Annotated in this window: 44 protein-coding genes; 8 read left to right on the forward strand and 36 right to left on the reverse strand. The window is 70.8% G+C overall.

Going from position 1 to position 47,191, the window contains the following annotated elements; all coding sequences use genetic code 11:
- Positions 1 to 254: 254 nt before the first annotated feature.
- The 17 genes from dnaE to rpsB form a co-directional block, all read right to left on the reverse strand.
- Positions 255 to 3,773 carry a DNA polymerase III subunit alpha gene (gene dnaE, locus VFQ84_RS02095; RefSeq protein WP_325128723.1) on the reverse strand — a complete coding sequence of 1,173 codons (3,519 nt, stop codon included), beginning with the start codon at positions 3,771 to 3,773 and terminating at the stop codon, positions 255 to 257.
- 101 nt (positions 3,774 to 3,874) lie between these two features.
- Positions 3,875 to 4,501, reverse strand: a complete 627-nt coding sequence (locus VFQ84_RS02100) for a hypothetical protein (RefSeq protein ID WP_325128725.1) — start codon at positions 4,499 to 4,501, stop codon at positions 3,875 to 3,877.
- 192 nt (positions 4,502 to 4,693) lie between these two features.
- On the reverse strand, positions 4,694 to 5,326 hold the full coding sequence (locus VFQ84_RS02105) for a hypothetical protein (protein WP_325128727.1): 633 nt from the start codon (positions 5,324 to 5,326) through the stop codon (positions 4,694 to 4,696).
- Between the two features lie 116 nt (positions 5,327 to 5,442).
- A complete protein-coding gene (rnhB, locus tag VFQ84_RS02110; RefSeq protein WP_325128729.1) occupies positions 5,443 to 6,033 on the reverse strand; it encodes a ribonuclease HII in 591 nt (196 codons plus the stop codon).
- On the reverse strand, positions 6,030 to 7,226 hold the full coding sequence (gene lpxB / locus VFQ84_RS02115; protein WP_325128731.1) for a lipid-A-disaccharide synthase: 1,197 nt from the start codon (positions 7,224 to 7,226) through the stop codon (positions 6,030 to 6,032). The genes rnhB and lpxB overlap by 4 nt, the downstream gene beginning before the upstream one ends.
- Positions 7,227 to 7,240: 14 nt before the next feature.
- The gene (lpxA, locus tag VFQ84_RS02120; RefSeq protein WP_325128733.1) at positions 7,241 to 8,011 is read right to left on the reverse strand and encodes an acyl-ACP--UDP-N-acetylglucosamine O-acyltransferase; all 771 of its coding nucleotides are present in this window, start codon (positions 8,009 to 8,011) and stop codon (positions 7,241 to 7,243) included.
- 1 nt (position 8,012) lies between these two features.
- A complete protein-coding gene (gene fabZ / locus VFQ84_RS02125) occupies positions 8,013 to 8,477 on the reverse strand; it encodes a 3-hydroxyacyl-ACP dehydratase FabZ (protein WP_325128735.1) in 465 nt (154 codons plus the stop codon).
- A 14-nt stretch (positions 8,478 to 8,491) separates the two neighbouring features.
- Positions 8,492 to 9,508: a UDP-3-O-(3-hydroxymyristoyl)glucosamine N-acyltransferase gene (gene lpxD, locus VFQ84_RS02130; RefSeq protein WP_325128737.1), complete on the reverse strand. Its 1,017-nt coding sequence runs from the start codon at positions 9,506 to 9,508 to the stop codon at positions 8,492 to 8,494.
- A gap of 16 nt (positions 9,509 to 9,524) precedes the next feature.
- Positions 9,525 to 12,026 (reverse strand): outer membrane protein assembly factor BamA, encoded by a 2,502-nt coding sequence (bamA, locus tag VFQ84_RS02135; RefSeq protein WP_325128739.1) that lies wholly within the window; start codon positions 12,024 to 12,026, stop codon positions 9,525 to 9,527.
- A 50-nt stretch (positions 12,027 to 12,076) separates the two neighbouring features.
- On the reverse strand, positions 12,077 to 13,411 hold the full coding sequence (rseP, locus tag VFQ84_RS02140) for an RIP metalloprotease RseP (protein ID WP_325128741.1): 1,335 nt from the start codon (positions 13,409 to 13,411) through the stop codon (positions 12,077 to 12,079).
- Positions 13,408 to 14,592 (reverse strand): 1-deoxy-D-xylulose-5-phosphate reductoisomerase, encoded by a 1,185-nt coding sequence (locus VFQ84_RS02145; RefSeq protein WP_325128743.1) that lies wholly within the window; start codon positions 14,590 to 14,592, stop codon positions 13,408 to 13,410. The genes rseP and VFQ84_RS02145 overlap by 4 nt, the downstream gene beginning before the upstream one ends.
- Complete coding sequence (locus VFQ84_RS02150) at positions 14,577 to 15,404, reverse strand: phosphatidate cytidylyltransferase (RefSeq protein WP_325128745.1); 828 nt, start codon at positions 15,402 to 15,404, stop codon at positions 14,577 to 14,579. Before VFQ84_RS02150 ends, VFQ84_RS02145 begins: the two co-directional genes overlap by 16 nt.
- Positions 15,401 to 16,147, reverse strand: coding sequence for a polyprenyl diphosphate synthase (gene uppS / locus VFQ84_RS02155; protein ID WP_325128747.1), 747 nt, complete (start codon positions 16,145 to 16,147; stop codon positions 15,401 to 15,403). Before uppS ends, VFQ84_RS02150 begins: the two co-directional genes overlap by 4 nt.
- A gap of 14 nt (positions 16,148 to 16,161) precedes the next feature.
- The gene (gene frr / locus VFQ84_RS02160; RefSeq protein ID WP_325128749.1) at positions 16,162 to 16,719 is read right to left on the reverse strand and encodes a ribosome recycling factor; all 558 of its coding nucleotides are present in this window, start codon (positions 16,717 to 16,719) and stop codon (positions 16,162 to 16,164) included.
- 60 nt (positions 16,720 to 16,779) lie between these two features.
- Positions 16,780 to 17,502 carry a UMP kinase gene (pyrH, locus tag VFQ84_RS02165; protein WP_325128751.1) on the reverse strand — a complete coding sequence of 241 codons (723 nt, stop codon included), beginning with the start codon at positions 17,500 to 17,502 and terminating at the stop codon, positions 16,780 to 16,782.
- 297 nt (positions 17,503 to 17,799) lie between these two features.
- The gene (gene tsf, locus VFQ84_RS02170; RefSeq protein WP_325128753.1) at positions 17,800 to 18,675 is read right to left on the reverse strand and encodes a translation elongation factor Ts; all 876 of its coding nucleotides are present in this window, start codon (positions 18,673 to 18,675) and stop codon (positions 17,800 to 17,802) included.
- A gap of 99 nt (positions 18,676 to 18,774) precedes the next feature.
- The gene (gene rpsB, locus VFQ84_RS02175; protein ID WP_325128755.1) at positions 18,775 to 19,611 is read right to left on the reverse strand and encodes a 30S ribosomal protein S2; all 837 of its coding nucleotides are present in this window, start codon (positions 19,609 to 19,611) and stop codon (positions 18,775 to 18,777) included.
- A gap of 277 nt (positions 19,612 to 19,888) precedes the next feature.
- Between rpsB and map the strand changes: the two genes are divergently transcribed.
- From map to dapE, 5 genes are read left to right on the forward strand one after another with little or no spacing between them, the layout of a single operon-like run.
- Complete coding sequence (map, locus tag VFQ84_RS02180; protein WP_325128757.1) at positions 19,889 to 20,665, forward strand: type I methionyl aminopeptidase; 777 nt, start codon at positions 19,889 to 19,891, stop codon at positions 20,663 to 20,665.
- A 13-nt stretch (positions 20,666 to 20,678) separates the two neighbouring features.
- Positions 20,679 to 23,330: a [protein-PII] uridylyltransferase gene (gene glnD / locus VFQ84_RS02185; protein ID WP_325128761.1), complete on the forward strand. Its 2,652-nt coding sequence runs from the start codon at positions 20,679 to 20,681 to the stop codon at positions 23,328 to 23,330.
- Complete coding sequence (gene dapD, locus VFQ84_RS02190; protein WP_325128763.1) at positions 23,305 to 24,153, forward strand: 2,3,4,5-tetrahydropyridine-2,6-dicarboxylate N-succinyltransferase; 849 nt, start codon at positions 23,305 to 23,307, stop codon at positions 24,151 to 24,153. The genes glnD and dapD overlap by 26 nt, the downstream gene beginning before the upstream one ends.
- Positions 24,150 to 24,509, forward strand: a complete 360-nt coding sequence (locus VFQ84_RS02195) for a Spx/MgsR family RNA polymerase-binding regulatory protein (protein WP_325128766.1) — start codon at positions 24,150 to 24,152, stop codon at positions 24,507 to 24,509. Before dapD ends, VFQ84_RS02195 begins: the two co-directional genes overlap by 4 nt.
- Positions 24,506 to 25,636: a succinyl-diaminopimelate desuccinylase gene (gene dapE, locus VFQ84_RS02200; RefSeq protein WP_325128768.1), complete on the forward strand. Its 1,131-nt coding sequence runs from the start codon at positions 24,506 to 24,508 to the stop codon at positions 25,634 to 25,636. The genes VFQ84_RS02195 and dapE overlap by 4 nt, the downstream gene beginning before the upstream one ends.
- A 24-nt stretch (positions 25,637 to 25,660) precedes the next feature.
- Here dapE and VFQ84_RS02205 read toward each other — a convergent pair whose 3' ends face one another.
- The 9 genes from VFQ84_RS02205 to VFQ84_RS02245 all read right to left on the reverse strand — a co-directional run bounded on the left by VFQ84_RS02205 (position 25,661) and on the right by VFQ84_RS02245 (position 32,424).
- Complete coding sequence (locus tag VFQ84_RS02205) at positions 25,661 to 26,092, reverse strand: hypothetical protein (RefSeq protein WP_325128770.1); 432 nt, start codon at positions 26,090 to 26,092, stop codon at positions 25,661 to 25,663.
- A 160-nt stretch (positions 26,093 to 26,252) separates the two neighbouring features.
- Complete coding sequence (locus VFQ84_RS02210) at positions 26,253 to 28,649, reverse strand: penicillin acylase family protein (RefSeq protein ID WP_325128772.1); 2,397 nt, start codon at positions 28,647 to 28,649, stop codon at positions 26,253 to 26,255.
- A 78-nt stretch (positions 28,650 to 28,727) separates the two neighbouring features.
- Positions 28,728 to 29,267, reverse strand: a complete 540-nt coding sequence (locus tag VFQ84_RS02215) for a DUF924 family protein (RefSeq protein WP_325128775.1) — start codon at positions 29,265 to 29,267, stop codon at positions 28,728 to 28,730.
- A gap of 4 nt (positions 29,268 to 29,271) precedes the next feature.
- A complete protein-coding gene (locus VFQ84_RS02220; RefSeq protein ID WP_325128777.1) occupies positions 29,272 to 29,457 on the reverse strand; it encodes a hypothetical protein in 186 nt (61 codons plus the stop codon).
- A gap of 100 nt (positions 29,458 to 29,557) precedes the next feature.
- Positions 29,558 to 30,028: a DUF1456 family protein gene (locus tag VFQ84_RS02225; RefSeq protein ID WP_325128779.1), complete on the reverse strand. Its 471-nt coding sequence runs from the start codon at positions 30,026 to 30,028 to the stop codon at positions 29,558 to 29,560.
- Between the two features lie 63 nt (positions 30,029 to 30,091).
- Positions 30,092 to 30,502: an MAPEG family protein gene (locus VFQ84_RS02230; protein WP_325128781.1), complete on the reverse strand. Its 411-nt coding sequence runs from the start codon at positions 30,500 to 30,502 to the stop codon at positions 30,092 to 30,094.
- 33 nt (positions 30,503 to 30,535) lie between these two features.
- Positions 30,536 to 30,946 carry a hypothetical protein gene (locus VFQ84_RS02235; RefSeq protein ID WP_325128783.1) on the reverse strand — a complete coding sequence of 137 codons (411 nt, stop codon included), beginning with the start codon at positions 30,944 to 30,946 and terminating at the stop codon, positions 30,536 to 30,538.
- The gene (locus VFQ84_RS02240) at positions 30,946 to 32,031 is read right to left on the reverse strand and encodes a c-type cytochrome (RefSeq protein WP_325128785.1); all 1,086 of its coding nucleotides are present in this window, start codon (positions 32,029 to 32,031) and stop codon (positions 30,946 to 30,948) included. Before VFQ84_RS02240 ends, VFQ84_RS02235 begins: the two co-directional genes overlap by 1 nt.
- A 186-nt stretch (positions 32,032 to 32,217) precedes the next feature.
- On the reverse strand, positions 32,218 to 32,424 hold the full coding sequence (locus VFQ84_RS02245; protein ID WP_325128787.1) for a hypothetical protein: 207 nt from the start codon (positions 32,422 to 32,424) through the stop codon (positions 32,218 to 32,220).
- Between the two features lie 279 nt (positions 32,425 to 32,703).
- Here VFQ84_RS02245 and VFQ84_RS02250 point away from each other — a divergent pair, with 279 nt between their 5' ends.
- Positions 32,704 to 33,249, forward strand: a complete 546-nt coding sequence (locus VFQ84_RS02250; RefSeq protein WP_325128790.1) for a hypothetical protein — start codon at positions 32,704 to 32,706, stop codon at positions 33,247 to 33,249.
- Positions 33,250 to 33,261: 12 nt separating this feature from the next.
- Here VFQ84_RS02250 and VFQ84_RS02255 read toward each other — a convergent pair whose 3' ends face one another.
- A complete protein-coding gene (locus tag VFQ84_RS02255; RefSeq protein ID WP_325128791.1) occupies positions 33,262 to 33,603 on the reverse strand; it encodes a zinc ribbon domain-containing protein YjdM in 342 nt (113 codons plus the stop codon).
- Positions 33,600 to 35,849: a DNA topoisomerase IV subunit A gene (gene parC, locus VFQ84_RS02260; RefSeq protein ID WP_325128793.1), complete on the reverse strand. Its 2,250-nt coding sequence runs from the start codon at positions 35,847 to 35,849 to the stop codon at positions 33,600 to 33,602. Before parC ends, VFQ84_RS02255 begins: the two co-directional genes overlap by 4 nt.
- An 89-nt stretch (positions 35,850 to 35,938) precedes the next feature.
- On the opposite strand from parC, the gene VFQ84_RS02265 reads away from it, so the two are divergent.
- Positions 35,939 to 36,082, forward strand: coding sequence for a hypothetical protein (locus VFQ84_RS02265; RefSeq protein WP_325128795.1), 144 nt, complete (start codon positions 35,939 to 35,941; stop codon positions 36,080 to 36,082).
- A gap of 5 nt (positions 36,083 to 36,087) precedes the next feature.
- On the opposite strand, the gene VFQ84_RS02270 is transcribed toward VFQ84_RS02265, so the two are convergent.
- Both VFQ84_RS02270 and VFQ84_RS02275 read right to left on the reverse strand, forming a co-directional pair.
- The gene (locus VFQ84_RS02270; RefSeq protein WP_325128797.1) at positions 36,088 to 38,202 is read right to left on the reverse strand and encodes a tetratricopeptide repeat-containing diguanylate cyclase; all 2,115 of its coding nucleotides are present in this window, start codon (positions 38,200 to 38,202) and stop codon (positions 36,088 to 36,090) included.
- A gap of 49 nt (positions 38,203 to 38,251) precedes the next feature.
- Entirely contained in the window at positions 38,252 to 40,051 is a 1,800-nt protein-coding gene (locus VFQ84_RS02275; protein ID WP_325128800.1) for an ABC transporter ATP-binding protein/permease, read from the reverse strand.
- Positions 40,052 to 40,140: 89 nt separating this feature from the next.
- Between VFQ84_RS02275 and VFQ84_RS02280 the strand changes: the two genes are divergently transcribed.
- Positions 40,141 to 41,355, forward strand: coding sequence for a multidrug effflux MFS transporter (locus VFQ84_RS02280; protein ID WP_325128803.1), 1,215 nt, complete (start codon positions 40,141 to 40,143; stop codon positions 41,353 to 41,355).
- A gap of 198 nt (positions 41,356 to 41,553) precedes the next feature.
- Here the strand turns inward: VFQ84_RS02280 and VFQ84_RS02285 are convergent, their stop codons facing one another.
- The 6 genes from VFQ84_RS02285 to minC form a co-directional block, all read right to left on the reverse strand.
- Positions 41,554 to 42,618, reverse strand: a complete 1,065-nt coding sequence (locus VFQ84_RS02285) for an aromatic ring-hydroxylating dioxygenase subunit alpha (protein WP_325128805.1) — start codon at positions 42,616 to 42,618, stop codon at positions 41,554 to 41,556.
- A 129-nt stretch (positions 42,619 to 42,747) separates the two neighbouring features.
- A complete protein-coding gene (locus VFQ84_RS02290; protein WP_325128807.1) occupies positions 42,748 to 44,706 on the reverse strand; it encodes a M2 family metallopeptidase in 1,959 nt (652 codons plus the stop codon).
- A 200-nt stretch (positions 44,707 to 44,906) separates the two neighbouring features.
- Entirely contained in the window at positions 44,907 to 45,485 is a 579-nt protein-coding gene (locus tag VFQ84_RS02295; RefSeq protein WP_325128815.1) for a hypothetical protein, read from the reverse strand.
- A 20-nt stretch (positions 45,486 to 45,505) separates the two neighbouring features.
- Positions 45,506 to 45,778: a cell division topological specificity factor MinE gene (gene minE, locus VFQ84_RS02300; protein ID WP_325128809.1), complete on the reverse strand. Its 273-nt coding sequence runs from the start codon at positions 45,776 to 45,778 to the stop codon at positions 45,506 to 45,508.
- Positions 45,779 to 45,781: 3 nt separating this feature from the next.
- Positions 45,782 to 46,591 carry a septum site-determining protein MinD gene (gene minD, locus VFQ84_RS02305; protein WP_325128811.1) on the reverse strand — a complete coding sequence of 270 codons (810 nt, stop codon included), beginning with the start codon at positions 46,589 to 46,591 and terminating at the stop codon, positions 45,782 to 45,784.
- A 47-nt stretch (positions 46,592 to 46,638) separates the two neighbouring features.
- Positions 46,639 to 47,191, reverse strand: a 553-nt coding sequence (gene minC, locus VFQ84_RS02310) for a septum site-determining protein MinC (protein WP_325128813.1), incomplete at its 5' end; no start/stop codon positions are given.

Below are 47,191 nucleotides of genomic sequence, written 5' to 3' on the forward strand. Positions count from 1 at the left end.
CTTTCCCGGGGTCTCGAAAACATGGACGTTTTCGAGAAGCCTCCATGGATGGATTCACGGCGTCCCCGGGAAAGGGACCTCGCGTACGACGCCCTGTCGCCGTGGACTATCCCGGCCCAAGGAGGCGAGGGTCCGAGGCGCCCTGTCGCCGTGGACTATCCCGGCGCGAGGAAGCGACGGTCCGAGGCGCCCCGGAGCAGAAGGCGAAAAGATTCGGGCCTGAAGGCCCTCCTACAGGGGGGCAGGGAGGGGGGTTAGCCGCCTTGTTGCCAGGGGCGGTGGAGCTGCAGGGAGACCTGGCTGACGCCGGGGAGGGCGCGCAGCTGGCTGATGAGCTCGGGTTCCGTGCGCACGCCTTCGCTGCCGTTGACGTCGAGAGAGCCCCGGGCGCGCGCGCTGGTCAGCAGGTCCAGGCGCAGCGGCGTGGCGCCGGGGCGGAAGCCCGACAGCACCTGCTGCAGCCGGTCCCAGGTGCCCTGCGCCCGCAGGTCGACCGTGAGCGCCAGGCGGCGCGCGTGCTGCGCACAGAGCGCCCGGAAGTCCCAGCACTGGCGCGCCCGCAGCACGAAGCCACCGCTGAACTGGTCTTCGGCGAGGTTGCCCTCGACCAGCAGGATGCGGTCGCGCGAGAGCAGGTGCGCGCACTCGGCGAAGGCCTCGCGGAAGAATGCCACCTCGAGCTGGCCGCGCCCGTCCTCGATGCGCGCGAAGCCCATCGTGTCGCCGCGTCGCCGCGTCGCCGTGACGATGCCGGCCAGCACCACCGCCGCCTCGCCGCGGCGATCCTTCTTCGCGCTCCACAGCGCGTCCAGGTCGCCCAGGCCCACGCCCACCAGCGACTGCAGCTCGCCCCGCCACGGATCCAGCGGATGGCCGCTGAGGTAGTGGCCCAGGGTCTCGCGCTCGCCAAGCAGCTTGGTTTCCAGCGGCCAGTCGGGCGCCTCGGGCAGGTCCAGGTGGATCTCCGGCTCGGCGCCGCCGCCGCCGAACAGCGACACCTGGCCGGCGGCGCGCTCGCGCGCCAACTGCTCGGTGGCCTTGATCACCTCGGGCAGCTGCAGCATCAGCGAGGCGCGGTTGGCGCCCAGCGCGTCGAGCGCGCCCGCGTTCACCAGCGCCTCGAGCACGCGCCGGTTGAGCTTGGACGAATCGACCCGGCGCAGGAAATCGAGCAGGTCGCGGAATGGCCCGCCGGCCTGGCGCGCCTCGACGATCGATTCGCAGGCGCCACGGCCGACGCCCTTCACCGCGCCCAGGCCGTAGCGCACCGTCTTCGGGTCCAGCGCCACGAACATGTATTCGGATTCGTTCACGTCCGGCGGCAGCACCGACAGGCCGATCTCGCGCGACTCCTCGAGGAAGGTCACCACCTTGTCGGTGTTGTCCATGTCCGAGGACATCGTCGCCGCCATGAACTCGGCCGGGTGGTGCGCCTTGAGCCACGCGGTCTGGTAGGCGACCAGCGCGTAGGCCGCGGAGTGCGACTTGTTGAAGCCGTAGTCCGCGAACTTCTCCATCAGGTCGAAGATCGGGCTGGCGAAATCGGGGCCGATGCCCTGCGCCGCCGCGCCGGCCTCGAACTTGACGCGCTCCTTCGCCATCTCCTCGGGCTTCTTCTTGCCCATCGCGCGCCGCAGCAGGTCGGCGCCGCCGAGCGAGTAGCCGGCCAGGACCTGGGCGATCTGCATCACCTGTTCCTGGTAGACGATCACGCCGTAGGTGGGCTTGAGGATGGCCTCGAGCAGCGGATGCGGGTAGCTGACCTCGGCGCGGCCGTGGCGGCGGTCGATGAAGTCGTCGACCATGCCCGCGCCCAGCGGGCCCGGGCGGTACAGCGCGGCCAGCGCGATCAGGTCCTCGAAGTGCGCCGGCTGGAGTTTCTTGATGTACTCCTTCATGCCGCGCGATTCGAACTGGAACACCGCGGTGGTCTGGCCCTTGGACAGCAGCGCGTAGGTGCCCGGGTCGTCCAGCGGCAGCGCCAGGATGTCGAGCGGCGGCACGTCGGCGCGCTGGCGCCGCACGTTGATCGCCTTCACCGCCCAGTCGATGATGGTCAGCGTGCGCAGGCCCAGGAAGTCGAACTTCACCAGGCCCACGGCTTCCACGTCGTCCTTGTCGAACTGGGTGACGACCGACTTCGCGGTCTCGCCCTTGGCGACGTGTTCGGCGAACAGCGGGCTGAAGTCGGTGAGCGGGGTCGGCGCGATCACCACGCCGCCGGCGTGCTTGCCGGCGTTGCGGGTCAGGTCCTCGAGGCTGCGCGCCAGGTCGACCAGGTCGCGCACGTCGTCTTCGTCGCGGTAGCGCTGGATCAGCTCGGCCGAGGCAAGGTCGGCGTTCTTCTTCGCGGCTTCGCTCAGGCCCAGCGCGTCCTCGAGCGTGACGCCCAGCGTCAGCGGGATGAGCTTGGCCACCGAGTCGACGAAGCCGTAGGGGTAGCCGAGCACGCGGCCGCAGTCGCGGATGGCCGCCTTGGCCGCCATCGTGCCGTAGGTGATGATCTGGCTGACCTTGTCGCGGCCGTACTTGCGGCCGACGTAGTCGATCACCTCGTCGCGCCGGTCCATGCAGAAGTCGATGTCGAAGTCGGGCATCGACACGCGTTCCGGATTCAGGAAGTGCTCGAACAGCAGGTCGTAGCGGATCGGGTCCAGGTCGGTGATGCCCAGCGCCCAGGCCACCAGCGAGCCGGCACCGGAGCCGCGGCCCGGGCCGACCGGGATGTCGTTGCGCTTGGACCAGTTGATGAAGTCCGCGACGATCAGGAAGTAGCCCGGGAAGCCCATCTTGCAGATGACGTCGAGCTCGATGTCCAGGCGCGCGCGATAGCCGGCGGCGTCGTGGCCGGGCGCGACCTCGAACTTGGCCAGCCGGCCGTCGAGGCCGCGGTGCGACTCCTCGCGGATCCAGCTGTCGAGCGTGTGGCCCTCGGGCACCGGGAAGTCGGGCAGGTAGTACTTGCCCAGGCTCAGCTCCAGGTTGCAGCGCTTGGCCAGCTCGACGGTGTTTTCCAGCGCTTCGGGCAGGTCGGCGAACAGCTCGGCCATTTCCTCGGGCGACTTGAGGTACTGCTCGCGGCTGTAGTCGCGCGGCCGCTTGGGGTCGTCGAGCACGCGGCCGGTGGCGATGCACACGCGCGCCTCGTGCGCCTCGAAATCGTCGGGCGAGAGGAAGCGCACGTCGTTGCTGGCCAGCAGCGGCAGGTCGTGGTGTCCGGCCAGGGCGACGGCGGCGGCGTTGAAGGCTTCCTCGCCGTCGCGGCCGGTGCGGGTCAGCTCCAGGTACAGGCGGTCGGGGAAGGCGGCGCGCCACTGGCCCAGCAGGCGCCCGGCCTGTTCCTCGCGGCCCGCGGCCAGCAGCTGGCCCAGCAGGCTCTCGCGCCCGGCGATGGCGACCAGGCCGGCACAGTCGCGGTACAGCCAGTCCGGCTCGATCGCCACGTAGTCGCCGGCGTGGCCTTCCAGGAAGGCGCGGCTGATCAGGCGCGACAGGGCCAGGTAGCCCTCGCGGTCCTGGCACAGCAGGGTGAGGCGCGAGGGCGGGCCGCCGTCGGCGGCCAGCCAGAGGTCGGCGCCGGCGACGGGCTTGAGCCCGGCCGGTTCGGCCGCCTTGTAGAACTTCACCAGTGCGAACAGGTTGCTGGTGTCGGTGACCGCCACCGCGGGCATGCCGAGCGCCGCGCAGCGCCCGACCAGCTCCGGGATGCGGATGGTCGAGTCGGTGAGCGAATACTCGCTATGCAGGTGCAGGTGGACGAATCGGGGCGTCATGCCGGGGACCGAGGACCGACCGGCAGTTTACCCCGAGGGTGGGGGCGGACAAGGCTTGACAGTCCCTGTTGCCAGGCCTTGCCGCCCGCCCCGTTGCAACATCATCCGACGCGGAACAGCGCCTGCAGCGGTTCGCCGCCGACGTAGTGGCGGGCGCGCACCTGGCGCCGCTGCTGGATCAGGGCCACTTCGGCCAGGCAGGCGGTCTCCCAGGCCAGGCGGCGCTCGCGCGGGGTGCCGCGCGGGCGCTCGCTGGCGCGGAAGCGGCAGAAGTCGCCGTAGTCGAGGGTTTCGTCGGCGAAGGCCGGCCAGGCCAGTTCGACCAGCAGGGCGTCGTCGAGGTGGCCGACCAGCGGCTGCGAGTCCGGGATCAGGTCGTCGACCTGGTAGAGGTAGCCGATCAGCAGGCGGGCGCGTTCGCGGGTGTCGACGCCGACGTCCCAGTCGCCGTCCTCGAGCATGCGGCGCAGGTGTTCGGCGCGCGCCAGGCGCTCGGACAGGATCGCGACCGCGCGCTCGGGCGGCTGGTCCTGCAGCCAGCGCGCCAGCGTCACCAGCTGGTCGGCGCTGACGCTGGGCGCGTCCGGGGCGATGTGCGACAGCAGTTCGTTGAACCGCTGCACGGCGGCGTCGCGCAGTTCCAGGCTGCCGACCTGGCGGCGGCGCGACGCGGCGGATTCCGGCGGCAGCGGCAGCGCGAGCGGGGAAGGGTCGTGGCGGGCGTCCATGGCAATGTCCGGTTTGGCGGCGGTGCCCGGAACCGCTCCGGGACCTGTACGCACATCCCTTGGGATGCGCGGCCAGCATGGACCGTTGCAACGCGCGCCACGACGCCATGAAGTCAGCGTGACGTTCGGGCTAATTCAGCATCGCGACAGTTTCGCGCTGCGTCGCGCCGCGTCGCGCCGCTCGGCGCGACGTCACACCACGCGCAGCCCGCCTTCGCTCGGGCCGTACTCGATGTAGTGGTGGCTGCGCACGCGATGCAGCTGCTCCCACAGCGCGCCTTCCTCCAGGCGCGCGGCCAGCCAGTCGTCGCGGCTGGGGTGGCCGCCGAAGTGGGCGCCGGATTCCTCGCGGAAACGACAGAAGTCGCGGAAGTCCTCGAGTTCCTCCGCCACCATCGGCCAGGCCAGTTCGACCAGCAGGGCGTCGTCCAGGCGGCCCACGCGCGGCAGGTCGTCGGGGATCAGGTCGCGCGGCTGCGACACGTAGTCGAGCAGGCGGTAGATGCGCCGCGCCAGCGCCGGTTCGATGCCCCAGTCGGGATCGACGGCGAGGTCGCGCAGCTCCTGCAGGCGGCCCAGGCGCGCCTGCAGCAGCGCTTCGGACTGCGCCGGCGGCAGCGCGACCAGCCAGCGCGCGACGCTGGCGATGGCGGCGGCTTCGACGTGGGGCGCGTCGGGATGCAGTTCGTGCAGCAGCGCGTTGAAGTCGGCGACGGCCTGGCCCTCGAGCGCGACCGGGGCGTCGCCGGCGTCATCGAGGAGGCCGGCGCGCGCGGCGTTCAGGGGCAGGGCGGGCGTGGCGGGAAGGGGGGCGTCGTGGCGCATGGCAGGTCTCGCTGCCGGCCGGTGGAGGGGCGCTGCGCGTGGCTGGTCGGCGGTTGCCGCGGGCAGCCGCATCTGCCGGGATGCAGGGCTTGGTCTACGCCTGCGCGGGGGCGCTGTCAAATGCCCGGCAGCGGACTCGCCAGGCAGGCGCGGACCGGCGCGAAACTGCGCCGGTGCGCCGGGCAGGGACCCAGCCGACGCAGCGCCGCGAGGTGCTCGGGCGTCGGGTAGCCCTTGTGCAGGGCGAAGCCGTAGCCGGGATGGATCGCTTCGAGTTCGCGCATGTGCTGGTCGCGCGCGACCTTGGCCAGGATCGACGCCGCCATGATCGCCGGCTCGCGGGCATCGCCCTTCACCAGCGCCTGCGCGGGGCAGGGCAGGCCGGGCGGCAGCCGGTTGCCGTCGACCAGCGCCAGGGTGGCGGCCGGTGCCAGGGCGCGCACCGCGCGCGTCATTCCGGCCAGGGTCGCGTGCAGGATGTTGAGGCGGTCGATTTCCTCGATGCCCACCAGCTCCAGGTGCCAGGCCAGCGCACGTTCGCGGATCAGCGGCGCCAGCGCATCGCGCCGGGCTTCGCTGAGCGCCTTCGAATCGCCCAGGCCGGCGATCGGGCGCGACGGGTCCAGGATCACCGCGGCCACCGCGACCGGGCCGGCCAGCGGACCGCGGCCGGCTTCGTCGACGCCGGCGACGCGGGCGTCGCTCACGGCGCGGTCAGCAGTTCGACCACGGCGTCGGCGGCGGCGGACGAGGCATTCCGGCGCAGGCGTTCGTGGATGGCGAGGTAGCGCGGCATCAGCGCGGCGCGCGCCTCGGGCTGGCGGAACCAGTGCATCACGGCCTCGGCCAGGTTCTCGGGCGTGCAGTCCTGCTGCATCAGCTCGGGCACGATCGGCTCGTTCGCCAGCACGTTGGGCAGGCTGTAGCGGTTCACGCGCATCATGCCGAGCAGCATCACCAGCCGGTAGGTGAGCGCCGAAATGCGGTAGCCGACCACCATCGGCCGCTTCGCCAGCAGGCCCTCCAGCGCCGCGGTGCCCGAGGCCAGCAGCACCACGTCGGAAGCGACCATGGCGTCATGGGCCCGGCCATCGGTGACCATCACGTTGGCCAGCGGCTGCGCCAGCAGGCCGCGTTCGATCGCGGCGCGGCAGTCGGGATTGGCGGCCGGCACCACCACGGCCAGGTCCGGCACCTGCACGGTGACGCGGCGCGCGGCCTCGATGAATTTCGGGAACAGGCGATCGATCTCGCCCAGCCGGCTGCCGGGCAGCAGGGCCAGCACCGGCGCGTCGGCCGGCAGGCCCAGGCGTTCGCGGGCGCCGGCGCGGTCGGGCTCGAGCGGGAAGGCGTCGGCCAGCGGATGGCCGACGAAGCGGGCGTCGACGCCATGGCGCGCGTAGATCGGCGGCTCCATCGGGAACAGGCACAGCACCCGGTCGGCGCTGCGGCCGATCCGGGCGGCACGGCCCTCGCGCCAGGCCCAGACCGAAGGGCTGACGTAGTGCACGGTGCGGATGCCGGCCTGCTTGAGCCTGCGCTCCAGGCCCAGGTTGAAGTCCGGCGCGTCGACGCCGATGAAGACGTCGGGTCGCCAGGCCAGCAGCCGTTCGCGCAGCTGCTTGCGCAGGCGCAGCAGCCGCGGCAGGTGCCGCAGCACTTCGACCAGGCCCATCACCGCCAGCTCCGAGCAGTCGTGCCAGGCGTCCAGGCCGGCCGCGCGCAGGTGCTCGCCGCCGACGCCGGCGAATTCGGCCTCGGGGAAGCGCAGCCGGAGTTCGCGCACCAGGCCCGAGGCCAGCAGGTCGCCGGAGGCCTCGCCGGCGACCACCGCCACGCGCAGGCGCTTGCCGGCCGCGAGGGCCAGCTCCAGCGAAGGTTTCAGGGTGACGCCGGCCACGGCCGGTGCGCGGGTCAGCGCAGCAGGCCGCGCCCGCTGCGCTCGATGAACTCGAGCATCAGCCGCACGTCCTGCGATTCGTTCGCGCCCTGTGCGAGCTGCTCGCGCACCTCGGCCATCGGCTTGCCCGACATGTACAGCGCACGGTACGCGCGCTTGATCGCGGCGATGCGCTCGGCGTCGAAGCCGCGGCGCTTGAGGCCCTCCGCGTTGATGCCGCGGGGTTCGGCGTACTTGTCGGCCACCATCACGAACGGCGGCACGTCGGCGTTGACCAGGCTGCCCATGCCGATGAAGGCGTGCGCGCCGATCTTGCAGAACTGGTGGATGGCCGCGAAGCCGCCCAGAATGACCCAGTCACCCAGCACCGCGTGGCCGGCGAGGGTGGCGTTGTTGGCCAGGATGCACTGGTTGCCGATGACGCAGTCGTGCGCCACGTGCACGTAGGCCATGATCCAGTTGTCGTCGCCGATGCGGGTGATGCCGCCGCCGTCGGCGGTGCCGCGGCTGAGCGTGGTGAACTCGAAGATCGTGTTGCGGTCGCCGATCACCAGTTCGGTGCGCTCGCCGTGGAACTTCTTGTCCTGCGGGTCGTTGCCGACCGTGGCGTGGGCGTGGATGACGTTGCCGCGACCGATGCGGGTCGGCCCGGTGATGACGCTGTGCGGGCCGATCCGGCTGTCGTCGCCGATCTCGACGTCCGGCCCGATCACCGCGAAGGCACCGACCTGCACGCCGGTGCCCAGGCGTGCCCCGGGGTCGATCTGCGCGGACGGGTGGATCATGTCACTCCTTGCCTTCGGCGCAGAGGGTCTCGGCGCTGGCCACGACCTGGCCATCGACGCTCGCGACGCACTCGTACAGCGCCATGTTGCGGATCGTCCGCTTGAGCGTGACCTCGAAGTCGAGCTTGTCGCCCGGCACCACCATGCGGTTGAAGCGCGCGTTGTCGACCTTCACCAGGTAGAACAGCTTGCCTTCGCTGATCTTGTCGCGCGGCTGCGACAGCTGGGTCAGCAGGCCGCCGGCCTGGGCCATGGCCTCGATGACCAGCACGCCGGGCATGACCGGACGACCGGGGAAATGGCCCTGGAAGAACGGCTCGTTGAAGGTGACGTTCTTGTACGCACGGATCCGCTGGTTCGGCACGAGCTCGACCACCCGGTCCACCAACAGGAAGGGATAGCGGTGGGGCAGCAGGTGCAGGATGCACGAGACATCCACGGGCAGCTTGATGGCGTCGTCGCTCATCGGGTTCCTTGCGGTCAATCCTTGGACAGGGCGCCTATCTTACGCGCCAGCTGGTCCAATTGCCTGAAACGGGCGCCATTGCGGCGCCACAGCCGGCTTTCCTGCACCGGCATGCCCGAGGAGTACTCGCCCGGCGCGGTGATCGACTGGGTGACCAGGCTCATGGCGGTGACCGTTACCCGGTCGCAGATCTCCAGGTGGCCGGCGATGCCGGCCCCGCCGCCGACCAGGCAGTAGGCGCCGATGCGCGCCGAGCCCGCCACCGCCACGCAGCCGGCCAGGGCCGAGTGGGCGCCGATGCGGACGTTGTGGCCGATCTGGATGAGGTTGTCGAGGCGCACGTCCTGTTCGAGCACGGTGTCCTCGATGGCGCCCCGGTCGATGCAGGTGTTGGCACCGATCTCGCAGTCGTCGCCGACCACCACGCCGCCCAGCTGCGGCACCTTGATCCAGTGCCCGCCGTCCATCGCCAGGCCGAAGCCGTCGGCGCCGAGCACGGCGCCGGTATGCACCCGCACCCGCGCGCCCAGCCGCACCCGCGCCACCAGGGTGACGCGCGCCACCAGCACGCTGCCGGGGCCGACCTCGCAGTCGTCGCCGACCACGCAGCCGGGACCGAGCACCGCGCCGGCGCCGATGCGGCTGCGGGCGCCGATGCTGCAGAAGGGACCGACCTGCGCGGCGGGATCGACGTGGGCCGAGGGATCGATGGCGGCGCTGGCATGCACGCCCGGCGCCGCGGCCGGTACCGGCTCGAACAGCGCGGCGATCTTCGCGAACGCGACGTAGGGGGACTTCGCCACCAGGCAAGGCACCGGGCAGTCCGCGGCATCCTGTGCCGACACGACCACGGCGCTGGCGGCGGTGCCGGCCAGCTCGGCGCGATAGCGGGGGTTGGCCAGGAACCCCAGCTGGCCGGCGCGGGCACCCGCGAGGGTGCCGACGCCTTCGATCAGGGTGCCGCCGTCGCCGCGCAGCTCCAGCCCGAACCGGTCGGCGAGGCCGGCCAGGTCGAAGCGTGGCGGCTGCACGGCCAGGGCGGCCGCCTCAGAACTGGCCGCCGAAGGTGAACTGCAGGCGCTCGATCTGGTCGACGCGCTCGCGCTGCAGCGGCAGCGCGTAGCTGATCGAGATCGGACCCATCGGCGACTGCCACTGCACGGCCAGGCCGGCCGACACGCGCAGGGTCTTGGCTTCCCACTCGTCGACGCTGCGGTAGATGTTGCCGTAGTCGATGAAGGCCGACAGGCGGGTGCTCGGGCTGTCGAACAGGGTCGGGAAGTAGAACTCGAAGCTGCCCACGGTCTTGAACGGACCGCCAATCGGCTGGCGGAAGGTGTCCGAGAACCGGTAGAACGGACCGATGGTGTTGACCTCGAAGCCGCGCACCGAGCTCGGGCCGCCCGCGTAGTAGTTGCTGAAGAAGGGCATGCCGCAGCTGCGGGTGACGCCGGTGACGACGCTGCCGAAGTCGTCGTAGACGCGGCACTGGCGGTCCTTGGTGACGCCGTAGCTGTCGCCGTAGCCCACGTCCAGGGCCGACTTCAGGCCCAGCCAGCGGGTGATCGGGCGGTAGTTCTCGAACTCGTAGCTCAGGCGGTAGTACTCGATGTCGCTGCCCGGCAGCACGATCTCGGCACCGATGCGGTGCAGGGTGCCGCGGGTCGGCATCAGGAAGTCGTTGCGCGAGTCGCGCTGCCAGCCGGTCTTGAGGCGCCAGGCGTTGACGTTCCACTTGCGGAACGGGCCCAGCGTCAGCGGATCGGTGGTGGTCGGGTCGGCGTCGTCGTTCTCGATCGGCGTGTTCGGGTCGGTGTCGTCGCCGACGTGGAACTGCGGGAAGCGCGCGCGGTCGCCGAGCGCGTCGACCAGGTAGTCGATCAGCAGCGGCGGCGTGCCGAAGTCATCGGTGGTGATCTGGTTGCGGTCGATGCCCAGCGACAGGCTGATGCTGTCGGTCTCGGTCAGCGGGATGCCCAGGATCACTTCGCCGGAGGCGACGGCGTTGTCGAACTGCGCCAGGTTGGCGTCGCGGTTCGAGTAGCTGTAGTCGCTGTAGGTGAGGTTGTAGCCGAGGCTGACGCCGTCGTCGGTGAAGTACGGGTCGGTGAAGCCCAGCGAGAACTGGTTCGAGAAGCTGTTGTTCTGCAGCGACAGGCTGACGCGGTTGCCGGTGCCCAGGAAGTTGTTCTGCACCAGCTGGACCGTGGTGACCAGGCCGAAGTTCTGCTGGTAGCCCAGGCCGAAGGTGAACTGGCCCGAGTTGCGCTCCTTGACGTTCATCACCAGGTCGACCTGGTCGGGACGGCCGGCGACTTCCGGCGTCTCGACGTCGACGGTCTCGAAGAAGCCCAGGCGCTGCAGGCGGACCTTGGAGCGGTCGATGGCGGCCTGCGAGAACCAGGCGCCCTCGAACTGGCGCATCTCGCGGCGCATGACCTCGTCCGAGGTGCCCACGTTGCCCTTGAAGATGATCCGGCGCACCTGGACGCGCGGGCCCGGGTCGACGAAGAAGTTGATGCCGATCGTGCGCTTCTCGCGGTCGATCTCGGGCACCGGGTTGACCTGGGCGAAGGCGTAGCCGATGTTGCCCAGGGTGGCGATGACCGCGTCGGAGGTCAGCTCGACCAGGCGCCGCGAGAAGGTGTCGCCTTCCTTGAGGATGACCAGCTTCTCGATTTCCTCGATCGGCAGGATGGTGTCGCCCGAGACCTTGGTCGAGGAGATGGTGTAGACGTCGCCCTCGGCGATGTTGGCCGTGACGAAGATGTCCTGCTTGTCGGGGCTGATCGCGACCTGGGTGGACTCGACGTTGAAGTCGACGTAGCCGCGGTCGAGGTAGTAGTTGGTCAGCTTCTCGAGGTCGCCCGAGAGCTTCTCGCGCGAGTACTGGTCGTCGCGGCGGTACCAGGACAGCCAGTTCGTGGTGCCCGACTCCCAGCCCTTGCGCAGTTCGTACTCGGGGTAGGTCTGGTTGCCGACGATGTTGATGTCGCTGATGCGCGAGGCCTTGCCTTCCTCGACCACGATCGCGATGTCGACGCGGTTGCGGTCGAGCGTGGTCACGGTCGGCGTGATCGAGGCGTTGTACTTGCCGCGGTTGTTGTACTGGCGGATCAGTTCCTGGGTGACGCGGTCGAGGTTGAGCGGGTTGAATGTCTCGCCCTCGGCCAGGCCGATGTTGCGCAGGCCCGCCAGCAGGTCCTCGGACTTGATGTCCTTGTTGCCGGTCAGGGTGATGGTGTTGATGGCGGGACGCTCGGTCACCACCACCACCAGGATGTCGCCCTGGCGCTCGAGCCGGACGTCGCTGAAGAAGCCGGTCTGGAACAGCGCGCGGATGGCCTCGGCCGAGGTGCTGCGGTCGAGGGTGTCGCCCTTCTCGACCGGCAGGTAGGTGAACACCGTGCCGGCGGAGATGCGCTGCAGCCCCTCGACGCGGATGTCCGACACGGTGAAGGCGGGCTGGTTCTGCGCCTGCACGGGCCCGGCGAGGGCGGCGGCGAGCGCGAGGCTCAGGAGGCAGCGGCGAGCAATGGGTCGCGTCATCATCAATCCGTTGGCGGCGGGCGCAAGGGCGCCCGCGAAAAGGGTGGGGGTCAGGAACCGAGCCGGAGAATGTCGTTGTAGAAGGCCAGTCCCATGAGGCTGGCCAGCATGGCCAAGCCGATGAACTGGCCCGCCACGAGCGCACGCTCGCCGACCGGGCTGCCCTTGACCAGCTCGATAAGGTAATACAGCAGGTGCCCCCCATCCAAGACCGGGATGGGCAGCAGGTTCATGATGCACAGGCTCAGGGACAGGATCGCGAGGAAATTCAGGAACCAGGCCGGGCCCAGCCGGGCGCTGCCGTTGGCGACCCGGGCGATGGTGATCGGGCCCGAGATGTTCTGCAGCGACGCCTTGCCGGTGACCATCCGCCACAGCATCCCGACCACGTCGGAGGCCATCTGGCGGGTCTGGCCCAGGGCCGCCGGGACCGCCTGCAGCGCGCCGTAGCGCTGGATGGCGTCCAGTTCGGGGGGCGCCGGCAGGATGCCAAGGCGCCAGGCGCGGGTGCCGTCCTCGTCGGTCAGGCGGGGGTCGATCGATACCGTCAGGCGCCTGTCGCCGCGCTCAACCCCCAGGTCCAGGGTGCGTCCGGGCGCCGCCAGGTGCTGCACGCGGGGGCCGATCTGGTCGTAGCCGTCGATCGGCTCACCCTCGAGCGAGACGATCCGGTCGCCGACCCGCAGCTGGCCGTCGGCCGCGCTGCCGGCCATGACCTCGCCGACCACGGCCGGGTAGGGCAGCGACAGGCCCAGGTCCTGGAAGGGCGCCTCTTCCCGCAGCGCCAGGCCCGGACGGTCGAGCGGCAGCTGGCGCAGGGTTTCGCCGCCGTCCGCGGTGCGCACCCGCACCGGGGTGGGCTGGCGGTCGATGATGGCGGTGGACAGGGCGATGCCGGCGTCGGTCCAGGTCGGCGTGGCGCGGCCGGCGACCTCCAGCAGGCGGTCGCCGGGCTGGAAGCCGGCCTCGGCGGCCAGGCCCTCGACCCGGCCCAGGTCCGGCGCCACGTCCGGCTTGCCGATCACGAACATCAGCCACAGCAGGGCGATGCACAGCAGCAGGTTGGCCGCCGGACCGGCCGCGACGATGGCGATGCGCTGGTAGACCGACTTGGCGTTGAAGCTCTGGTGCCGCTCCTCGGGGGCGACCTCGACTTCGCGCTCGTCGAGCATCTTCACGTAGCCGCCCAGCGGCAGCATGGCCAGGACGTATTCGGTGCCGTCCTTGCCGATCCGGGTCCAGAGCGGCCTGCCGAAACCGACCGAGAAGCGCAGCACGCGCACGCCGCAGCGGCGGGCAACCCAGTAGTGGCCGAACTCGTGGAAAGTGACCAGCAGGCCCAGGCTGACCAGCAGCCACCAGATCGAACCGAAGAACTCGTTCATGGCCGGGGACCCCGGGCCACGAGGCTGCGGGCGAGGCGCCGGGCGTCGGCGTCGATGGCCATCAGGTCGTCCAGGGAGCCGGCGGGCGATGCGGGCATGGCGTCAAGGCAGGCCTGGATGAGGTCGGGAATGCCTAGGAAACCGAGTTCGCCCTGAAGAAAGGCTGAAACCGCGATCTCGTTGGCGGCGTTGAGTACCGCCGGCGCGCTGCCGCCGGCCGCCAGCGCGCGGAAGGCCAGCGCCAGGCAGGGGAAGGCGACCAGGTCCGGGGCGGCGAAGTCGAAGCGGGCCAGGGCCGCCAGGTCCAGCGGCGCCACGCCCGAGTCGATGCGCTCGGGCCAGGCCAGGCCGTAGGCGATCGCGGTGCGCATGTCGGGGTTGCCCAGCTGCGCCAGCACCGAGCCGTCGACGTAGTCCACCAGCGAGTGGATGACGCTCTGCGGATGCACCACCACCTCGATCCGCGCCGCCGCCAGACCGAACAGGTGGTGCGCCTCGATCACCTCCAGGCCCTTGTTCATCAGGGTGGCCGAGTCGACCGAGATCTTGCGGCCCATCACCCAGTTCGGGTGCGCGCAGGCCTGGTCGGGGGTGACCGCGGCCAACGAGTCGCGCGACCGGCCGCGGAAGGGGCCACCCGACGCGGTCAGCAGCAGCCGGCGGACGCCGCCGTGGCGGCCGTCGGCCGGCAGGCACTGGAAGATCGCGTTGTGTTCGCTGTCGACCGGCAGCAGGGTGGCGCCGCCGGCGGCCACGGCCTGCATCAGCAGGTCGCCGGCCAGCACCACCGATTCCTTGTTGGCCAGCAGCAGGCGCTTGCCGGCGCGGGCCGCGGCCAGCGTCGAGGCGACCCCGGCGGCGCCGACGATGGCCGCGACCACGGTGTCGTTGGCGGGATCGGCGGCGACCTCGTCCAGCGCCGCGGGGCCGGCCAGGGCGCGCGTGGGCAGGCCCAGGGCGCGCAGGCCGTCGCGCAGCGCGGCGTAGCCGTCCGGGTCGGTGACCACGGCTGAATCCGGCCGGAACCGCGCGCACAGCGCCAGCAGTTCGCCGACGCGGGAGTGGGCGCTGAGCGCGCCGATGCGGAAGCGGTCGGGGTGCCGCGCGACGACGTCGAGGGTGGAGCCGCCGATCGAACCGGTGGCCCCGAGCAGCGCGATCGTCTTCAGAGGCCCAGCCATGCCTTGCCCACCACGAACACCGGCAGCGCGGCGAGCAGGCTGTCGAGCCGGTCCATCAGGCCGCCGTGGCCGGGGAACAGGGCGCCGGAGTCCTTCACGCCCGAATGCCGCTTCATCAGGCTTTCGAACAGGTCGCCGACCACCGAGATGCCGGCGGTGAGCACGGTCAGCAGCACCAGCGCCGGCAGCGAGGTCCAGCCCAGGCCCAGCAGCGGCAGCGCCAGCACCGCCAGCAGCGCGGTGGTGGCCAGGCCGCCCCAGACGCCCTCCCAGCTCTTGCCCGGGCTGATCGCGGGCGCCAGCTTGCGCTTGCCCCAGCGCGAGCCGGCGAAATAGGCGCCGCTGTCGGCCGCCCACACCAGCAGCACCGCGAACAGGGTCCAGCGCGGCCCGAGCTCGCCGTCGGCATGCAGCCAGCCCAGCGCGCACCAGGCGGGCAGCACGCACAGGCTGCCGGCCAGCAGCTTCATGCCGCGGGCGCCCTGGCTGTCGCCCTTGCCCAGGCCGGGGCGGGCCAGCCACAGGCACACCAGCGCCCACCAGACCACGCCGACCAGGCTCAGCAGCTTCAGCGTGAACAGGCTCGGTCCGCCGCCCCAGACCAGGGCGGCCATCATCAGCGCGTTGGCGGTGAGGAAGAGCACGCGCGGCAGCTTTTCCTCCAGGCCCGCGAACGCCGTCCATTCCCACAGCCCGGCCAGCATCACCGCGGCGACCAGGGCGGCCAGCCACGGGGTGGGCAGGAACAGCAGGGCCAGGATCGGCAGCGGGGCCAGGACCAGGGCGGTGGTGACGCGTTGGCGGCGGCTCATTCAGGACTCCCGGCCACCTGGGCACTGGTCAGGCCGAAGCGGCGTTCGCGGTCGGCGAACGCGGCCAGGGCGGCATCGAGCACCGAGCGATCGAGGTCGGGCCAGAGGGTTTCGGTGAACCACAGCTCGGTGTAGGCCAGCTGCCACAGCAGGAAGTTGCTGATGCGCAGGTCGCCGCCGGTGCGGATGAAAAGATCGGGTGCGGGCAGGCCGGCCAGGCCGAGGTGGCGGCCGACCAGGGCTTCGTCGATGGCGGCCGGGTCGAGCCGGCCGGCGGCGGCCTCGGTGGCGAGCGCGCGGCAGGCTTCGGTGATGTCCCAGCGGCCGCCGTAGCCGGCGGCGATGGTCAGCACCAGGCGCACCGGCGCCGGCACGGCCGCCTCGGCCTGGGCCATGCGCAGGCGGATCGCCTCGGGGAAGCCGGCGCGGTCGCCGATGAAGGCCACGCGCACGCCGCGCCGGTGCAGCTCGTCCACCTCGGAGTCGAGCATGCGCAGGAACAGCTTCATCAGCGCGCCCACTTCCTCCTGCGGCCGGTTCCAGTTCTCGCTGGAGAAGGCGAACAGGGTGAGCGCTTCGATGCCGCGGTCCAGGCAATGGTCGACACAGACCTGCACGGCCTTGGCCCCGGCGCGGTGGCCGAGGGTGCGCGGGCGCTGGCGGCGTTCGGCCCAGCGCCCGTTGCCGTCCATGATGACGGCGAGGTGGCGCGGCAGGCGCGGGGAGGGCGGGGCGGCGGTCATTCGGGCGGCGTGGCTCAGACCGCCATCAGTTCCTGTTCCTTGGCCTTCACGACTTCGTCGACGTCCTTGACGTGCTTGTCGGTGAGCTTCTGGATCTCGTCCTCGGCGCGGCGGGCGTCGTCCTCGGTGACCTGCTTTTCCTTCAGCAGTTCCTTGACGCCCTGGATGGCGTCGCGGCGGATGTTGCGGATGGCGACCTTGGAGTTCTCGCCCTCGGCGTGCACGTGCTTGGACAGCTCCTTGCGGCGCTCCTCGGTGAGCGGCGGCAGGTTGATGCGGATGGCGGTGCCGGCGGTGTTCGGGTTCAGGCCCAGGTCGGAGGACAGGATGGCCTTCTCGACCGCGGCCACCATGCCCTTTTCCCAGGGTGTGATCAGCAGCGAGCGGGCGTCGGCGACCGACACGGTGGCGACCTGCGACAGCGGCATGTCCGAGCCGTAGTAGTTCACCTTCAGGTGGTCGACCAGGGCGGTGGTGGCGCGGCCGGTGCGCAGCTTGGTGAGCTCCTGGCGGAAGCCGTCCACGCTCTTGGCCATGCGGGTGGTGGCGTCTTTCTTGATGTCGTTCAGCATCTTGGGCTCCGCGTCGGATCTGGGCAATCGGGCATTATAGGCGGGCAGGGGGCCGTCGGCTCAGGCGCTGACCAGGGTGCCCAGGTCCTCGCCGCGGAGGATCCGCATCAGGGCGCCGGGCTGCATCATGTCGTAGATGCGCAGCGGCACCTGGTTGTCGCGGCACAGGGCGAAGGCGGCGGTGTCCATCACCTGCAGGTTGCGGGCGATGACCTCGTCGTAGGTGAGGCGGTCGTACTTCCTGGCGCCCGGGTTCTTCTTCGGGTCGGCGTCGTATATGCCGTCGACCTTGGTGGCCTTGAGCAGCAGGTCGGCGCCGATCTCGCTGGCGCGCAGGGCGGCGGCCGAGTCGGTGGTGAAGAAGGGGTTGCCGGTGCCGGCCGCGAACAGGGCGATGCGGCCCTTTTCCATGTGCCGGATGGCGCGGCGGCGGATGTAGTCCTCGCAGACTTCGTTGATCTTGATGGCGCTCATCACGCGGGCGAAGCCGCCCTGCTTCTCGAGGGCGTCGGCCATGGCCAGGGCGTTGATGACGGTGGCCAGCATGCCCATGTGGTCGCCGGTGACCCGGTCCATGCCCGCGGCCGCCAGGCCGGCGCCGCGGAAGATGTTGCCGCCGCCGATCACCAGGCCGACTTCGGCGCCGGCGCGCTGCACGGCGACGATCTCGGCCGCCAGGTCGCTGATCACCACCGGGTCGATGCCGTAATCCACGTTCCCCATCAGCGCCTCGCCCGAGAGTTTCAGCAGGATGCGGCGGTACTTCAGCGGGGCGGCACTCATGGGACTCTCCGGGGGCAGGCAAACGCGCGGATTCTAGCCGATCCGCGCCCCCGCCGTGACGATCACGTGTGCCCGCGCGGCCGGTAGGAGGGGCTTCCGTCCCGAGGCGCCCGGCCAAAGACGTTTTTTTGCCACGGATGAACACGGATGAACACGGATAAAGCCAAGAACATGGGTTAGGAGCTTCGAATCCAGCCAATGGCTTTTGCTCTATCCGTGTTCATCTGTGTTCATCCGTGGCTAAAAACAAAAAACCCGGCCGAAGCCGGGTTTTTCGTGCAGCCGGGTGGGCGTCGATTAGACGGCCATCGCCTTGGCGACTTCGGCGGCGTAGTCCTCGACGACCTTCTCGATGCCTTCGCCGACGGCCAGGCGCTGGAAGCCGACGACTTCGGCGCCGGCGGCCTTCAGGGTGGCCTCGACCGACAGGTCGGTGTTGAGCACGTACGGCTGGCCGTAGAGGGTGACCTCGTTGACGATCTTGGCGACCTTGCCGCCGATGATCTTCTCGAGGATCTCGGCCGGCTTGGCCTTGTCCTTCTCGGACATCTTGGCCAGCTCGATTTCCTTTTCCTTGGCCAGGAAGTCGGCCGGCACGTCGGCCGCCTTGTTGTACGGCGGGTTCATCGCCGCCACGTGCATGGCGATGCCGCGGGCCAGGTCGGCGTCGCCGCCCTTGAGCTCGACCAGCACGCCGATGCGGCCGCCGTGGATGTAGGCGGCGACGTGGTTGGCGGTGTCGACGCGGGCCAGGCGGCGCACGTCGACCTTCTCGCCGACCTTGGCGATGACGGCGGCGCGGCCTTCCTCGACGGTCTCGCCCGAGGCCAGCTTGGCCGACTTCAGGGCTTCGGCGTCAGCGGCGCCCGAGGCCAGCGCGGCCTGCGCGACGGCGGCGGTGAAGGCCAGGAAGTTGTCGTCCTTGGCCACGAAGTCGGTCTCGGAGTTGACCTCGACCAGCACGGCCTTGCCGCCGTCCTGGGCGGCCACGATGCGGCCTTCGGCGGCCACGCGGTCGGCCTTCTTGTCGGCCTTGGCCAGGCCCGACTTGCGCAGCCATTCGGCGGCGGCGTCGATGTTGCCGGTGTTCTCGGTCAGGGCCTTCTTGCACTCCATCATGCCGGCGCCGGTGCGCTCGCGAAGGTCCTTGACCATCGATGCGGTGATTTCCATGGGGTTCTCCAAATCAGTAGTGGGCGCGGCGACGGTGGTCGCCACGGCCGGAAAGGGGCCGCGGCGCACGATGGCGCCGCGGCATGACGCCGGGATGACTTACTTGGCGGCGCGGGGCGCGCGCGGGGCGCGCTTGGCGTCGTCGCGCGGCGGGCGCGGACCGCGCGGGGCGGCCTTCTTGTCTTCCTTGGCGACCGGGTTGCCTTCGGCGTCGAGCTCGACGAACTCGTCGGCGGCGACGTGGGCCTGCGGCGAAGCGGCCTTGCCCTCGAGCACGGCGTCGGCCGCGGCGCGGACGTACAGCTGCACGGCGCGGATGGCGTCGTCGTTGCCCGGGATGGCGTAGTCGACCAGGTTGGGGTCGTAGTTGGTGTCGACCACGGCGATGACCGGGATGCCGAGCTTCTTGGCTTCCTGCACGGCGATGTTCTCGTGGCCGATGTCGATCACGAACAGCGCGTCCGGCAGGCGGTTCATTTCCTTGATGCCGCCCAGCGAGGCTTCCAGCTTGTCACGCTCGCGGCGCAGGCCCAGCACTTCGTGCTTGACCAGCTTCTCGAAGGTGCCGTCGGTCTCGGCGGCCTCGAGCTCCTTCAGGCGGGCGACCGACTTCTTCACGGTGGCGAAGTTGGTCAGGGTGCCGCCGAGCCAGCGCATGCTCATGTACGGCTGGTTGCAGCGGATCGCCTCTTCCTTGATCGACTCGCGCGCCGAGCGCTTGGTGCCGACGAACAGGATGGTGCCGCGCTTCTGGGCGATGCCCGAGATGAAGTTCATCGCGTCGGTGAAGAGCGGGAGGGTCTTCTCGAGGTTGATGATATGGATCTTGCCGCGGGCGCCGAAGATGTACGGGCCCATCTTGGGGTTCCAGTAGCGGGTCTGGTGGCCGAAGTGAACGCCGGCTTCCAGCATCTGGCGCATGGTGACCTGGGTCATGGGTGTTTCCTTGGAATAGGGAGCCGGCCGCACGCTGGCGGCTTCGAAGCTCCGGGGTTGGGCCTCCACCAGGCGGCCGTCTCGAACCTTGGGCGGGCCTTGCGGCCGGATCCCGAGGCACCCCGGGACGGGGGATGGCCTGGTGTGTGTATTCACCGGTGACGCCCGGCGTGGGCGGCTCTGGACGGATCGTGCCGGGTAGGGAACGGGCCGTTTCGAGCCGCGGGAGTATAGCCCGCTGGCCTAACCCCCCGCAAGTAATGGATAATCCCGGCCCATGAGGATCACCATCAAGACCCCCGAAGACATCGAGCGCATGCGCGTCGCCGGCCGCCTGGCCGCCGAGGTCCTGCAGGTCGTCGCCCCGCACGTGAAGCCCGGCGTGACCACGGCCGAGCTGGACCGGATCTGCCACGACCACATCGTCGAGGTCCAGAAGGCCATCCCGGCCAACGTCGGCTACAAGGGCTTCCCGGCCACGGTCTGCACCTCGGTCAACAACGTCATCTGCCACGGCATCCCGAGCGAGTCCAAGGTCCTCAAGGACGGCGACATCATCAACATCGACGTCACCGTCATCAAGGACGGCTGGCACGGCGACACCAGCCGGATGTACTTCGTCGGCGAGCCCAGCGTCAAGGCCCGGCGGCTGGTCGACGTGACCCGCGAGGCCATGTTCCGCGGCATCCGGGTGGTCAAGCCCGGCGCCACCCTGGGCGACATCGGCCACGCCATCCAGAAGTATGCCGAGGGCGAGCGCTTCAGCGTGGTGCGCGAGTACTGCGGCCACGGCATCGGCCAGATCTACCACGAGGACCCGCAGGTCCTGCACTACGGCCAGCCGATGTCCGGCGTCGTGCTGCAGAAGGGCATGACCTTCACCATCGAGCCGATGATCAACGAGGGCAGCCGCCACACCAAGCTGCTGGGCGACGGCTGGACGGTGGTCACCCGCGACAAGTCGCTCTCGGCCCAGTGGGAACACACCGTGGCCGTGACCGACGACGGCGTCGAGATCCTGACCCGCCTGCCCGGCGACGACAACGACCTGTGACCGGGGCCGGCCGGTGAGCGCCGTCCCCACGCCCGATCCCCCGCTGGCGCCGGCCCTCGCCGCCGCCGCGGACGATGCCGCCTGGCGCGAAGCCGCCAAGGCCGGCCTGGCCGCCCGTCGCGGCGAACTGCGGCGCCGGTTCGAGGCCGGCGAGGCCATCGACCGCCTGGTCAGCCTGTGCTGCGAAGCCAGCGACCTCGTGGTCGCCTCGGCCTGGGCCCGCTGCCTGCCGCCGGACGCGCCGCTGCAGCTGCTGGCCACCGGCGGCTACGGTCGCGCCGAGCTCTACCCGCAGTCCGACATCGACCTGCTGGTGCTGGGCGAACCGGCCGCGCAGAAGGCGCACGAGGCCGCCATCGGCCGCTTCTTCTCGCTGCTCTGGGACGCCGGCCTGGCCACCAGCCAGGCGGTGCGCTCGCTGGACCAGTGCGTCGAGGCCGCGCGCGAGGACATCACCGTGCTGACCTCGCTGATGGAGTGCCGGTCACTGGCCGGCGACGCCGCCGCGCCCGCGGCGCTGGCCGCGGCGCTGGCGCCGACCGCGCTGTGGCCGCCGGCCGAGTATTTCGCCGCCAAGCGCGAGGAGCAGCGCAGCCGGCACCTGCGCTTCCACGACACCGCCCACAACCTCGAGCCCAACCTCAAGGAGGGCCCGGGCGGCCTGCGCGACCTGCAGACCGTGACCTGGATGGGCATGCGCCTGTACGGCGTGCCCGGCCTGCGCGCGCTGGTGCCGCTGGGCCTGCTGGGCGAGGACGAGTGCGCCAGCCTCGAGCGCGAATGGCGCCAGCTGGCGCGGCTGCGCTTCGGCCTGCACCTGCTGGCGGGGCGGCGGGAGGAGCGGCTGGGCTTCGACCACCAGAAGACGCTGGCGGCGATGCTGGGCCTGAAGGACGAGCACCGCGACAACCTCGCGGTCGAACAGATGATGCAGGCCTTCTTCCGCAGCGCCGCCACCGTGATGCGGATCAACGACCGCCTGCTGCAGCGCTTCGAGGAGCAGCTGTCGGGCGAGGCGTCGGCGGTGCCGGTGGCCGAGGGCTACGCGCTGCGCCACGGCTACCTGGCGATGCGCGAGCCGGAGCGCCTGCGCGAGGGACTGGCGCCGATGCTGGCGCTGTTCGCGGCCTGGGACCAGGCGCCCGGCGCCCGCGGCCTGCATTCGGAAACGGCGCGCGCGCTGGGCGAGTCGCTCTCGGCGATCCGGCCCTGCGACGAGCAGCCGCCCGAGGTGCGGCAGCGCTTCATGGCGCTGCTCGAGTCCGGGCAGGCGGTGGCAACGCTGACCCGCATGGCCCGGCTGGGCGTGCTGGCGCGCTACCTGCCGGCCTTCGGCAGGGTGTCGGGGCGGATGCAGTACGACCTCTTCCACGTCTACACGGTCGACCAGCACACCCTGACGGTGCTGGCGCACATGGCCGGCTTCGCCAGCCGCGCCGACGAACGCTTCGCGATCGCGCACGAGGTGCTGCCGCGCCTGCGCAAGCCGCACCTGCTGCTGCTGGCCGGGCTGTTCCACGACATCGCCAAGGGCCGCGGCGGCGACCATTCCGAACTGGGCGCGGTGGATGCGCGCGAGTTCGCGCAGGTGCACGCCATGCCCGCCGCGGACGCCGACCTGCTGGCCTGGCTGGTCGAGCAGCACCTGCTGATGTCGGTCACCGCGCAGCGCCAGGACATCTCCGACCCGGAGGTGGTGGCGCGCTTCGCCAACAAGGTCGCCGACCGCGAGCACCTGGACTACCTGTACCTGCTCACCTGCGCCGACATCGCCGGCACCAGCCCCAAGCTGTGGAACGCCTGGAAGGACCGGCTGCTGGCCGACCTGTACTCGGCCACCCGCTTCGCGCTGCGCCGCGGCCTGGAAAACCCGGTGCACGCCAACGAGATCATGGCCGAGACCCGCGCCAAGGCGATGGAGCGCCTGCTCGGCGAGGGGCTGGACGAAGCCACGGTGGAGGGCATCTGGGCCGCGTATCCCGACGTCGGCTTCCTGCGCTACCGGCCCGAACAGATCGCCTGGCAGACCCGCGGCATCGCCGAATCCGAGGCTGGTGACACCGTGGTGCTGGTGCGGCCGCACCTGCAGGCGGGCGGGCTGGAGGTGTTCGTGCGTGCGCTCGACCGCGACGGCCTGTTCGCGGCGCTGGTGGCCACGCTCGACCGGCTGGGCCTGAACGTGCTCGAGGCGCGGGTGCTCAACTCCAGCGACGGCCACGCGCTCGATACCTTCCAGCTGATCGCGCCGCAGGGCATCGCCCCGGAAACCGAGGCGGTGGTCGCGGCGATCAAGGCCGCGCTGCGCGACCCCGCGCGCGTGCGCCCGGTGCGGCGCGCGGCGCCGCGCCAGCTGCGCCACTTCCGGGTGCCGGCGCGCGTGGCGTTCGACACCGTGGCCGACGGCCGCCGCACCCGCATGAGCCTGGTCTGCACCGACCAGCCCGGGCTGCTGGCCGGCGTGGCCCAGGTGCTGCGCCAGCACCGGCTGCGCGTGCACGACGCCCGCATCGCCACCTTCGGCGAGAAGGTCGAAGATTTCTTCCTGCTCACCGACGAGCGCGATCGCGCCGTCGAGGACCAGGCCCTGTTGGACAAGCTGAGCCAGGCCATCGTGGCCTGCGTCGACGGAGAGACGGACCATGGCAAGAAAGAAGCCCGCCCTTGAGCAGCTGCAGGCGATCATCGAGGACGCCTTCGAGCGCCGCGCGACGCTGAGCGCGGCCGAGATCGAGGGCTCCACCCGCCCGGCGGTGGAGGAGGCGATCGCCCTGCTCGAATCCGGCAAGGCCCGCGTCGCGGCCCCGGCCGGCAAGGGCTGGGAGGTGAACCAGTGGCTGAAGAAGGCCGTGCTGCTCTACTTCCGGGTCAACGACATGCAGCTGGTGGAAAGCTACCCGGCGCCGTTCTGGGACAAGGTGCCGCTGCGCTTCGAGGGCTTCGACGAAGGCGACTTCCAGAAGCTGGGCGCGCGTGTCGTCCCGGGCGCGATCGTCCGCGCCGGCGCCCACGTCGGCAAGGACGTGGTGCTGATGCCCAGCTTCGTGAACATCGGCGCCTACGTGGGCGCCGGCACCATGGTCGACACCTGGGCCACGGTCGGCAGCTGCGCCCAGATCGGCAAGAACTGCCACCTCTCGGGCGGCGCCGGCATCGGCGGCGTGCTCGAGCCGCTGCAGGCCGGCCCGACCATCATCGAGGATGACTGCTTCATCGGCGCCCGCGCCGAGGTGGTCGAGGGCGTGGTGGTGGAGAAGGGCAGCGTGATCGGCATGGGCGTGTTCATCGGCCAGAGCACCCGCATCTACAACCGCGCCACCGGCGAGATCAGCTACGGCCGCGTGCCGGCCGGCAGCGTCGTGGTGTCGGGCTCGCTGCCTTCCGCCGACGGCAAGTACTCGCTCTACTGCGCCGTGATCGTGAAGCAGGTCGACGCCAAGACCCGCGCCAAGACCTCGGTGAATGAACTGCTGCGGGGTGCGGTGGAATGACCACGCTCTACGGCCTCGACACCTGCGACACCTGCAAGAAGGCGCGCAACTGGCTCAAGCGCTTCGAGATCGCGCACGCGTTCGTGGACTACCGCGCGAACCGGGTGCCGGCCGAAACCCTCAAGGCCTGGGCCGGGCAGCTGGGCGGCTGGGACAAGCTCATCAACCGCGCCTCGACCACCTGGCGGCAGCTGCCGGAGGCGCGCAAGTCGCCGGCCTCCGATCCCGAGTGGACCCTGCTGCTCAAGGAGCATCCGGCGCTGGTGAAGCGCCCGGTGCTGGTGACCGACGACGGCACGGTCAGCGTAGGATTCACCGACAACGGCTGGAAGCTCCGGTTCGGGATGAAGAAATGAGCGACGTGCTGGCCCTCGCCAAGGAACTGATCGCGCGGCCGTCGGTGACGCCCGACGATGCCGGCTGCCAGGCCATGATTTCCGAGCGGCTGGCGCGCGCCGGCTTCCGCTGCGAACAGATCGACTTCGGCGCGGTGAAGAACCTCTGGGCCAGCCACGGCGACGGCGGCGAGGTGCTGTGCTTCCTCGGCCACACCGACGTGGTGCCGCCGGGGCCGCGCGAGGCCTGGGCCAGCGATCCGTTCACGCCGACGATCCGCGACGGCTACCTGTACGGCCGCGGCGCCGCCGACATGAAGGGCAGCGTGGCCGCCTTCGTGCTCGCGCTCGAGCAGTTCGTGGCCGCGCAGCCCGACCACCCGGGCACGGTGGCCCTGCTGCTGACCTCGGACGAGGAGGGCGACGCCATCGACGGCGTGCGCAGGGTCGCCGAGCACTTCCGCGCCAGCGGCCGCCGCATCGATTTCTGCGTCACCGGCGAACCGTCCTCGAAGGAGGTCCTGGGCGACCTGCTGCGCGTCGGCCGCCGCGGCACGCTCTCGGGCACCTTGACGGTGCACGGCATCCAAGGCCACGTGGCCTACCCGGAGAAGGCCCGCAATCCGATCCACCAGGCGATGCCGGCGCTGGCCGAACTGGCGGCGCGGCGCTGGGACGAAGGCTATCCGGAGTTCCCGGCCTCGAGCTTCCAGGTCTCGAACATCCATGCCGGCACCGGCGCCAACAACGTCATCCCGGGGCACTGCGAGGTGCTGTTCAACTTCCGCTACAACCCGGGCTGGTCGGCCGGGGCGCTGGAGCGCGAGGTGCATGCCGTGCTCGATCGCCATGGCCTGCAGTACGACCTGCGCTGGCACCGCGGCGGCGAACCCTTCCTGACCGGCGAGGGCCGGCTGCGCGCCGCCGTGCGGGCGGTGCTGGAGGAGCAGTGCGGCACGACGCCGGATGAGAACACCGGCGGCGGCACCTCGGACGCCCGCTTCATCGCGCCCCTGGGCGCCGAGGTGGTGGAGGTGGGTCCGGTGAACGCCACCATCCACAAGGTCGACGAGCGCGTCGCGGTGGATGAACTCGAGCGCCTCCCCGCGCTTTACCGAGCCATCGCCGAGCGACTGCTGTCCCGCTGACCCCCGCTTACCGCCCTCCCATGCTCAGGCGGCCTGGTTGAACCAGGCTTGTTCGGTGGCCGTGGCCGGCTTGTGGTCCTTGAGCTCGCGCAGGATGCCCAGCACCTCGCGGTGCACGGCCAGCAGGCCTTCGTGCCGGCTGCCGCGGGTCTCGTGGTAAACCACCGCCAGCCACAGCGCGATGCTGCGCTGGCGCAGCTGGATCGAGCGGTCCTTGGCGCGCGCGGCGGCGACGGCCGCCACCGGCGTCCACGGACGGTAGGGCGTGGCCTCGTTGTCGCCGTGCAGGTGCGGCGCCGGCAGGCGCGCCGCGGCCTGGATCTCGGCCAGGGTCAGGTCGGTGGTTTGCTTGCGCTGTTCGGCGTTCATGGCGAGCACCGCCTGGCGGACGGTGGCGGCCTGGCGGGCCAGCATGGTGCGACGCCAGTGCGTCAGCAGGACAATCAGGAACTGCATTTGAATCCACCTCACCGGGTATTGGAATCGGTAAGGCGAATCGCTCCCCCTGACGGCGATCCACCCGTCGCTGCACCCGCGGAGCAGGGCGGGGCAGTGGGCCGTTTATGGCCCAAATCGTGACGCCTGTCAGCTTTTATTCACCAAAACGTGAACTTGTTCACATTTCCGGGGCCGCGGCGGGTCGCAGGTCCAGGCGATGGACCGTTTCGCCGGGCAGGAACGGGGTCGGCTCGCCCCGGACCCAGGCTTCGTGGCCGGCCCCCCAGAACGGCGACAGCGGGTGGCCGCTCTGGCCGCCGGGCATGTGCCCGAAGGCGTCGGCCTCGTGACCCGGCGACACCACCATGCGCTGGCTGGCGCCGAAGCTTGGCGACTGCACCAGCGGCATGTGGCCGTCGCCGCGAAGCGGTTCGGCCGGCATGCACAGCGGGCCGCGCAGCAGGGCCGGCAGCGCCCCCGCCAGCGGATGGCAAATGCGCGCGGTATTGCGCTCGCCCCAGCGACGCTGGTCGAGCGGGCCGGCGGCTTCGAGCTGGATGCGCAGCTCGCGGGCGGCATCGGCCAGCAGCCCGTCCCAGCTGTCGAAGCGGCGCGGCAGCAGGTGCGCCGGGCGAGACTGCAGCAGGGGCCAGGCCACCGATTCGATCTGCGGCAGGTCGGGCATCACGAAGTCCTCGCCCAGCGCGGCCTGGGCCGGGGCGGTGAGGCCGTTCTGGATGCGCTCCACCACCGCCAGGCGCCAGCCGCGCACCAGCCGGTAGCCGACGCTGTCGACGCCGGCGCGACCGCTCCAGTCGGCGGACGCGGCGGCCAGGGCCTGCAGGTCGGGCTGGCCGCTGCGCGCGGCTTCGTCGACCAGCAGCTGGTGCCAGCGGTCCAGGAACAGCGCGCGATCATCGAGCTGCACCTCCAGCAGGTCGCGCTCGGCCAGCACGGGCCTAGCCTGCAGCACGTCGCGGATCTGCTTCGCGCGGGCGCCATTGGCGTAGCCACCGTCGCCGACCAGGGCCAGCGCGTCGCCGTCCACCACGCGGGCATTGGCCGTCCACAGCACGCCGTCGGCCGGGTCGACCACGCTGGGGTTCTCGGTGGGCGGCAGCCAGCCGGCCCAGCGGCAGCCCTGCTCGACCCGCAGCGGCGCCTTCGGCGTGCAGTCGCCGGCGCGCTCGGGCATCTGCGCGGTCAGGCGCCAGGCGATGCGGCCGCTGCGGTCGGCCATCATCAGGTTCTGGGCGGGGATGCCGGCGGTGTCGGCGACGGCCAGGCCTTCATCGAGGCCGCCGACATGGGCCAGGTCGGCCAGGCCGAAGTTCAGCGAGCCGGGCAGCTGCGCGGTCCAGCGCAGCGCCAGCGCGGTGCCGTCGGGCAGCTCGCGGGTGATCGGGCCCCAGCGCGTCTCCCGCACCACCAGTTCGACCGGCTCGCCGCCCTTGACCTCGATCCACTCGCTGTCCACCCGCAGCGCGGCGACGCCGTCGGGCACGCGGTACTTGCGCTTTTCCTTGTCGGTGAACTCGACGCGGTAGAAGTCGAGCCAGTCGCCGTAGCTGTTGGTGAAGCCCCAGGCCACGTAGGTGTTGCTGCCGACGATGACGGCGGGGATGCCGGGCAGGGTGAAGCCGCTGACGTCGACCCGGCCGTCCGGCGCGCGCGCGTCGGGGTAGCGCAGCCGCGCGCGGAACCAGAGGTTGGGCGCGCCCAGGCCCAGGTGCATGTCGTTGGCGACGATGGCGCGGCCGTCGGCCGTGCGCGAGCCGGCCACCGCGAAGTTGTTGCTGCCCGGCGCCGCCGGCTCCGAGACCGCGATGTCGCCGGCTTCGCCGGGCACGGGCAGGGTGCGCAGGTCGAGCACGTCCGGTCCCGGCAGCACCGCATTGCCGCGCGCGTCGCCCAGCAGCGGCGCGTCCCACTCGCTGCCGTCGGTGGCGATCAGGTCGTACAGCGGCGCCGGCACCGCCTCGCGGATGCGCCACAGCGCAAGCTCGCGCGAGTTGGTCTCGTCCTGCAGGTCGAAGAACATCGCGTAGCCGGCGAGCGCGGTGTCGGGCACGGTCCAAGGCGCCGGCTCGGCCTGCAGCAGCAGGTAGGGCCAGGGCTTGCGGTCGAGCGCCAGCAGGCCGGCGTTGACGCCATCGCGGTAGGCTTCGAGCACCGGCAGGCGGTCGCCGGCGATGCTGCGCAGCGATTCATCGACGCGGGCGCGCAGGCGGTGCACGCGGACCTGCTTGTCGCGCTCGAGCGCCAGCGGCCCGAACAGTGCCGACAGTTCACCCGCGGCCGAGCGCCGCAGCAGGTCCATTTCGAAGTACCGCTCCTGCGCGTGCAGGAATCCCAGCGCGCGGGCGGCGTCCGCCTCGTTCGCCGCTTCGATGGTGGCGACGCCCAAGGCATCGCGGGTCACCACCACCGGCGCCGACAGGCCCTCGATCGCCAGTTCGCCGTCCAGGGTCGCCAGGCTGCCGCGGGCCAGCCACCAGGCCACGCCGGCGGCCAGCAGGGCCAGGAGCAGCAGGACGATCAGCAGGCGGGACAGCAGTCGTAGGGCTTTGCGCATGGCGGGTCGGGGTCGCTTCGGGAATCGTCGCCTAGGATGGCCGATGTCCCCCGCGGTTGCCATGGCGGCCCGGCGGGGTCAGAAGCTCGAGCCGGGCTGGGCCAGGAAGGCGGTTTCCTCGGGCGTGGAGGCCCGGCCCAGGATCGCGTTGCGGTGCGGGTAGCGCCCGAAGCGGTCGATGATGGCCTTGTGCCGCAGCTCGAAGTCCAGGTTGTCGGGCGGCGCGTGCTCGCGGTAGAGCGCCTCGGCCCAGGCGTGCACCCGGCGCGATTCGCTGTGCATGTAGGGCATCAGCAGGAAGTTGCGCTCGATGGCCGACAGCTCCGCCAGCGCGCCGGCGGCGACCGCCTCCTGCGCCAGGGCGAGCGCCATCGGGTCCTGGGCGAAGGCCGCGGGCGTGCCGCGGTGGATGTTGCGCGAGAACTGGTCGAGCACGATCACTTCGGCCAGCCGGCCGGGCGCTTCGGTGCGCCAGGGCTGGCATTCACCGGCCGCCGCCTGCGCCAGCAGCTCGCCGAAGCGGTCGCGCAGGCTGGCGTCGAAGGCCGGATCGACCGACCACCAGCGCGCCGGCGCGATCTCCTCGAACCAGAAGGACAGGACGGCCCGTGGCGTCATCGGATCAGCAGCGGCCGTAGCGGTCGCCGTGGTTGATGTGCGCTTCGGCAGCATTGGTCGGCAGCTCCAGCGTCTTCTTGCCCTTGTGGCAGACCAGGACGGTGTCGCCGCCCTTGTAGGCCTGGCCGGCCGGCAAGCTGCCGCAGGCGGAAAGCACGAGGATGAACAGGACGATGGCGGTGGTTTTCATGGGGATGCTCTCGAGGCGCCGGGGGGTGGCGAGGCCACGCTAGGGCCTGCGGCGACGCGATGCAAGCCGGTGCCGGACGGTGGCGACGAAGGCGCGCGGATCAGACCCCGCGGCTGCGCATGGTCAGCCCCTTCAGGAAGTTGCGCAGCAGCTGGTCGCCGCAGGCGCGGTAGTTCTTGTGGCCCGGCTGGCGGAAGAAGGCCGACAGCTCGGGCTTGGACACCGGGTGGCCGGCGTCCTCGAAGGCCTGGTGCATGTCCACGTCCTTGAGCTCGAAGGCGACGCGCAGCTTCTTGAGCACCAGGTTGTTGGTGAGGCGCTTGTCCACGGGGCGCGCCGGCAGGTCCGGGTTCACGCCGCGGTAGTGGATCACCAGCCCGTCGAGCACGTGCGCCAGCACCGCGTCGGGGCATTCCTGGAAGCCGTCCTCGCCCTCGCGCTTGAGGTAGGCCGCGAGGTCCTCGCGCGCCAGCTCGAAGCCGGGGTCGGGCAGGCGGGCGATCCCGATGAGCGTGGCATCGGCCAGGTCGAGCATGAAGCGGAGGCTGCGCAGGACATCGTTGTTGATCATCGCGGGGTGGGCCGGAATAAGCGCCGCTGCCGGCGAGGTCGGCAGGATACCAGCCCGCCGGGATCAGGCCGCGGCCAACAGGCCCCAGGCCCAGGCCAGCCCGATCGCCATCTGCACCGCGAACGCCGTGAAGCGCAGCGTGACCGCCGCGGCGGAGACGGAGGCCAGGTGGATCAGCGACTGCAGCCCCCGGGCCGCCAGGAAGGCGTAGGCCAGCGGGTCGGTGACGGCGGTGCGCCCGGCGACCAGCGCCACCAGCATCAGGCCGCCGAAGATCGGCAGGCCCTCGAGGCAGTTGGCGTGCGCGCGCGCCAGCCGCTGCATGAAGGGCGACAGCCGCGCGTTGTCGGGCGTGAAGCCATTGGCCGCGACTTCGCGGGTGAGCACCAGCTTGCAGCGGATGGCTTCCATCAGCACCAGCAGCAACAGCGACCAGGCGATGAAGCCGGTAAGGGCGAACAGGGTGGGGCTCATGGCGGGCTCCGGGGCGGGATGGCGGGGTGGGCGTCAGCGCGTGGCTTTCCAGGCGCGGTTTTCTTCCCGGCCGTCGTCTAGCCGAATCGCAAGCACGAAGGCCAGCCAGATCAGCAGGGTGGGCAGCAGCACGACCAGTCCCAGGCCCCAGGGCGGGGGCAGTGCGTTGGCGAAGGGCGCCTCGACCAGCCAGGTGGTCGCGAACGCCGAGACCGACAGGGTGACCAGCGCACCGCCGAAGAAACGCCAGCCCGCACGTGCGCCGCGCTGCCGGCCGCGGCGCAGGGCCATCACCAAACTGGCCACCACGATCAGCGCGCACAGCGCCAGCCACGCGACGGCGACCCACGCGACCTCATCGGTGACGGGCGAGCCGCTGGCCCGGGCGAGCCCCGCCGGGCTGGCCGCCAGCGCGATCACCAGGCCGCGGGCCGCTGTCCGCATCACGGCGACGTGGCCACCGCGGCGCGGCCCTGCACCACCGGGTAGCCCAGGCTCACCCAGCCCTGGATGCCCTCCCAAAGCACCGCGGTGTTCGGCACGCCGGCCTCGCGCAGCCGGCGCACGACCGATTCGGCCGCGGCGCGCGGGCATTCGCAGTAGGCGACGATCCAGGTGCCGTCGGTGGGCAGGTTCGCCATCACTTCCTCGCGGCTCGCGTAGTACGGGCCCGGCACGGCGCCTTCGATGTGGGCGCGTTCCCACATCGAGGTCACGCGGGTGTCGAGCAGCACCATGCGCTTGCGGGCCTTGAGCTCGCGGTCGAGTTCGGCGGCGCTGACGTACAGGCCGTCGGTGAGCGTGAACTCGGGCGCGGCGGCGTCGGGATTGATGACGTAGGCGTCCAGCGCCGGCGGCTGGTGCAGCCTGGGCGCGGGTACGGCCCAGCCGGCGCTGCGGCTGCGCAGGAAGGCGGTGACGCCGTCGATCTGCGCCGGGCCCAGTACGTCCTTGAAGGCCACCATCGGCGTGCCTTCGCGGCCGTTCTCGATCGCGTGCCGCAGGAAGCCGTCGGGCGTCAGCGCGAGCATGGTGGCGTTGCCGAGCGCGGTGCCGGTACCGCCTTCGCCCTCGGCACCGTGGCAGCTGGCGCAGTGCTGGGCATAGACCTCGGCGCCCAGCGCGAGGTCACCCTCGACGCGGTCGGCGACCGGGATCGGGTCGGTCGGCGCCATGTCCATCAGCCAGAACGCCAGTTCGCGGATCTCCTGGCGCGTCAGCGGGCCGCCCATTTCGACGTGGTAGGCGCCCATCGGCGTGCCGGGGCGGCCGTAGGCGATGGCTTCGCCGATCACCACCGGCGTGCCGGTCGCGATCAGGGAAGGGGACTTGAGCGAAGGTGCGTGGTCGTTGGCATGGCCGGCGCGGTCGGGGCCATGGCAGAGCGCGCAGTACTGCTGGTAGCGGGCGGCGGCGGCTTCGGATTGTTCCGGGCTGAGCTGTGCCGACCGGGCTTGGGCCAGGCCGGGCGCCGGCGAGAGCACCACGGCGGCCAGGAGGAGGGCGCGCATCGGGAAAGTCAGGGACATGGGCGGCTCCGGGCAGCGATTGCCCGACTATAACGCCGCGCGGTCCGGCGGGCGGCCGCCGCCAGTGGGCTCGCGGTCGTTCTTCCGCGCTCCCGGGACCGAGTGGCCCGCGAACCCGGCCACCGGCGGCGAGGGGGAACCTCGTCGCCCGGCGGCGAGGCCGCGGGCCGTGCCCGCCGGGTCCGGTTACGGATCGATCGAGTCGTACAGGCCCTGCACGGGCTGGTAGTAGATTTCCTGCATCCACTCGCCGGTGGCCGGGTCGAGGTAGGTCACCGTGCACTCGTTCCAGTACATGTTGAAGGGAACGCAGGTGGTGTTGGCGCCGGCGCTGGCCGCCAGGCCCAGCGAGCTGAGGAGGAGGGCGCCGGCCAGGAGGAGTCGGTTCTTCATTCGCATGGCTTGTTACCTTGTTGAGTGACTATGGGGAGAGTGGCGCGATCTGCGCCGGGGGCGAGATTCGTGGCCGTGCCGTGCACGGTCAATGCATCGAGAAAAATTGACGGGCCAAGAACTGCGTTTTGGTGCAGTGCTGCTAACGCGGTCATGCCCTCGAAGCGGGTCGCCGGCTCATTTCTTGCCCGAAGCTGCCCGGGAAAAGCCAGATATGCTGTGCAGCATCACGCCCAGCCCGCCCGGCCGGGCAGGGAACGAAGCATGGGGAGTCAGGGCATGGCGGGCATCCTGGAACAGGACACACTGCGCGGTCGCGGCGTTCGCCGCCTGGTCTGGGGCGGCGCCGCCGCCCTGCTGCTCCTGCCGTGGGTGGCGATGCAGTTCACGGACGAGGTCGACTGGGACGCCGCGGATTTCATCGCGATGGGCGTCATGCTGTTGGCGGTCGGCATGGCCTACGAAATCGCGGCGCGCATCGCCCGCGGCAATGCCTACGTGCTGGCGGCCGGCATCGCGACGGGTGCGTGCTTCCTGACGGTCTGGGCCAACCTGGCCGTGGGCATCCTCGGCAACGAAGGCAACCCGGCCAACGCGCTGTTCTTCGGCGTGGTCGCCGTGGCCGTGGCGGGTTCGCTGGGCGTTCTCTTCCGCGCAGGCGCCATGGCCTGGGTCATGGTCGCCACCGCCGCCGCCCAGCTGGCCGTCTGCCTGTACGCGTGGCTCGCCGGCCTGGGCCACGTGTTCGTGTTCACCGGCGTGATGTGCGCGGCGTGGCTGGCGGCCGCGTGGTTGTTCCATTACGCCGCCCGGCGCGTGGCGTGACCGGGGGCGCGGTCAGTCCTTCTTGACGAAGGCGGACTTGAGCTTCATCGCACCGATGCCGTCGATCTTGCAGTCGATGTCGTGGTCGCCGTCGACCAGGCGGATGTTGCGGACCTTGGTGCCGATCTTCACCACCGACGACGACCCCTTGATCTTGAGGTCCTTGACGACCGTGACGCTGTCGCCGTCGGCCAGGGCGTTGCCGTTGGCGTCGCGCACGACCTTCGCGGCCTCCGCGGGTTCGGCGGCTTCGCCCGGCGACCATTCATGGCCGCACTCCGGGCAGTTCAGCCGGCCGCCGTCCTCGTAGGCGAAGACCGAGGCGCAGGCGGGGCAGGGCGGCAGCGGCGTCATGCGCTGGCCTCGATCCGGTCGACCTTGGTGAAGCCGCGCGGCAGCAGGTTGCCGCGGCTGGCGCGCGCGCCCTCGTAGGCCTGCAGGTCGCGCCAGGACAGCACCAGCTTCTGGCGGCCCGAATAGATGGTGAGCTCGCCGCCCTGCTTGACGCTGGCGATGGCGATGACCTTCTCCTCGCCCGACTTGAGCTTCGCCGGCGGGATCTGGATCAGCTTGTTGCCCTTGCCCTTGTCCAGCTCGGGCAGCTCGCCCAGCGGGAAGGCCAGCAGATGGCCCGCGCTGGTGACCGACACGACCCAGTCGGTGCCGGCGTCCACCACCGGCACCGGCGGCAGCACGTCGCCGTCGCCGGGGTTGAGCAGGGCCTTGCCGGCCTTGTTGCGGCCGGTGAAGTTCTCGAAGCGGGTGACGAAGCCATAGCCGTGGCTCGAGGCCAGCACGTAGCGCACGTCGTTCTCGGCCGCGGCCAGGCCGACGAAGCTGGCGCCCGCCGGCGGCGCGAAGCGGCCGCTGAGCGGCTCGCCGTTGCCGCGCGCGCTGGGCAGGGTGTGCGCCAGCGTCGAGTAGCTGCGGCCGGTGGAGTCCAGGAACGCCACCTGCTGCGTGCTGCGGCCGCGCACCGCCTGCAGCAGGCCGTCGCCGTCGCGGTAGCTGAGCGCGGCGGCCTCGACGTCGTGGCCCTTGGCGCTGCGGATCCAGCCCTTCTTCGACAGCACCACGGTCACCGGCTCGCTGGGCACCAGGTCGGTCTCGCTGATCGCCTGCGCGGCCTCGCGCTGCACCAGCGGCGAACGGCGGGCGTCGCCGAACTTCTTCGCGTCGGCCAGCAGCTCGTCCTTGACCTGCTTCTTGAGCTTGGCCTTGGACTCGAGGATGCCCTTGATCTTCTCGGCTTCCTTCGCCAGTTCGTCCTGCTCGCCGCGGATCTTCATTTCCTCCAGGCGCGCGAGCTGCTTGAGCTTGGTCTCGAGGATGTACTCGGCCTGGTCGTCGCTGAGGCCGAAGCGCGCCATCAGCACCGGCTTGGGCTCGTCCTCGGTGCGGATGATGCGGATGACTTCGTCGAGGTTGAGGAAGGCGATGAGCAGGCCTTCGAGCAGGTGCAGGCGGCGCTCGACGCGCTCGAGGCGGTGGCGCAGGCGGCGCGCGACCGTGTCGGTGCGGAACAGCAGCCATTCGGACAGGAAGGCCTTGAGGTTCTTGACCTGCGGCCGGCCGTCGAGGCCGATGATGTTGAAGTTGACCCGGAAACTCTTCTCCAGGTCGGTGGTGGCGAACAGGTGGCCCATCAGGGCCTCGAAGTCGACCCGGTTGCTGCGCGGGACCATGACCAGGCGCACCGGGTTCTCGTGGTCGGACTCGTCGCGCAGGTCCTCGAGCCAGGGCAGCTTCTTGGCCCGCATCTGCAGCGCCACCTGCTCCATGATCTTGGACGGCGACACCTGGTAGGGCAGCGCGGTGATGACGATGTTGGCGTTCTCGCGGGTCCAGGTGGCGCGCGCGCGGACGCTGCCGTGGCCGGTCTCGTACATCTGCACCAGGTCGGCGGCCGGGGTGATGATCTCGGCGGTGGTCGGGTAGTCGGGGCCGCGCACGTGCTCGCACAGGTCGCGCACGCTGGCGTCGGGGTCGTCGAGCAGGCGGATCGCCGCGCTGGCGACCTCGTTGAGGTTGTGCGGCGGGATGTCGGTGGCCATGCCGACCGCGATGCCGGTGGTGCCGTTGAGCAGCAGGTGCGGCAGGCGCGCCGGCAGCCAGCTCGGCTCCTGCAGGGTGCCGTCGAAGTTGGGCACCCAGTCGGCGGTGCCCTGGGCCAGTTCGCCCAGCAGCACTTCGGCGATCGGGGTGAGCTTGGACTCGGTGTAGCGCATGGCCGCGAACGACTTCGGGTCGTCGGTGGAGCCGAAGTTGCCCTGGCCTTCGATCAGCGGGTAGCGGTAGGAGAAGGGCTGGGCCATCAGCACCAGCGCTTCGTAGCAGGCGCTGTCGCCGTGCGGGTGGAACTTGCCGATCACGTCGCCGACGGTGCGGGCGGACTTCTTGGGCTTGGCGGCCGCGCCCAGGCCGAGCTCGCTCATGGCGTAGATGATGCGGCGCTGCACCGGCTTGAGGCCGTCGCCCAGGAAGGGCAGCGCGCGGTCGAGCACCACGTACATCGAATAGTCGAGGTAGGCGCGCTCGGCGTACTCGCGCAGCGGGATCTGTTCGAAGCCGTGGAAGGTGGGGCGGGCAGGCTCGGTCATGCGGGGGTCAGGCTCGGCAAGGCAACGATGGCGTCATTCTACCGGCCCCGGGGCCGGAGGATGACCCCGTCGAGACAAGGAACAAGCGTATGAGCTGGTTGGGAATTTTCCTGGTGGTGCTGGGCCTGGTGCTGGCCTGGAAGATCACCGCCTTCGTGCTCCGGCTGGCCTTCGTGGCCATCATCGTGGTCGGCCTGTACCTGGCCGTCGGCCCGCTGCTCGGCGCCGCCTAGCGCAACTACTCGGCCAGGGCGTCGCCCCACTGGCGGGCGCGGCGGCTGTCGGGTTCCGGCGCTTCGCCCGGCAGGTCCACCTGCACCTGGTTCCGGCCGCCGCGCTTGGCGCGGTACAGCGCCGTGTCCGCCCGCTGGAACAGCGACTCCGGATCGTAGCCGCGCGCCGGATCGGCGATCGCCACGCCGATGCTGATCGACAGCCCGGGCATCGGCGGCTGGTGTTCCGGCGCGCGCCAGACCACGTCGAAGCGCATCTGCTCGGCCAGCGCCTCGGCCGAGGCCAGGTCCAGGCCCTCGCAGGCGACCAGGTATTCATCGCCGCCGAAGCGGCCCAGCAGGTCGTCGCTGCGCAGCTTGCCGCGCGCGATGCCGGTGACCAGTCGCAGCGCCTCGTCGCCGGCGAGGTGGCCGTGCTGGTCGTTGATGGCCTTGAAGTTGTCGAGGTCGAAGACCAGCAGGGCGACGGAACGCCCGTGGTTGTCGGCATGCGCCAGCAGCGACGCCAGTTCGCCGGCGAAGGCGGTGCGCGTGAGGCAGCCGGTGAGCGGATCGAGGCTGACGCGCTCGCGCAGCGCACGGTGTTCGCTCTCCAGCGCCTGCTGGCGCGAGCTGATCTGGTGCTTCTCCGCGCGCAGGCGCCGCACGTGGCGCAGCAGGCGCACCAGGCCCCAAAGCAGCAACAGGGTGGGTAGCGCCAGGGCCCAGGCCCAGCGCGGCAGCGGATCGCCTCCGGCGGCGCGGATGGCCGCCGGCGCCGGGGTATCGGCGGCCGGCGCCTCGAGCGCCATGAAGCGATCGCGGGCGGCGTCGGGCCGGCGGGCATTGTCCGAGGCCAGTCGGCCGATGTCCTGCAGGGCGGTCATGCGCTCGCGGGCTTCGTAGGCGCGCTTGCTCGCGGCCAGTGCGTCCGCCGTCAGGCCCAGCGCCGAGTAGGCTTTTTCCTGCTCGATCGACACGTCCTGCAGCAGCCGGTCGAGCTTGAGCTCCTCGCCGATGGCCAGGGCAACGGCCAGCGGCGCCAGCGCCTCGCGGTGCCGGCCCAGGCGGACCAGCACGTAGCCTTCGGCGAAGGAAAGGTCCGACTCCAGCACGCGCTCGCGGATCCCGACTGCGGTCGCGCGCGCCTCGCGCAGCACCGCCAGGCCCTCGTCGCCGCGTCCCACCGCAGCCAGCGCCTGGCCGCGCGCCAGGCCGGCGAGGCCGGCGCCGATCGGGCTGCCGGTGCGCGCGAACGCCGCCGTGGCCGCGTCGGCGTCGGCCAGCGCGGGCTCCAGTTCGCCCTGCAGGCGCAGCACGTTCGACCGCAGCACCAGGTTCAGGCCCAGCGGGAAGTCCGGCGGCGCGTCGCCCATCAGGCGGATCGCTTCGTTGACGCCGCGCAGCGCGGCGTCGTGGTCGCCCAGGTTCATGAACAGACGGGCCAGCGAGTAGTAGCTCTCGGACTGTTCGATCGGCTTGCCTTCCTCGATCAACACTTCCAGCGCCGAGACCTGGAGCTCGACGGTTTCGGCATAGCGGCCGCGGACTTCCAGCACCCGGCTCAGGCCCCGCTCGCCGATGGCGGTGCCGCGCCGGTCGCCGCTGGCGCGCCAGACGGCGATGGCTTCGCGGAAGCGGGTTTCCGCCAGGTCCGGCCGCCCGCTGGCGTTCGCCGCCAGGCCCAGGCCGTAGAGCGAGGCCGCCTCTTCCCGGCGGTCGCCCCAGCCGCGGGCGGTGGCCAGGGCCTCGTTCTCGATCGCTTCCACCGCTTCGATGTCGGCACGGCGGTAGGCCTCGTCGCTGAGCACCGACAGGGCGCCGAAGTGCGGCCGTCGGAAGCCGCCGGCCTTGGCGGCATCGGCCAGGCGTCGCCAGTGCTGCAGATGGGTGGGCGAGCGCGCGGCGCGCGCCAGCCGGGCCTGCCAGGCGATGGCCTCGATGCGTCCGGCGTCACCGGCGCCGGCGCTGGCGAACAGCTCCAGCCAGGGGGCGGCGTCGGCCTGCAGGGCCATCCATGTCCCGGTGGCCGCCGGGTCCGGTGCGCCCGGGTCCTGGGCCTGGGCGGGAAGGCACAGCCCCCACCACGCCAGGAGCACGGCGCAGGCGGGACGGAGGCGGGCGGGCCGGAAAGGGTCCATGGCCCGCACCATAGCCGCTCGGCGACGGGGCCTCCAGCCCCGGGGAACCTCAATCGGCGAGGACCTGTTCCTGCTGCTGCAGGCGCCACATCCGGGCGTAGTGGCCGTTGCCGGCCAGCAGGGCGGCGTGGCTGCCGCGCTCGACCACCCGGCCCTGGTCGAGCACCAGGATCTCGTCGGCGTCCATCACGGTGGACAGGCGGTGGGCGATGACCAGGGTGGTGCGGCCGACCGCGATGCGGTCGAGTTCGTCCTGGATGGCCTGTTCGCTGGCGGAGTCCAGGGCCGAGGTGGCCTCGTCGAAGATCAGCACGGCCGGGTTCTTGAGCAGGGCGCGGGCGATGGCCACGCGCTGCTTCTCGCCGCCGCTGAGCTTGAGGCCGCGTTCGCCGACCTCGCTGTCGTAGCCGTCGGGCAGGGTCAGGATGAAGTCGTGGATGTGCGCCGAGCGCGCCGCGGCCTCGACCTCGGCGTCGCTGGCGCCGGGGCGGCCGTAGCGGATGTTGTAGCGGATGGAGTCGTTGAACAGCACGGTGTCCTGCGGGACGATGCCGATCGCCGCGCGCACGCTTTCCTGCTGCAGGTCGCGCAGGTCCTGGCCGTCGATGCGGATGGCGCCCGACTGGATTTCGTAGAACCGGTACAGCAGGCGCGACAGCGTCGACTTGCCGCTGCCCGAATGCCCCACCACCGCCAGCGTGCCGCCCGGCGGGATGGTGAAGCTGACGCCGTGCAGGATCTCGCGGCGGCCGTCGTAGCCAAAGCGCACGTCCTGGAACGACACCTCGGGCTGGTGCGTGACCAGGGCACGGGCGCCGGGGCGGTCGCGTACTTCCTGGGCCTCGTCCAGCAGCCCGAAAAGGCGCTCGATGTTGGTGATCGCCTGCTTCACCTCGCGGTAGACCATGCCCAGGAAGTTCAGCGGCGCCGACAGCTGCAGCAGGTAGGCGTTCACCAGCACCAGGTCGCCGATGGTCATCGTGCCGGCGGCCACGCCGGCGGCCGCGCGCCACATCAGCGCGGTGATGCCGACCGCGACGATGGCGCTCTGGCCCAGGTTCAGCACCGCCAGCGACTTGAGGCTCTTCACCGAGGCCTCTTCCATCTGCACCAGGTGCTCGTCGTAGCGGCGGGCCTCGTGCTCCTCGTTGTTGAAGTACTTCACCGTCTCGTAGTTGAGCAGCGAGTCGACCGCCCGGGCGCTGGCGCGGGTGTCGGCCTCGACCGCGGCCCGGTAGAAGCGCGTGCGCCATTCGGTGACGCGGAAGGTCCAGGCCACGTAGAGCGCGATCGTGCCCAGGGTGATCGCGGCGAAGCCCCAGTCGTAGGCCCAGACCAGCACGGCCGTGACCAGGGTGATCTCGAGCAGGGTCGGCAGGATCGTGTAGATGGTCCAGTCGAGCAGGTCGGAAATGGCGGTGCCGCCGCGCTCGACGTCGCGGGCCACGCCGCCGGTGCGGCGGTTGAGGTGGAAGCGCAGGCTCAGCGCGTGCAGGTGCCGGAACACCCGCAGCATCACGGTGCGCGAGCTGCGCGCCATGACCCGGGCGAAGATGATGCCGCGCAGCTCGGTGAACAGCGTCACCGACAGCCGCGAGGCGCCGTAGGCCAGCAGCAGGCCGATCGGGAGCATCAGCAGCGATGGCGCTACGTCCAGGCGGTCCACCAGCTGCTTGAGCACCAGCGGTACGCCGAGGTTGGCCAGCTTGGCGGCCACCAGGCAGGCCATCGCCAGCAGGATGCGGCCCAGGTAGGGGCGCAGGAAGGGCCCCAGCTCGCGCAGGATGGCGGCCAGGCTGCGCTCGGCGACCGGCGGGGCTTCGGGGGCGGCGGAAGGGGTGTCGGTCATGGCCGCTCGGATGGGGTTCGGGGCGCCCGGGTTCAAGCGGCGGCGGGGAGGGGACGGTATGCTGGCACGGTTCTCCGTCCCGGCCCCCGATGATCCCCCATCTTTCCATTTCGCGCGCGCGCCTGGCCTTCATCCTGGGCGGCCTGGCGATGTTCGGTCCGTTCTCGATCGACACGGTGTTCCCGGCTTTCCTGGTGATGGCCGACGACCTGGGCGTGGGCAAGCTGGCCATGCAGCAGACGATCAGCGTGTACCTGGTCGGCTATGCGGCGATGTCGCTGTTCCATGGCCCGATCTCGGACGCCATCGGCCGCAAGAAGGTGATGCTGGCGGGCATCGCCGTGTTCACGCTGGCCTCGGTCGGTGCGGCGCTGGCCACCGACATGACCACGATGCTGGTCTACCGCGGGCTGCAGGGCCTGTCGGCCGGCGTCGGCCTGATCGTCGGGCGCGCGGTGGTGCGCGACTGCCTGCAGGGCGACGACGCGCAGCGGATGATGAGCCAGGTCTCGATGATCTTCGGCATCGCCCCGGCGATCGCGCCGGTGATCGGCGGCTGGATCCTGGGCTTCTCGGACTGGCACGGTATCTTCTGGTTCCTGGCCGGCTTCGGGCTGCTGCTGATGGCGCTCACGGCCTGGGGCCTGCCCGAGAGCCATCCGCCGGAGCACCGCGTCCCGCTGCATCCGATGACGCTGGCGCGCGACTACGGGTCGATGCTGTCGAACCGGCGCTTCCGGCTGCTGACGCTGGCGGGCACCGCCAACTTCGGGGCGCTGTTCCTCTACATCGCTTCGGCGCCGGCCTTCGTGATGGACCTGCTGGACCTGGGCGAGCAGGACTTCGTGTGGTTCTTCGCGCCCACCATCGGCGGCATGATGCTGGGCGCCTTCGCCAGCGGACGCGCGGCGGGCCGCATGAGCGGGCGCCGGCTGGTGGAGTGGGGCTTCCTGTGCTGCGGCGTGGCGGCGGCCTACAACATCGGCTACAACGCGCTCACCGAGTCGCCGTCGCTGCCCTGGGCGGTGCTGCCGACGGCGCTGGGCGCGTTCGGCATCGCGCTGGTGTTCCCGATCGTCACGCTGTCGATCCTGGACATGTACCCCCGCCAGCGCGGCAGCGCGTCCTCGATGCAGGCCTTCGTCGGCCTGGTCTCGAACGCCGCCATCGCCGGCCTGCTCTCGCCCCTGGTCAGCCACAGCGGCCTGGCCCTCGCCCTCACCGCCTCCCTCTTCACCGCCGTCGCGTACGGGCTCTGGCGCTGGTACCTCGCCCACGGGGTGCGGGATCCGGGGGCGGAGTGAGTACAAGCTTTTTTAGCCACGGATGAACACGGAAGACGCCACGGATAAAAGCAAATAGCGCAATATCATTGTTGGAGCGATGCAAGATCCCCACCGCCGCCGAGGCCCAGCAAGAATCTCTGGCTCTTTTCCCGCTCGGCCTTTCTTTGCTTTTATCCGTGGCGTCTTCCGTGTTCATCCGTGGCTAAAACGCTTTCCCTACGGAGCGCGATACGCGGCGCGCAGCAGTTCGTGGAAGTGGTGGACGGCGTTTTCGCGGAGGGGGTTGAGGCGGCCGGGGACGTAGGCGCCGGAGGCGAGGCCGCGCTGGACGTGTTCGCAGATCCCGATGTCTTCGTCCTGCACCTGGTGCGCGAAGTCGTGGTCGGCCTGGTGCCGGGCCGCGGCGTCGTCGCCGGGGGCGTAGTAGTAGTCGAACTCGACGATGCAGCGGTCGGCGCCCAGCGGCAGCACGCGGTTGGTCTGCAGGCGGCCGGGCAGCAGGTTGAGCCTGGTGTTGGGGTAGATGAAGTAGTAGACCGCGTCGCCGTCGCCGTAAAGGCCGGCATCGCTGGCCAGCGGGCTGTACTGGTAGGAGAACCAGTCGCCGCACTCGGTGACGTACTGGCGGTAGTCCAGCAGGCTGTTCAGGCCCGGGTGGATGTGCGGGACGTGGTAGCCCTCGAGGTAGTTGTCGCAGTAGACCTTCCAGTTGCAGGCGACTTCGTAGCGGAAACGCTTGTGGAAGACATAGTCCCTGGGCGACAGCGCGCGCAGCGGGCCGTCGAGGCCGCGGCTGAAATCGGCGAAAGGCACCGCGCCGTCGCCGGCCACGAACACCAGGCCCTGCCAGGTATCGACGCGCAGCTCGGGCAGCCGCACCTCGGCCACGTCGAAGTCCTCGGTGGCCTGCATTTCCGGCGCGCTGCGCAGCATGCCGTCGAGCGTGTAGGTCCAGCCGTGGTACTTGCAGCGCAGCACCTTGGCGCCCTTGCCGTCGCAGGTGGCCAGCGGCCCTGCGCGGTGGCGGCAAACGTTGTGGAAGGCGCGCAGGCGGCCCTCGGTGTCGCGGATCACCACCACCGGGATGCCGCCGACGTCGGTGACCAGGTGGTCGCCGGCGTCGGCCAGTGCGGTTTGGTGGCCCACCAGCTGCCAGCTGCGCGCGAACACCGCCTCGCGGTCGCGCGCCACCATGCCGTCGCCGGTGTAGAACGCGGCGTCGAGCGAGCGGGCGTGCGACAGGGGCTGCGGGGCAAGCGGATCGGGCAGGCGAGGGTTCATGGCGGCGGCCGTCGGAGGGACGGACCAGTATCGCGCCCCGTCGCGCCGCTGGGAACCGCCCCGGCCCGGCCATGAAAAACGGCCGGCGAATCGCTTCGCCGGCCGTCGGGTGTCACGTCGTCCGGGGGATCAGGACTTGGCGGCGTCCCAGCCGCAGGTCTTGCCCTGGTTCTGCTCCTGCAGCCAGGTCTGCAGCGGCGCGAAGTACTCCAGCACCGCCGAGGCGTCCATCTGCTCGCCGCCGGTCAGCTCCTTCAGCGTCTGCTGCCACGGCTGGCTGGCGCCGCGCTCCATCATGGCCCAGTAGCGCTTGCCGGCCTCGGGGTTGTTGGCGAAGCTGCAGGTGTACAGCGGGCCGGTGTGGCCCGACGCGTCGCACAGCGCCTTGTAGAACTGGAACTGCAGGATGTGCGACAGGAAGTAGCGCGTGTAGGGCGTGTTGCCCGGCACGTGGTACTTGGCGCCGGCGTCGAAGAACTCCTCGCCGCGCGGGCCGCCGGCCGGGGCCACGCCCTGGTACTTGGCCTTGAGCTCCCACCAGGCCGCGTTGTAGCGGTCCGGCGCGATCGAGCCGTCAAACACGCCCCAGCGCCACTGGTCGATCATCAGGCCGAAGGGCAGGAACGCGACCTTCTGCAGCGCCATGCGCATCTGCGAGTTGATCACGGCCTCGTTGCTGACCGCCGGCTTCTCGACCAGGCCGATCGAGGCCAGGTAGTCCGGCGTCATCGACAGCACGATGGTGTCGCCGATGGCCTCGTGGAAGCCGTCATGGGCGCCGGTCTGGAACATCGGCGGCTGGTCCTTGTAGGCCAGGTAGTAATAGATGTGGCCGAGCTCGTGGTAGATGGTGGTCAGCTCTTCCTCGGTCGGCTTGATGCACATCTTGATGCGCACGTCGGTGGCGTCCGGGTTCATCTGCCAGGCGCTGGCGTGGCAGACCACGTCGCGGTCGCGCGGCTGCACCAGCTGCGAGCGCGTGTAGAAGCCCTCCGGCAGCGCCGGCATGCCCAGGCCGGTGTAGAAGCTTTCGGCCAGCTTGGTCATGCGGGTGGCCATCTCGAGGTCGGCCTTGCGCTCGAGCTCGACCTGCTGCGCGGCCGTCAGCTTGGACAGGCCGCCGGCGTCCGAGACCATCCCGGCCAGGATCGCGTCACGCTGCTTCTGCAGCGCGCTGTTGATGTCCAGGCTGCCGGCGCCCTGGTAGGGCTCGAGCAGCGGCCACAGCGCGCCCCAGTCCTGCTGCCACAGGTTGCCGGTGAGGTGGGCCGGGATCATGCCGTCCACCGAGCCCTTGTCGCCGTACTTGGACACCAGCTTCTCGCGGGTGTAGCACTGCAGCTGCTCGTACAGCGGCTGCACCTGGCCCCAGAGGCGGTCGGCCTCGGCCTTGAAGTCGGCCGCCGGCATGTCATAGCCCGCGCGCCAGACGTCGCCGGTGTTGGCGAAGCCCATTTCGGTGGCGCCCTGGTTGGTCAGTTCGACGAAGCGCTGGTAGTCCTTGCGCATCGGCTGGGCAATGGTGTGCCAGCCTTCCCAGGCCGCCTTCATCTCTTCGTAGCTGCTGCCCTCGGTGTCGGCGAGGATCTCGCTGACCTGGCCGATGTCCTTGCACTCCTCGCCCACGCACCACTTGCCGGCGCCGTAGGTCTGGCCCATGCGGCTGGCGATCTCGGTGAGTTCCTTGAGCTTGGCCGGGTCGCGCGGGGCCGGCATCGACGCGCTGACCTTGAGCAGGTGCAGGGTGCGCGCGGTGGCGGGCGTCAGGCCCGCGGGGTCGTAGGTCTTGGCCTGCTCGACGAATTCGTTGTTCTTGGTCAGCCAGCGCTCGTTGGCAGCGGCTTCGACGCGGGCGGTGTCTTCGTTGATGTAGGTGGCGCCCAGCCACGAGGCCGAGGTCAGTTCCGGCGTCGCGTCCTTGATGGTCTTGTTGACGCGCGCCACGAAGGCGTCGGCGTCCTCGCTGCCGGCGGCGGTGCTGCCGGGCTGGCCCGCGGTGGTCGGGTTGGTGTCGGACGAGCTGCAGCCGGCGGCGAGCAGCAGGCTGGTGGAAATGGCGAGCGCCAGCAGGGCGCGTTGGGTTTTCACGGGTCAAGCTCCGGTTTCGGGTCGGGAGTCGCTGCGCAGGGCAGGGTGCCCGAAGGCTAGACCCCCCGCCCCCCCCTCCGCAAGCCGACACCCCCTGTAGGAGCGCCTTCAGGCGCGAATCTTTTCGCCGAAAGGCCTCCCGCCGACAGACTTCGCACCGACAGGCTTCGCGCCGAAAGGCTTCGCGCCTGAAGGCGCTCCTACAGGGGTGCGTTGGGCAGGAGGGCGTTGGGCAGGAGGGCGTTGGGAAGGAGGGCGTTGGGCAGGGAGGTGTTGGGCAGGAGGGCGCGGGCGGCGAGGAAGGCGCGGGCGTCCTCGGCGTCGTGCTCGAACCAGGCCCGGGCCGAGCCGAGCCGGAAGCTGTAGCCCCAGGCGTCCATGTCGGCCATCAGGCGGTCGCGGCCGACGCCGGGCAGGGCGTCCGCCAGCAGGATCTGAAGGTAGCAGGCCGCGTCCTCCTCGGGCACCGAATCGGTGGCGTCGGTGTGCACGGCGGCGCGCCGCTCGGGCGGCATCACGATCAGGTGGCAGGCTTCGTGCAGCAGCGAATGCACCGGCGTGTCGGGCCGGGCGAAGACGGTGCTGCCGACCAGCCCGGCTTCGCATTCGCCCCAGTAGCTGCCGGGGATCGGCGCGCCGGCGGCGACCGGCGCCAGCACCAGGCCGTGGCGGGCCAGCAGCGCGGCGGGCGCCTCGAAGCCGATGTCGCCCACGGTCAGCACCGTCGCCGCGCCGGCCCCGGATGTGGAAACGGCACCGGCGGGGGCCGGTGCCGTCATGTCGTCGCGGGGCATGGCGTTCAGCCGTTGGCGGCGGGCGCGGCCTTCTCGGGCAGCGCCACGGAGATGTCGAGCAGGTCGTTGTCGCCGTCCTTGTGCAGGCCCACCTTCACCGCGTCGGAGTCGACGTTGATGTACTTGCGGATCACTTCCAGCAGCTCGCGCTGCAGCAGCGGCAGGTAGTCGGGGGCGCCGCGCATCGAACGCTCCTGCTGGATCAGGATCTGCAGGCGGTTCTTGGCGACGTTGGCGGTGTTCTTGTTGCGCTGGGTGAGGAAATCAAGGATGCCCATGGCTCAACCCCCGAACATCTTGGAGAAGAAACCCTTCTTCTCGACGGTGGTGAATCGCATCGGGCGGGCCTCGCCGAGGATGCGCGCGACGGCGTCGGTGTAGGCCTGCCCGGCGGGCGAGGTCTCGTCCAGGATCACCGGCACGCCGGCGTTGGAGCTCTGCAGCACCTCGGGGGATTCCGGGATGACGCCGACCACGTCCAGGCCCAGGATCTCCTGCACGTCGCCGATCGAGAGCATGTCGCCGGCCTCGACGCGCTTGGGGCTGTAGCGGGTGAGCAGCAGGTGTTCCTGCACGCGCTCGCCCTGTTCGGCCTTGCGGGTCTTGGAGGCCAGCAGGCCCAGGATGCGGTCGGAGTCGCGCACCGAGGACACTTCCGGGTTCACCACCACCACGGCGCGGTCGGCGAAATACATCGCCAGGAACGCGCCCTTCTCGATGCCGGCCGGCGAGTCGCAGACGATGAAGTCGAAGCCTTCCTCGCCCAGCGCCTTGAGCACCTTCTCGACGCCTTCCATGGTCAGCGCGTCCTTGTCGCGGGTCTGCGACGCGGCCAGCACGAACAGGTTCTCGAAGCGCTTGTCCTTGATCAGGGCCTGCTTGAGGTTGGCCTCGTCGTTGACGACGTTGACGAAGTCGTAAACCACCCGGCGCTCGCAGCCCATGATCAGGTCGAGGTTGCGCAGGCCGACGTCGAAGTCGATGACGGCGGTCTTCTTGCCGGCCTTGGCCAGGCCGCAGGCGATGCTGGCGCTGGTGGTGGTCTTGCCGACGCCGCCCTTGCCCGAGGTGACCACGATGATTTCAGCCAATGTTCTTCTCCGTAACGATGCGCGTTGGTCGCGCTTTTGATGGGGTTTCAGTCGAGTTGCTCGATGCGCAGCTTGTCATTCTCCAGCCAGATCTGCACGGCCTTGCCGAGCAGCTCCTTCGGGATTTCCTCGAGCACCTTGTAGTGCCCGGCCACGGCCACCAGCTCCGCGTGGAATTCACGGCAGAAGATGCGCGCGGAGGCCAGCCCGCCGGCGCCGGCGAGGGCGCGGCCGCGCAGGGCGCCGTAGACGTGGATGGAGCCGTCGGCGATCACCTCGGCGCCGGCGCCGACGGTCCCCAGCACGCTGAGATCGCGGTTCTCGGCATACAACTGCTGGCCCGAGCGCACCGGCGTGAGCTGCACGAGGCCGGGCTCGCCGCCCGGATGCTGGGCCCGGCCCGCCGCGTTGGCGGTGGTCGCGCCCTTGGCCGGGGCGGCTTCCGCCGTGATCTCCCTGGCCGCGGGCCTGGCCGCGGGCGGCGGTGTGCTGGGCGTTCCAGCCGCCGGTTCGTATTGGGCGCGGAACTTGGCCAGCAGTGGCAGGCCGAGTTGCTGGGCGAGGGCGTCGTTCTCGCTGGTGCCGTAGGCCAGCGCCACG

The organism is Arenimonas sp. (assembly GCF_035721105.1).
Classification (GTDB): Bacteria; Pseudomonadota; Gammaproteobacteria; order Xanthomonadales; family Xanthomonadaceae; genus Arenimonas.

Excerpts from the sequence above, each read along its gene's own strand:
- dnaE (WP_325128723.1), bottom strand. The coding sequence starts at position 3,773 with ATGACGCCCCGATTCGTCCACCTGCACCTGCATAGCGAGTATTCGCTC.
- VFQ84_RS02100 (WP_325128725.1), bottom strand. The coding sequence starts at position 4,501 with ATGGACGCCCGCCACGACCCTTCCCCGCTCGCGCTGCCGCTGCCGCCG.
- VFQ84_RS02105 (WP_325128727.1), bottom strand. The coding sequence starts at position 5,326 with ATGCGCCACGACGCCCCCCTTCCCGCCACGCCCGCCCTGCCCCTGAAC.
- lpxA (WP_325128733.1), bottom strand. The coding sequence starts at position 8,011 with ATGATCCACCCGTCCGCGCAGATCGACCCCGGGGCACGCCTGGGCACC.
- fabZ (WP_325128735.1), bottom strand. The coding sequence starts at position 8,477 with ATGAGCGACGACGCCATCAAGCTGCCCGTGGATGTCTCGTGCATCCTG.
- bamA (WP_325128739.1), bottom strand. The coding sequence starts at position 12,026 with ATGACGCGACCCATTGCTCGCCGCTGCCTCCTGAGCCTCGCGCTCGCC.
- rseP (WP_325128741.1), bottom strand. The coding sequence starts at position 13,411 with ATGAACGAGTTCTTCGGTTCGATCTGGTGGCTGCTGGTCAGCCTGGGC.
- VFQ84_RS02145 (WP_325128743.1), bottom strand. The coding sequence starts at position 14,592 with ATGGCTGGGCCTCTGAAGACGATCGCGCTGCTCGGGGCCACCGGTTCG.
- VFQ84_RS02150 (WP_325128745.1), bottom strand. The coding sequence starts at position 15,404 with ATGAGCCGCCGCCAACGCGTCACCACCGCCCTGGTCCTGGCCCCGCTG.
- uppS (WP_325128747.1), bottom strand. The coding sequence starts at position 16,147 with ATGACCGCCGCCCCGCCCTCCCCGCGCCTGCCGCGCCACCTCGCCGTC.
- frr (WP_325128749.1), bottom strand. The coding sequence starts at position 16,719 with ATGCTGAACGACATCAAGAAAGACGCCACCACCCGCATGGCCAAGAGC.
- pyrH (WP_325128751.1), bottom strand. The coding sequence starts at position 17,502 with ATGAGTGCCGCCCCGCTGAAGTACCGCCGCATCCTGCTGAAACTCTCG.
- tsf (WP_325128753.1), bottom strand. The coding sequence starts at position 18,675 with ATGGAAATCACCGCATCGATGGTCAAGGACCTTCGCGAGCGCACCGGC.
- rpsB (WP_325128755.1), bottom strand. The coding sequence starts at position 19,611 with ATGACCCAGGTCACCATGCGCCAGATGCTGGAAGCCGGCGTTCACTTC.
- map (WP_325128757.1), top strand. The coding sequence starts at position 19,889 with ATGAGGATCACCATCAAGACCCCCGAAGACATCGAGCGCATGCGCGTC.
- dapD (WP_325128763.1), top strand. The coding sequence starts at position 23,305 with ATGGCAAGAAAGAAGCCCGCCCTTGAGCAGCTGCAGGCGATCATCGAG.
- VFQ84_RS02195 (WP_325128766.1), top strand. The coding sequence starts at position 24,150 with ATGACCACGCTCTACGGCCTCGACACCTGCGACACCTGCAAGAAGGCG.
- dapE (WP_325128768.1), top strand. The coding sequence starts at position 24,506 with ATGAGCGACGTGCTGGCCCTCGCCAAGGAACTGATCGCGCGGCCGTCG.
- VFQ84_RS02205 (WP_325128770.1), bottom strand. The coding sequence starts at position 26,092 with ATGCAGTTCCTGATTGTCCTGCTGACGCACTGGCGTCGCACCATGCTG.
- VFQ84_RS02210 (WP_325128772.1), bottom strand. The coding sequence starts at position 28,649 with ATGCGCAAAGCCCTACGACTGCTGTCCCGCCTGCTGATCGTCCTGCTG.
- VFQ84_RS02215 (WP_325128775.1), bottom strand. The coding sequence starts at position 29,267 with ATGACGCCACGGGCCGTCCTGTCCTTCTGGTTCGAGGAGATCGCGCCG.
- VFQ84_RS02220 (WP_325128777.1), bottom strand. The coding sequence starts at position 29,457 with ATGAAAACCACCGCCATCGTCCTGTTCATCCTCGTGCTTTCCGCCTGC.
- VFQ84_RS02225 (WP_325128779.1), bottom strand. The coding sequence starts at position 30,028 with ATGATCAACAACGATGTCCTGCGCAGCCTCCGCTTCATGCTCGACCTG.
- VFQ84_RS02230 (WP_325128781.1), bottom strand. The coding sequence starts at position 30,502 with ATGAGCCCCACCCTGTTCGCCCTTACCGGCTTCATCGCCTGGTCGCTG.
- VFQ84_RS02235 (WP_325128783.1), bottom strand. The coding sequence starts at position 30,946 with ATGCGGACAGCGGCCCGCGGCCTGGTGATCGCGCTGGCGGCCAGCCCG.
- VFQ84_RS02240 (WP_325128785.1), bottom strand. The coding sequence starts at position 32,031 with ATGTCCCTGACTTTCCCGATGCGCGCCCTCCTCCTGGCCGCCGTGGTG.
- VFQ84_RS02245 (WP_325128787.1), bottom strand. The coding sequence starts at position 32,424 with ATGAAGAACCGACTCCTCCTGGCCGGCGCCCTCCTCCTCAGCTCGCTG.
- VFQ84_RS02250 (WP_325128790.1), top strand. The coding sequence starts at position 32,704 with ATGGCGGGCATCCTGGAACAGGACACACTGCGCGGTCGCGGCGTTCGC.
- VFQ84_RS02255 (WP_325128791.1), bottom strand. The coding sequence starts at position 33,603 with ATGACGCCGCTGCCGCCCTGCCCCGCCTGCGCCTCGGTCTTCGCCTAC.
- parC (WP_325128793.1), bottom strand. The coding sequence starts at position 35,849 with ATGACCGAGCCTGCCCGCCCCACCTTCCACGGCTTCGAACAGATCCCG.
- VFQ84_RS02265 (WP_325128795.1), top strand. The coding sequence starts at position 35,939 with ATGAGCTGGTTGGGAATTTTCCTGGTGGTGCTGGGCCTGGTGCTGGCC.
- VFQ84_RS02270 (WP_325128797.1), bottom strand. The coding sequence starts at position 38,202 with ATGGACCCTTTCCGGCCCGCCCGCCTCCGTCCCGCCTGCGCCGTGCTC.
- VFQ84_RS02275 (WP_325128800.1), bottom strand. The coding sequence starts at position 40,051 with ATGACCGACACCCCTTCCGCCGCCCCCGAAGCCCCGCCGGTCGCCGAG.
- VFQ84_RS02280 (WP_325128803.1), top strand. The coding sequence starts at position 40,141 with ATGATCCCCCATCTTTCCATTTCGCGCGCGCGCCTGGCCTTCATCCTG.
- VFQ84_RS02285 (WP_325128805.1), bottom strand. The coding sequence starts at position 42,618 with ATGAACCCTCGCCTGCCCGATCCGCTTGCCCCGCAGCCCCTGTCGCAC.
- VFQ84_RS02295 (WP_325128815.1), bottom strand. The coding sequence starts at position 45,485 with ATGACGGCACCGGCCCCCGCCGGTGCCGTTTCCACATCCGGGGCCGGC.
- minE (WP_325128809.1), bottom strand. The coding sequence starts at position 45,778 with ATGGGCATCCTTGATTTCCTCACCCAGCGCAACAAGAACACCGCCAAC.